This window comes from uncultured Roseobacter sp., from assembly GCF_947491795.1.
Taxonomy (GTDB): domain Bacteria; phylum Pseudomonadota; class Alphaproteobacteria; order Rhodobacterales; family Rhodobacteraceae; genus Roseobacter.
Genome location: NZ_CANLKW010000010.1, coordinates 1 through 52,508, shown reverse-complemented (window position 1 = coordinate 52,508; position 52,508 = coordinate 1). Strand labels below are relative to the sequence as shown.

Below are 52,508 nucleotides of genomic sequence, written 5' to 3'. Positions count from 1 at the left end.
GTAATGGCGGCGGCAACGGCGGCGGTGACGGTGGCGGCAACGGCGGCGGCAACGGCGGCGGTAATGGCGGCGGCAACGGCGGCGGTGACGGTGGCGGCAACGGCGGCGGTGACGGCGGCGGCAATGGCGGCGGCAACGGCGGCGGCGGCGGCAACGGCGGCGGCGGCGGCAACGGCGGCGGTGACGGCGGCGGTAATGGCGGCGGCAACGGCGGCGGTAATGGCGGCGGCAACGGCGGCGGCAATGGCGGCGGCGGTGGCTTCGGCGGCGGCAATGGCGGCGGCGATGGTGGCGACAACAACGGCGGCGGTGGCGGCGCCGACGGCGGTGGCCCGAACGGCGGCAACGGCTGAGCCTGTAAAACGCCCTCCCCCAACCGGGGAAGCCTTTCGAAAAACGAAAACAGCCGCGGATCATACCGCGGCTGTTTTCTTTTCGACGTCAGTTAAGGCTGTGCATTATGCCTTGATCAGCAGACCAACCCAGGCACCGGGTTTCCCGGGGTTCTGCATCCGCAGGAAGGTATAGCGCGTTTTCTTCCAGGGTTTGATCTTGTCGTTGAGGTTGTCCAGCACATAGTCACCGGTGTCAGCGCGCAGAACCAGTACCGCATGGCTGTTGCCTCGGGTATCCAGCACGGTGGTCAGCAGCAGACGTTCAGGTGCGATCCCGGCCCGGATGAGCTCTTTCTTTTTCAGCAGCGCATAGTCTTCGCAGTCACCCTTGTTTGAATAGGGCAGCGTCCAGTGTTCGGCCTTGCGGTACTGTTTCATATCGTCCACCGACCGGATCTGGCGGTTTACGCGGCGGTTAATCTTCTGCACGACTTTCAGGTCGGCCTGTGTCAGCGCCTGTTTGGAACCTGAATGAGCACAGGCCCACCCATATTTCCCACACAGACCTCTGGCGCCACTGGGGGCGGCAATATTCATCTTCGCTTTGAGGAAGGGATCGGATCCGGCAGCTTCAACGCTCTGCGGTGCGAATGTCGCGCTGAGCCCCAGTACCAGGGCCACCAGGCCTCCGGTAATAAAGCTGCGTCGATCCCCACCGATGCTGTCTCTGTTGTTACAGAATACATGAGCCATTTGAAACGCCTCGAATTGTTACGTGCCGCTCAGTCTCTTCCGGTAGATGCACTCAGACCGGAACGTCTGAACTGATCCTTGTATGGCGGGCCAGCTTGGCGAACGTTGGGCTCAATTCAGGCGCTGAGGTAACTATTCATTAAAAACCTGACACAACCGGGCGCTGCCTGAGGGCAATTGTGGCAGCGTTTTTCACGAAAACGGCTGCGCGGCGGATCAGTAAAATCAGGGATATCGTCCACTCTGAGTGTTAACGGACAACTAACGGCCACCCCATCTTCTTCTGAGCGCCCCATTCAGGGTTAAAAAGCGGCAACAATCTGCCGACACGCCGGAGCCTTATTTCCGATGATTCATGGTCTTGTTTGGCATTCCGGACAGCCTCATGCGAATCCCGCCGAGCGGGAAACACCTATAGTCCGGAGAGAAATGACAGCCAGACCCACACGGTCAGAACTGAAGCACCGGTGGCGATCAGCACAGAAGAGGCCGCGACCCGTTTTGCCCGGCCGTACATATTGGCAAAGATATAGGCATTGAAGCCCGGCGCCATGGCCGCGGTCAGCACACCCGAGCGAAAGGCGTCCCGCGGCACTTCCTGCAGGGTTCCGAAAAACCAGACAAGCGCGGGATGAATGACAAGGGCGATGCCGCAGACCATGGCGATGGCGCGCAGATCGCCTTCGGGACGGTATTGAAAGAGAACTCCCCCCAGCGCAAAAAGTGCCGCGGGAAGTGCTGCTCTGACGATCAGAGACAGGGCATCATCCACAACCCCGGGCACGGGCAGCCCTGAAAAGTTCACGACAAATCCCAGTCCGATAGCCAGCACCAGCGCATTTCTGAACATCGCGCGGATCACGGAGCGGGCCATAACCGCCGGGGACTGGCCCCGGTTGCGTGTGATTTCCATAACCGTGATACCCAGCCCGTAGCAAAACGGTGAGTGCAGCGCGACAATTGCGAAGTTGCCGGTCAGCGCGTCAGCCCCGTAAGCCCGTTCCGTGATCGGCAGGCCCAGCAGAACGGAATTGGAGAAGAGACAGCAGAAACCGATGGCCACACAGTCTTCCCACTCGCGGCCAAAGAGCACACGCGCGCCGGTCATTCCCAGAAAGAAACAGATCCCTGCACCGGCATAGAAAGAACTCAGCAGACCGGGATCAAAGGATGCCCCGAGATCCATAGAGGCGATGGCCTGAAACAACATGCAGGGGATCGCAAAATTCTGGGTAAAGCGCATGACACCGTCAATACCTTCTGTCGGGAAGAGATTGCGCCAGACAGCCACGTAGCCGAAACCAATGACCAGAAAGACGGGCAGGATGACATCGAGCAGGGTTTGCATGGGCGGGCCTTTGCGCCTGCAGGAGGAGACGGGAGCCTCCGGCGGGGATATTTATTGCCAGAAGAAACTATGGTGTGGAGAATGTCAGGGTCAGCCCGTCCCAGGCGGGTTCGACATGCTCAGGGGTTTCGGCCAGCAGCGTGGCATAGTCGAGATCAATGTGCATATTTGTCAGCACCGCGCGACGCGGCGCGACCTGATCGATCCAGTCCAGCGTTCGGGCGAGATGTGCGTGTGTCGGGTGCGGCTCGCGGCGCAGGGCATCGACAATCCAGCAGTCAAGGTTTTCAAGGTGGTGCCACTGATCGTCAGGTATCTGCGCCACATCCGGCAGGTAGGCCACATCGCCGACGCGGAAACCCAGCGCATCCATACCGCCATGTGCCACCTGAAAGGGGGTGAACCGGATGGTCCCGCCTGCCCCGTCTATCGCCACATCGCCGTCGATGAGGTTCATGTCGAGAATCGGCGGGTATGTTGACCCCTCGGCCTGGACGAATGCGTAATCGAACCGGCTCATCAGCGCGTCACGGGTCGGCGCATCTGCCCAGACCGGCAGGCGTGCGCGCATATTGAACACGATCATACGCAGATCATCGATACCGTGCACGTGATCCGCATGCGCATGGGTATAGATGACAGCATCAAGCCGGCCGGTGCCGGTGCCCAGCAACTGTTCGCGCAGGTCGGGTGATGTATCGATCAGAACGGTTGTGGTACCCTTGTCGCCGGTCCGCTCGACCAGAAGCGAGCAGCGCCTGCGCCGGTTTTTCGGATTTTCCGGGTCACAGTCGCCCCAGTGCCCGCCCAGACGCGGCACCCCGCCCGACGAGCCGCAGCCCAGAATGGTAAAGCGGGTCTGCGCCATTATGCGGCCGCCTCCCACTGCGCGGCTTTTGAAAACAGACGATCAAAGTTTCGTTCGGTGGCTGCGGCGAAATCCGCATATTGCATGCCCATGGTTTCGGCACCGCGGCGTGCTGTATGCGCGACGAAGGCAGGTTCATTGCGTTTGCCCCGGTGCGGCGGCGGCGCCAGATAGGGCGCATCGGTTTCTACCAGTATCCGGTCGGCGGGTGCGGCGGCAAAAATATCGCGCAGCCCGGACGATCGTGGGAATGCCGTGATCCCCGACATAGACAGATAAAACCCCAGATCGAGTGCCGCGCGCGCCAGACCGGCAGACGACGAAAAACAGTGCATCACGCAGGTGTAGGCGCCGTTACGGTGCTCTTGCGCGAGGATGCGCGCCATATCCTCGTCTGCATCCCGCGCATGAATAATCAGCGGCAACCCCGTGTCGCGTGCGGCATCGATATGTACCCGCAGGGAGGTTTGCTGCACATCCGCACTTTCAGCGGTGTAGTGATAGTCGAGACCCGTCTCGCCGATCCCGACGAACTTTGGATGGCGCGCCAGAGCGATCAGTTCGTCCGTGGTGGCAAGGGGCTCTTCGGCAGCACTCATCGGGTGGGTGCCTGCGGCGTAGAACACCGGATCGTGGGCTTCGGCGATTGCACGGACTGCCGGTTCATTGCGCAGCCGGGTGCAGATGGTCACCATGCGGGCCACGCCGGCGTCGCGGGCATTCGCAATCACCTCGGGCAGCCGCCCGTCGAAATCAGGAAAGTCCAGGTGGCAATGGCTGTCAGTGATCCGGGGTGTGTCGGTCATGCCTGTCGTGATGTCCTGGCCGGACCCTCACGTCAGGGGCTGGCGGTTTGGCTTACTTTGATCAGGGTATCCAGGATCAGGGCGGCGGGGTCAAGGTTCACCGCGCGGCCGTGGCGCGCGCGGGCACCGGTTTCCTGCGCTGTTTCTGCCCAGGCCCTCCCGGCAGCAGGCGTGGGCGACAGGCGGGTCAGGATCTCTGCCTCTCCCGGTGCCGCCTCGATGCCGGGTGGCGCACCGGTGGCCCCGGTGCGCGCAAGCCGCGACAACAGCAGATCCAGCAGATCAAACAGCAGGTCCCGTTTCGCCCCGGCACCGCGCGCCGCGGCAGCCTCGGCCAGTCTGACGGCGCGGCCCCTGTCGAACTGCGGCAACCCCTTCAGAAGCGCCAGAAGCTCGGCATAGATTTTCAGACCATCAAGCAGCGACAACCGCAAGGCAGCCCCCACTGATCCGCCCGAAAGCTCGGCCAGCGCATCTGACCCGCTGGTACCGGCTGCACCGGCCTGGGCCAGTGCCTGCGCCATCGCCTGCGGGTCCAGCGCTCCCAGTCGCAGGGTGCGGCATCTTGAGCGGATGGTTGGCAGCAGACGGGAAGGCTGATGGCTGATCAGCAAAAGCGTTGACCGTTCGGGTGGCTCTTCGAGCATTTTCAGCAGCGCATTGGCCGCAGAGGTATTCAGATCGTCCGCCGGATCCACAATCACAACGCGGCGCCCCCCGTCGGCTGCTGAAAGCTGAAAAAAGCCAGCAAGCGCGCGGATGTCATCGACGACAATCTCCTCTCGCATCCGGTCCGTCTTCGGATTTACGCTGCGGGTAATGGATTTCAGACCCGGCTCAGCACCCGCTGCGATGCGGCGTGCCACCGGATGCTCGGCGCTGATATCCAGCGACTGTGGCAGTTCCGGTGCGCCGAAAAGCCCGTCTTCTTCCGGGTCCGGCGTCGACAGCAGAAACCGCGCGATGGTCCAGGCCAGGGTGGCTTTGCCGATACCCTGCGGGCCGGTCAGCAACCAGCCGTGATGCAGACGCCCCATGGCCCAGGCATCCAGAAACGCCTGCTGCGCCCTGTCCTGGCCAAAAATCCGGGCCGTGTCGCGCGGGTGGGACGCGCCCTCGATCTGGTCGGGTGCTGTCATGCCAGTGCCCTGTCCACAATCTGTGCGATATCTTTTGCCACGTCATCGATACCCTGTGCGCCATCGACGATGCGAAACCTGTCGCTGAACTCTTCAGCCAGTGCCAGAAACCCTGCCCGCATGGCCGTTTGCAGATCCTCACCAAAGGCTTCAAACCGCTCATCGGCCGTCTGTCTGGACAAAGCGCGGCTCAGCCCCGTCGCCGGATCCATATCGATCAGCACGGTCAGATCCGGCTCCTGCCCGATCATCAGACTGTGCAGCTGGTCGACCACCGGGCGCAGATCACCGCGCGACAATCCCTGATACATGCGCGTGCTGTCGGCAAACCGGTCACAAAGCACGACCTTGCCCTCGGCCAGCGCGGGCAGGATCAGACGCTCCATGTGATCACGCCGTGCAGCTGTAAAGAGCAGAATTTCCGTCTCGGCGGACCAGCGGTCCGGATCGCCCTGCAGCACCAGTGCCCTGATTTCCTCGGCACCGGGCGAACCGCCTGGCTCGCGCGTGACGACAACCTGCCTGCCCTGCGCACGCAGATGCTCGGCCAGCCGGGCCACCTGGGTGGATTTGCCCGAGCCGTCAATGCCCTCGAATGTGATAAAGCAGCCGGACCCGCGCGGGGGAATTGTCACGTTTCGCCCTCGGGCCCCTGAACAAAGCGGTTGAACAGCACCAATGCAACGGTGCTCATACGGCTCACAAATCCACCGGCGGCAATGTCCCGGTCCGCGACCAGCGGGATGCGCCGCTCTTCCAGGCCGTCGGGCGCGAATACCAGCTCGGCCAGTTGCTGGCCCTTGCTGACCGGGGCCTCAATCGGGCCGTTGAACACGACCTCCGCCTCCAGCTCCGTACCCGCCCGGATCGGCAGCAATACACTATAGTCTTGCTCAGCGATCAGCCCCACCGTGGGCTCGCTGCCCATCCAGACGTCGGCATCTGCAAATTTTTCACCGCCGGAGACCATCGGACGCGCGGCAAACTGGCGGAACGCCCAGTTCACGATGGCCTGTGATTCCTGAGCACGTTCCGCACTGGTGTCGATGCCGGACACCACAAAGATCACCCGCCGGTCCCCCTGGCGCGCAGAGCCGGTCAGCCCATACCCGGCCTCTTCTGTGTGGCCGGTTTTCAGCCCATCCGCCCCGATGTTCATGGACAGGAGCGGATTGCGGTTCAGCCGGTTGCTGGGCACCCGGTTGTCAAAAGCAAACTCCGTCTCGGCAAACATCGGATAGAATTCCGGGAAATCCACCATAAGCCGGTGCGCCAGCAGGCCCAGATCGCGCAGCGACATCACATGCCCGGGCGCAGGCCAGCCATTGGAGTTAATAAAGATCGAATTGGTCATGCCCAGATCAACGGCCTTGCGGGTCATCATTCTGGCAAATCCGCCCTCGCGCCCGTCCTCGGACAGTGCTTCCGCCAGCACGACACAGGCATCATTGCCTGACAAAACGATAATACCGCGCAGCAGGTCCTCGACACTGACCGTTTCGCCGGACTGCAAAAACATGCTCGAGCCACCATAGGACTGCGCATGCTCTGAGACCGGCAGCATTTCACTCATGCTGAGCTGCCCGTCCCGTATGGCCTCGAAGGCCATGTAAAGGGTCATCAGTTTCGACATTGATGCCGGCGGCAATGGCTCGTCTGCGTTTTTGGACAGCAGCACCGTGCCGGTTGTCTGGTCGATCACATAAGCCGCACGTGCCTTTGTATCAAAAGCGGCAGCCTGCAGCGGTGCGAGAAGAAGAAGGATCAGTACAGATGCAAGACGGATCACGGCGGTGTCTCCTGCTTAAGCTCAGTTTGTCACGGGAAAGGCGTCGGCAAATCCAGCCTTTTTGACCTTTTCCAGCATTTCATTGCGTTCTGCCTCGGAGGTTGCGGGGCCGACAACCACGCGCCACAGGCTTTTGCCCTCGCGCTTCAGCTCGCTGGACCGCGCGTTCAGACCGGCATTGCTCAGCTGCGAAACCGCCCGCGCAGCATTCTCCTCGGTGCTAAGCGTCGCGGCCTGCAGCCATGGCCTGCTGAGGGTGGATGCGGGCAGCGAAGAAGATGGCAACGCCGAACTGGTGACAGGTGCGGCAGCCGCACTGGCGGCGACCTCGCTGGAGGCGGCAGTGCCTGTTTCGGCAGCGGCATCCGCCTCTCCCAGGGCTGCGGTTGCCAGGGCGATCGGATCAGCAGAGCCTGCGGGCTTATCCGTTTCAGCTGCTGCGGCCACCTCTTCTGCAGACAGCGCCGGAGCCGCAGCATTGGCCGCAACCGGAACGTCCTCTGCGCCATCTGCCTGGGCGGCAACGACCGCGTCTTCTGCCACTGGCTCAGGCGCGGGTGCCTCTACCGTTTCGCGGCGCAGCGCTGTCACATCAAGGCTGGTCGGCGCGCCGGCGAGAATATTCAATGCGGTCGCAGCATCTGACGACAGTTGCAGCCGTGGGCCGGGCACATCCCGCTCGCGCCGGAAGAGCGCGCCAACGACGAATTGCCCGTTGTCGACATTACGAATGATCACACGCTCAGGCGCGTCTGCATCCGGATGCGCGACCCAGACACCGCCCAGCGACGGGCGCCCGTCCCAAAGACCCTCTTCTTTCGCAGAAAAGACCTCCGGTGCCTCGACATCCCGTTCGGTTGCCTCACCGGCCGGGGTGGAACCCGCAGGTGCTGTGGCAGCCGGTGATGCCGTCAGACTGTCGAGGCTGAAAGCGCCGTTCTCATCACATGCTGACAGCGCCAGGACGGCGAGCAATGCAGCGGCGGACCTGCACAGGGGCGAATATAATCCGGACATGCAACTCTTGGTCATTCGGGTTGTCCTTGCCTGTTTGCCGGGGTCCGGCGCGTCTGCTGTGCTCCTTTTTCAGGAGCTTTTGCGGCATCCTAGCCGGACTTACGGTGCGAGGAAAGGTTTTGCACAGCGCTTAGGCAATAATCCCCTGCAAAAAGTACTGCAGACTCGCATCCTGTACACGCCCACGACCCGATTTTCACGGTGAACCGCTCAACCCTCTTGCAGAGCGCGCCCGCATCGGCCAAAAGCGCATAACCAGCCGGTCCGGAGGAGTGGCAGAGTGGTCGAATGCACCGGTCTTGAAAACCGGCGTGCGTGAAAGCGTACCGTGGGTTCGAATCCCACCTCCTCCGCCACAGGCTTTTCTGGAACAGAAATGCCTGCTCCCTTCAGACCGGAGACCTGAGCGGCAGTTGCATCGCAGACGCATGAGAGCGTCCAGGGTTCGAAAGATTTCCCGTTCGCTCCGACAGTTTTCGCGCTGCGGAAGATACCCCACAAGTCCAGGGCGCAGAGTTGACCGGCAATCGGTTCACCACTCGATAAGCGCCGGGGAGTTTGGTTGTTCGCTCTTTCAATCCGCCATCGCGGCATGCGCCTGTCCGACCGCGTACAAACCGGCGACTGTTCCCGAATTCTGTGTACCGGCAATAAGATGCGGCACCGGATTATGCTTCGCGTCGAACAGAAACGGGAAATTGGTGGGGGATATAAAGGGTTTCAACCGCCGGATTGTTCGACATTTACAAAAAACGGCTGTCGCCCGGCACAATGTTCAAAGAGAGCGCGTTTCAATCGAAACGGTTTTGGTGCGGATGAGAAGACTCGAACTTCCACGGGTGTTACCCCACAGCGACCTCAACGCTGCGCGTCTACCATTCCGCCACATCCGCACTGAATGGTGAGTGGTCTTTACAGCGGCACCTGCGCCTTGTGAAGAGCCATAATGCGGAAAATATCCGCCCGCACAGCCGCATCGGTGCATTTTCACCCCCGCCGCGCCGCACAGGGGGCAATTGCCAGCACCCCGGCGCCAGGTTAGACCGCGCCCATGGTGGAATGGATCATATCTGACGGGCTGACGGACTATCGCGCCGCCGAGACCTGGATGGAAGAGCGCGCCACGGCGATTGCCGCAGGACAGGCTGCTGAATGCGTCTGGCTGGTCGAACACCCGCCGCTTTATACCGCCGGTACCTCGGCGCGGGACGCCGATCTGACCGATCCGGAGCGATTCCCCGTCTTTCAGACCCGGCGCGGCGGGCAGTATACCTATCACGGTCCCGGGCAGCGTGTGGCCTACACATTGCTCGACGTGGGACAGCGCGGCCATGACGTGCGGGCTTTTGTGCAGGATCTGGAGACCTGGGTGATCCGGACGCTCGACAGCTTTAATGTGACGGGGCACATCCGTGACGGACGCGTCGGCGTCTGGGTCGAACGGCCTGAAAAAACTGCGCGCACCGATGGCAGCCCGCCCGAGGACAAGGTGGCCGCCATCGGGATCAGGTTGCGGAAATGGGTGAGTTTTCACGGGGTGTCGGTCAATGTCGAACCGGACCTTACGCATTTCGACGGCATTGTGCCCTGCGGCATCCGTGAACATGGTGTGACCAGCCTGACCGATCTGGGACTGCCGGTGAGCATGCATGATCTTGATGTGGCGCTGCGCGGTGCGTTTGAAACCGTGTTCGGGGATGTGCCCCGGGATGCGCCGGCACCGGATCTTCCGGCCCGGACCGGCTGATCAGCCGGCGGCCCTGTCCGACCTGCCCGCCTGGCAGGCCGCCACAATATCGTTCAGCAGGGCACGGTCCAGCGGTTTGGACACAAAAGCGTGCACATTCGGATCCGCCTCTGCCCGCGCGTGATCGCGCTGCAGCACAGAGGTCGACAGCATGACAATCATATGCCGCTTCTGCTCTTCGGACGGCAGGTCACGATAGGCTTCCAGAAACTCGAACCCGTTCATGCGCGGCATATTGATGTCGAGAAGAATCAGGTCCGGGGCCTCTTCGTCAGCGCTGCGCACACTTTCCAGATGCTCAAGTGCGGCCACCCCATCGGTTGCAACAGCCACCGAACGGGCCACGCCGGATTTCCCGATCAGCCGCTCATGCAGCATGTTGGTGACGCGGTCGTCATCAACCAGAAGGATCTTTGAAAGAGGTTCACTCTGCACCTGTCAGCACCTTCTCAATTGGGAAATGTGATTTTGAAAACAGCACCGCCATCCGGTGCCACAGAAAGACCGATCCGTCCGCCGATACGTTCGATCAGACATTTCGCCACATAAAGGGAGACGCCCTCTCCGGCGGGCTCCGCATGGGCACGCTGGAACAGGCTGAAGACTTTTTCGCAGTCCCGTTCGGGGTCAAGACCCGCGCCATTGTCCCGCACCTCAAGCACGGTTACGGCGTCTTCGCTGCGCGATGAGATCAGAATATCCGGTGTGCGGTCTGCCGGGCAGTAATCCAGCGCATTACAGATCAGCGCTTCCAGGATCCCGGCAGGCGCTTCGGGCATACAGCGGACCTGCGTTGCCTCAAAACTTGTGCGGACACGTGCGCCCGACCAGCTGATCCGGTCACGCAGCCGGGACATTGCCGTCTCGCAGGCCACAACCAGGCTGACGGTCTCGACCGCGGGCAACTCGCCCGAGCTGGCCTCAGCCGCCAGGACCAGCGTATCCAGCTTTTTGCGCGCCTGATCCGTGACTTCCTGCATAAGGTCGAGCGATTCTGCCTGTGCCGGCGGCAGCATCTCCTGACAGGTCATCAGATCCGCAACCAGTGACGTCATATTGGTGACCGGGCCGCGCAGGTCATGGGTGGCCACATAGGTCAGCTGTTCCAGCTCATGGTTTTTGGCTTTCAGACGCTCGGCTGCCTTTTTCTGGGCGGTGATGTCCATGGCAATACCAATGTGGCGCAGCACCCTGCCCTCGGCATCCCGGTCAAAGACAGCATCAATACTGCGCAGCCAGACAATGCTCCCCTGTCTGTTGATGGCCCGGTATTCGATCAGCCGCTGGATGCCGTCCTTACAATTGGCCAGCTTTTCCAGATACAGATCCACGCGCGCCGCTTCTTCGGGGTGGATGATCGTTTCCATCAGGCGGTCGCCCAGCGCGATTGTCTCTTCGCGGGTGTATCCCAGCAGTTCCGCGATCGACCGGTTGGAATATTCGTTGCTCTGGGTCCGGTGGTTGAAGATATACAGAATGCCCGGCACCAGCGAAACCATCCGCCTGAGAAACTCAGGGCTGTCCGCGCTGGCGGGCACTTCTTGATCAACGGGGTCCGATACGGGGGCGACGGCCATAAATTCTTCTTTCCTCGGCCGCATCGTGAACCGCGGCCCGGTTACCAACAGGAAAATGCCCTGGTGGCGTTAACAGGCGGTAAATACGCACGAAGACAGTTAAACATTTGCACAGTTTTCACAGCCGTCGCGGGTCCTGTCCGCATCCGCCGGGAAATATCTGCGGCTGCGTCAATACGATCATTGCTCCTGCCGCCAACTCCCTCTAGAAACGTCTGGAATCTCTGCGCGGCACGGGAACCGTCGTGCAGGTATAACTCACTGTCAGGAGGCAAGAGCATGGCAGACGCAGCCATCCACGGCCATGATCACCATGACGAGCGCGGCTTCTTTACCCGCTGGTTCATGTCCACAAACCACAAAGACATCGGTATTCTCTACCTGATCGTCTCCGCTTTCGCCGGATTCATTTCGGTCGCATTCACCGTTTACATGCGCCTTGAGCTTATGGAACCGGGTGTACAGTACATGTGCATGGAAGGCGCACGTATGATGGCCAGCGATGCGGCCTGTACGCCAAACGGGCACCTCTGGAACGTTCTGATCACCGGACACGGCATCCTGATGATGTTCTTTGTCGTGATCCCGGCGCTTTTCGGCGGATTTGGCAACTATTTCATGCCCTTGCAGATCGGCGCGCCCGATATGGCATTCCCCCGCATGAACAACCTGTCGTTCTGGCTCTATGTGGCCGGTACAACCCTCGCCGTTTGCTCTGTGCTGGCGCCGGGCGGTAACGATCAGTCCGGTTCGGGTGTGGGCTGGGTGCTCTATCCACCGCTGTCCACGAACGAGGGCGGGTTCTCCATGGACCTCGCGATCTTTGCGGTGCACGTCTCCGGTGCCTCCTCGATCCTTGGCGCGATCAACATGATCACCACCTTCCTGAACATGCGTGCCCCGGGCATGACACTGTTCAAGGTGCCGCTTTTCTCCTGGTCGATCTTTGTGACAAGCTGGCTGATCCTGCTGTCCCTGCCGGTTCTGGCAGGCGCGATCACCATGCTGCTCATGGACCGGAACTTCGGGTTCACCTTCTTTGATCCTGCAGGCGGCGGCGACCCGATCCTCTATCAGCACATCCTGTGGTTCTTCGGCCACCCGGAAGTCTACATCGTGATCCTGCCCGGTTTCGGCATCATCAGCCACGTGATTGCGACCTTTGCGCGCAAACCGATCTTCGGCTACCTGCCGATGGTCTGGGCCCTGATCGCCATCGGCGCGCTGGGTTTCGTCGTCTGGGCGCACCACATGTATACCGTCGGGATGACCCTCAACCAGCAGGCATACTTTATGCTGGCGACCATGGTCATCGCGGTGCCCACCGGGGTCAAAATCTTCAGCTGGATTGCTACCATGTGGGGCGGTTCTGTTGAATTCAAAACGCCCATGCTCTGGGCATTTGGCTTCCTGTTCCTCTTCACCGTTGGTGGTGTGACAGGCATCGTTCTGTCCCAGGCCGCCGTGGACCGCTACTACCACGACACCTACTACGTGGTGGCACACTTCCACTATGTGATGAGCCTCGGTGCTGTGTTCGCGATCTTTGCGGGGATCTACTTCTACTTCCCCAAAATGACCGGCCGCATGTATCCTGAATGGGCGGGCAAGCTGCACTTCTGGGCCTTCTTCATCGGTGCAAACCTGACGTTCTTCCCACAGCACTTCCTGGGCCGTCAGGGCATGCCGCGCCGCTACATCGACTATCCGGATGCCTTTGCCTACTGGAACTGGTGGTCGAGCCTTGGTGCCTTCCTCAGCTTTGCCTCCTTCCTCTTCTTCTTTGGCGTGATGTTCTATGCCATCCGCAAGGGCAAGGAAGCGAAAGAAGCCAACCCCTGGAACGAATATGCCGACACGCTGGAATGGACGCTGCCATCCCCGCCGCCCGAGCATACGTTCGAAATCCTGCCCAAGCAGGAAGAATGGGACAACAAACACGCGCACTGAAACGAGCGCTGACAACAAAAAAGGCCCTGTGGAAACGCGGGGCCTTTTGCATTTCAGCCCACCGCCGCGCGCTGGATCACCGGTAGCCCGTCACACAGGCCTCAGCCTGCCACGCGGTCCGGGGGCTGACCCAGAAAGGCCAGAAGGTCGCCAAAGGGCATCGGCCGCGCAATGTGATAGCCCTGCAGCCGGTCACAGCCCAGCCCGGCGAGCACATCTGCCTGCTCCTGCGTTTCGATCCCCTCGGCGGTTACGCCCATCTCCAGGGCAAGCCCGATCTCGACCAGGGAGCGCACCAGACGCAGACCGTTTTCACTCTCCGTTGCCTGGGCAATCAGCCGGCCGTCAATCTTCAGCCTGTCAGGGCCGATCCGCTGCAACGCCACGACCGAGGCATGCCCGCTGCCGAAATCATCAATCTCGATGGTGATCCCCATGTCCCGCAACCGGTCGAGCTGAAAGAGAAAGCCGGCATCCGCCTCTTCCAGGAAAATTGTCTCCAGCAGCTCGAAACAGACCTCGCCGGGATAGTCTCTGACCATGACCTGCACATCATCAATGCTGTTCTCGCGCACCCGGCTGGCGCTGACGTTGAACGACAGCGACGGCGACACCGGCATTCCCGGAAAGACATCGCGGCAATCATGCATCGCCTTGGTAAAGATCATGCCGTCAATATCTGCCGCCACATTCAGATCCGTGGCCACCGCCAGAAAACCGGCGGGCGACACGATGCCCTTTTCGGGATGCTGCCAGCGGGCCAGCACCTCAACCCCGACAACCACGCCTGTGACCGCATCCGTCTGGGGCTGATACCAGGGCACAAACTCCTGGTTCTCGATCGCCCGCAGGATGTCATCGGCCAGCTCCTTGGTGTGCCGGATCTCTTCCAGGTCAGACCGGTCAAACAGATCAAGACGACAGCGCCCGCCCCGCTTGGCCTTGTAGAGCGCAATGTCAGAGTTGGTCAGAAGCTCCTCAACCGAGGACAGCGGCGTCTGCGCGAGACCAATCGACGCCCCGAACCGGCATTCACGCCCCTCAAAAAAGGTTGGCCTGCCCAGCATTTTCAGCAGATCAGTGGCCAGCTGCACCGGGCGCGCGCTGCCGCAGTCGGCCAGCAACAGCACCACAAACTCATCGCCCCCGATCCGCGCCACCACATCGCCAGGCTGCACGCTGGTGACAATACGGTTGGCGGTCTCCAGCAGAACATGGTCGCCTGCCGCGTGGCCCATGGTGTCATTGATCTGCTTGAACCGGTCCAGATCGATATGCAGGGCGGCCAGTTCGCCACCCTCTTTGCCCCGCGTCGCGCACAATTCCTCAAACCGGCGGGACAGATACCGCCGGTTGCCCAGGCCCGTCAGATCATCGTGCAGCGCCTTATGGGTGATCTCTGCATTCACCCGCTCCAGCTCTTTCGTGTGCTGTTCCACCACGCGGCGCTGGCGGACTTCCTCGGTGATGTTGACGCGCAGCGCCACATATTCTCCCTTGGGCGTGCGGGAGCGGATCATGCGGTAATGCTCTCCATTGGCAAACTCCAGATCCTCTGATCCGGGGTCCAGCAGCTGCGGGGAGTAGTATTCCTCCACCCAGTCCGCTTCCCGCCCCTGTGCGGGGGCGATCAGACCCTCCCGGGCCGCACTGTGCAACAGGTCTTTCAGATGCACGCCCGGGCGCAGCTCCTCTGGCCGGGCGGACATGGACGCCGCATAGGCCGAATTCCAGATCACCAGGTGGTGGCCCGCATCATAGATCGCAAAGGGATCAGGATAGGCGTTGATCGCGGACATGAACCGTTCCTGAACCGCCTCCAGCGCCCGCCGCTGGCGCACTACCTCCGTCATATCGATGCGCAGCATGACCAGATCACCGTTCTTGCTCCGTGATCTCAGCAACCGGTGATGGATATCCCCGGCCAGCTCCAGATCCTGCACGGGCTTGGACAACTCCTGTTTGTGATGCTCATCCGAGGTCCATTGCTTTTCCTTACCGATGGCCGCCACGAACTTACCGCCTTTGATGGCGATGTTGGCGACCTCCCTGACATGCATGCCGGGGCAAAGATCTTCCGGCCTGTCCGTCATCGATTCGCTGTAAGCATCATTCCAGACGACCAGACAGTCATCCTTGTCGTAAATGGCAAAGGGATAGGGGTAGGCATCCAGCGCTGCGATCAGCCGGGCGCGCGATCTGTTGGCGGTGTCCTCCGCCTGTTTGAGCGCCGAGATATCGCGGTAGGTCGCGCAGAATAACCGCGCCTCTCCGGGTGCGCCGCCTGCATTCAGAAAAGAGATACTGGCCCAGAATTCCGTGCCATCGGCGCGGGTAAACCGCGCCTGGGCATCCACGCTTTGCTCTTCCTCCGGGGTTTGCAAAACCAGGCTGTCAAACAGCGCCAGCGTCTCCTGCAACCCGGGCGTATGGTCAAAGGAACGGCCAAGGACGTCCTGCGACATATATCCAAACAGGCGGGTAAAGGCCGCGTTGATATAAGTGACCCGCGCAGTTTCGGACCCGGGCGAAATGCGCCCGATCACAACCGCATCACCGGTCAGATCCAGATACGTTTTCTGAAGCGTCTCGAACTTCATTTCTACCCCTGTCTCGGGATCTGCGTTTTACGCCCATAGTGTTAGGGTCCGGTGAACAGGTTCTTCAAATTGTCGGGAGTTTGCAGGCCCTTGCCAGGCATCCGCCGGATCACTGGCGCGTGGCGGTGCCCTGCAACCGGGGGCCCGTCGCTGCCAGTGCGACGCGGGTACGAACCGGCATTTACCCTTTGACAACAAACCCGGGCGCACGCGCTGTTAACCCGCCCCGGCACCGCCCTTCCACCGACAAAATACCGACGTTATACCGACGTGAAACCGACGCCGGTTTTGCCTTGTACTGCTGCGTTAACGGGTGATTCGTGCCCTGTGGCCGAAATCCGGGCACCGAACGTTGCGCAAAACCGGGCGCTGTGCCGCATTGCACCCGTCAATTCGGGCGCTGTAAACTGCCCCCGAACACCCTGCCGACCACCCCCGCCGGACCGATCAGCGCAATGCCCTATCAATGGACCACAGCCCCAGGTGAAACGCCCCAGCAGCTGCGCCTCTGGCCCCACAACGCGCTGCCCGCGCGTGGCATGGCGGCCTTTGTGCTGGCCACCTTCACACTGATCTGCATTCCCGCGCTGCCGCTGCTTGGCTCGCCGGTGCTGTGGGGGCTGCTGCCCTTTCTGCTGGCCGCGGTCTGGGGCATCTGGCACGCGCTCCAGCGCAACCGCCACGCCCGCCAGATCACCGAAGTGCTGACCCTGGATGAAAGCCAGGCAAAACTCGTACGCACAGAGCCCACAGGCGAGGTCAGAGCCTGGGACTGCAACCGCTACTGGACCACGATCACCAAATACGAAAAAGACGGACCTGTACCACAGTATGTCACCCTCAGCGGCAAAGGCCGCGAGGTGGAAATCGGCGCTTTCCTGAGTGAAGAGGAACGGATAGCGCTATACGACGAACTACAGCGCGCCTGGGCCCGCTGACCGGGTCATATCCTCGTAAATCCAGACCATACGGTCCACGAACCACATCTTGCCGCCGATGCTGACAACCAGGCCAAAAAGCGTCAGCATCCCATCCTGAATCCAGAGCCCGGCGATCAGGACAATCAAACCGGCTGCGGAAACAGCGGTCAGCCACCAGGCCGCACGCAGGTGGTGTTCCGGCACCGGAACCTCGTGACGGTTCAGGAAAAACCGCTCTCCCATGACACCGCGCGACGCCCAGCTGTCCAGCGCAGCGGGCGGCGCAAAAAGACGCGGGTTTATCCACGTCCAGATCAGCGCAAGCCCCAGCGGCACCAGCGCCCACCACCCGATCCAGATCCGGCACCAGATGGCGGCGACGATCAGCGGCAGACATGAAAACCGCGACCAGACACTCCACGGGTTGGCGTGGCGTGCCCAGGCGGCATCATCCATTTTCATAATCTTTTCAGAGGCTTTGAAGATGTCCATGGCGCCTCCGGTGCAGTGCCTGTCAGGCCAGGCGGTCTTTGACCATCGGGCCCACTTTGCCAAAATCCATCTGACCGGTATAGCGGCCCTTGAGCACACCCATGACCTTTCCCATGTCCCGGATGCTCTCGGCCCCGATTTCCGCCACGGCGGCATCCACGGCGGCCACAGCCTCCTCTTCGGACAGCTGGCGGGGCAGAAACTCCTCGATCACGGCAATCTCGCCGCGCTCACGTTCTGCGAGATCCAGACGTCCGCCTTCCTCATAGGCCCGCGCGCTTTCCATGCGCTGCTTGGCCATTTTACCCAGGATGCCCAGCACCGCCTCATTGCCGACGCCGTCGTCATTTCCATCCGCACGCGCAGCGATATCCTTGTCTTTGATCGCGGCATTGATCAGCCGCAGTGTGGACAGGCGGTCTGCGGCCTTATCCTTCATCGCCTGCTTGAGTGCGGCGGAAATCTTTGTGCGCAAATCCATTGCTCTGGTACCTCTGGTGACGCCACCGCAGGGTGGCTATGCTCCGGCGCCGGACCTTAGCCAAAGGTCCCCGCACCTGCAACCACCCCCCTCAGAAACGCCGCCACGTCAGATAGACCTCATATGCCTCGTAAACGCTCTTGACCCCCCCGGGCGCGGGGACTAGTTTCCGCCAGATTTTGCCCCCGATTTCCGCCGAAAGGACCGCCCATGCAGCCCGCCGCGCCCGACCGCCCCACCGCTTGTCTGGCCCTCGCAGACGGGACGCTGTTTTACGGACACGGCTTCGGGGCGACCGGCCAGACCGTGGCGGAACTGTGCTTTAACACCGCAATGACCGGCTATCAGGAGATCATGACGGACCCCTCCTATGCCGGGCAGATCGTGACCTTTACTTTCCCGCATATCGGCAACACGGGCGTGAACCCCGAAGACGATGAGACCGGCGATCCGGTCGCGGCGGGCATGATTGTCAAATGGATGCCGACCGACCCGTCAAACTGGCGCTCCGTTCAGCATCTGGACCAGTGGCTTGCCGCCCGGGGGCGCATTGCGATGGGGGGCGTGGACACGCGCCGGATGACCCGCGCCATCCGCCAGTCCGGCGCGCCGCATGTGGCCCTGGCACATGACCCCCAGGGCAACTTTGATGCAGAGGCACTGGTCGCTGCCGCGCGCGGTTTTTCAGGGCTGGAAGGGCTGGACCTTGCAAAGGAAGTCACCTGTGCCCAGTCCTACCGCTGGAATGAAATGCGGTGGGCCTGGCCCCAGGGTTACAGCCCGCAGGAAAACCCGAAATACCGTGTGGTCGCAATTGATTACGGCGCCAAGCGGAACATCCTGCGCTGTCTTGCCAGTGCGGGTTGCGATGTGACTGTTCTGCCTGCCACAGCAACCTATGACGACGTCATGGCCCATCAGCCGGATGGTGTTTTTCTGTCCAATGGTCCCGGCGATCCGGCGGCAACAGGCAGCTATGCTGTGCCCATGATCCGGCAGGTCCTGGACCAGACGGATCTGCCGGTTTTCGGCATCTGCCTGGGCCATCAGATGCTGGCGCTGGCACTGGGCGCACAGACCATCAAGATGAACCACGGCCATCACGGGGCCAACCATCCCGTCAAGGATCATGATACCGGCAAAGTCGAGATCACGTCGATGAACCACGGCTTTGCCGTTGATGCGCAGACCCTGCCCGAGGGCGTGGTCGAGACGCACACGTCGCTCTTTGACGGCTCCAACTGTGGTATCCGCATCGATGGCCGGCCGGTCTGGTCCGTGCAGCACCATCCGGAGGCCAGCCCCGGCCCGCAGGACAGCTATTACCTCTTTGAGCGCTTTGCCAGCGCGATGGCGGAACGTGCCGCCTGAGGCCTACCCGCAGAGGTAGAAATACCCTTTTTTAACAGATCATTAACCCTGTTCTGACAGGGTCTGCCGGTATTTCCCACAAACGGGCTGGCAGATGAACGACTTCGACCTGCGTCTGGCAAAGCCGAAGGGTCGCCAAAAGAACGGGCGGCATGCACCCATCGGGACACTTCTGGTGGATGACGGCAAGATTGCCAGCAAAGATCTGCAACACGCGCTCTCCCTGCAGGGCCACATCGACGCGCCCCTGGGCGACATCATGGTGGCCGAAGGGCTTGTCAGCAAAGGCGATGTGCTCAGCGCGCTGGCCTTGCAGGCCCATACCGAAGGCGCGGACCTGGAGCTTAACCCCCCCGCGCGTGACATGGCACGCCACCTGCCTGCCACGCTGTGCCTGCGCTATGGGGTCGTGCCCTGGCGTGTCGACGGGCGGCGCATCTATATCGCAACCAGCAGTCCTGCTGCCTTTTCACAGCTTCGCCAGGCCATTGGGATCAGGGGTAAAAACCTCTTTCCTGTGATCGTTGATGAGGTTCAGATCCAGGCCCATATCAGCCGCCTCTACGGCACAGAACTGGCCGAAAACGCCACACGGCGCGTGCCTGCGGGCGAAAGCTGCCGGGACTGGGCGGCGGGCACGCGCGGCAGGCTGACCATTGCCGGGCTGATCTGCGTGCTGTTGCTCCTGGGGCTGATCCTGTCGCCGGTCTGGACCTTTACGGCGGGTGTTCTCTGGGCCGTTCTGACGCTCATCATGATCACCGTGCTTAAGGCCGCCGCTTTTGCCAGCCATCTGCTGGCCGGCCCCGCCACCAGGATCAGACCGCTGCCCGTAACCGCGGCACCCTTTCGGATGCCCCGCGTGTCTGTGCTGGTGCCTCTGCTCAGGGAAAGGGAAATAGCCGCCCAGCTTATCGCGCGGCTGAGCAGACTGACCTATCCGAAATCCCTGCTGAACGTTGTTCTGGTACTGGAGGAAGGCGACAGCCTGACCCGTGAAACGCTCAGCCGGACAGAGCTGCCGGACTGGATGAGTGTGATCGAAGTGCCGGGTGCGGGGGACCTTACCACCAAACCCCGCGCGCTCAACTATGCTCTGGATTTCTGCCGCGGCAGCATCATCGGCGTATGGGATGCCGAGGACTGGCCCGAAGCAGATCAGATCGAGCGGGTCGCCACGCGGTTTTCCCAGGCACCGGACAGCGTGGTCTGCCTGCAGGGCATACTGGATTACTACAATTCCCGCACCAACTGGCTGTCGCGCTGTTTCACCATCGAATACGCCACCTGGTGGCGGATCGTCCTGCCAGGCATTGCCCGGATGGGGCTTGTGGTCCCGCTGGGGGGCACCACCCTCTTTTTCCGCCGGGATGCGCTGGAAAAGCTGTGTGGCTGGGACGCGCATAACGTCACCGAAGACGCCGATCTGGGCGTTCGCCTTGCACGACACGGCTATCAGACAGAGCTTCTGCCCACCGTGACCCACGAAGAGGCGACCAGCCGCCCCTGGCCCTGGGTGCGCCAGAGATCCCGCTGGCTCAAGGGGTTTATGGTTACATACTTTGTGCACATGCGCCGCCCCGCACAACTGATCCGGGATCTTGGCATCAAGCGGTTTCTGGGGCTTCAGACGATCTTTCTGGCCGCATTCTCCCAGTTTGCCCTGGCCCCCCTGCTCTGGACATTCTGGATCACGCTGCTCGGTCTGACGCACCCGATTTCCGGCACCCTGGGCAGTCAGGCCGTCTGGGCCATGGCGGGCCTCTTCGTTTTCTCGGAACTGCTGACGATTGCCATGGGTATTGTCGCGGTCTCGGGCCGGGGCCACCGGCACCTGATCCCTTTTGTTCCCACTATGATGTTTTACTACACGCTCGGCACACTCGCAGCTTTCAAGGCTCTGTGGGAAATGGTGCGCTCACCATTTTACTGGGACAAGACACAGCATGGGGTGTCGCATCAGACCGACCCGAACTGATCGGGTCAGCTTTCGTCGCGGCGCAGAATGGCATCCTGTTTCAGACGCGTCATGAACGCGACCGAGATATGCTCGCGCAGGGCCTCATCCGCCGCATCCGCGTCCCGCGCCTCGACCGCGCGTACAATGGCGTCGTGCTCCTCCTGAGCGATCGCGCCCCTGCCCTGAGCCGCCAGCGAGGTTGTCGCCATCAGCGCCATGGTGCGGTGCACCAGGTCAAGCTGTTGCACAAGATAGCGGTTGTGCGAGGCAAGGTGGATCTGCTTGTGAAACCGCCTGTTGGCCCGGGCCAGGGCGGCGGGGTCTTCTGTCAGGGCGTTGTCTTCTTCGACCATGTCCCGCAGAATCCGCACTTCTTCGGCAGTTGCGTGCTGAGCCGCCAGGCGCGCGGCCAGCCCTTCCAGTTCGCGGCGCACCACATACAGCTCGGCCATCTGGTTATGATCCAGTGATGCCACGATCAGGCTGCGGCCATCCCGCGCCAGCAAAGACTGCGTCTCCAGCCGCTGCAGCGCTTCGCGGATGGGCGTGCGCGACACGCCGAAACGCTCCGCCAGTTCGCTTTCCACCAGACGGTCGCCAGGGCGGTAGACCCCAAGGTCAATCGCCTCCAGGATCATAGAATAGGCATCGGTCTGTTGTTGTTTCTGCAATGCCATAAGTATCTCTGTCCAAAGCTGTTTCAGCCACCTTAACGATCAGCAGCCCGGTGGCGCAACCCTCGCGGGGCTTGCACATTACGACCGCACCTGTATCGAGGGATCATGCCAAAGAAAGCCTTTTCTCATGTCGACACCTGGGTGTTCGACCTTGATCACACCCTCTACCCGCCCGCCGCGCGTCTTTTCGACCTGATTGAAGTACGCATGACCCGCTGGGTGATGGACACGCTTTCCGTAGATCACGCAGAAGCTGATCGTCTGCGCAAACACTACTGGGCAACCCATGGCACGACACTGGCCGGGCTGATGCGCGAACACGATGTTGACCCGGACCCGTATCTGCAGGACGTGCACGATATCCCCATGGACAGTCTGACGCCTGATCCGGACCTGGCCGCCCGTCTGCGCGCGCTGCCAGGCCGCCGGATCGTCTATACCAATGGCTGTGAGCCCTATGCCCGCAGGGTTCTGGAAGCACGCGGGCTGAGCGGCATCTTTGATGCGGTCTACGGGGTAGAGCACGCCGGGTACTTGCCGAAACCAGAGATCGAGGCCTTTGAAACCGTTTTTGGCAAGGACGGCCTCGACCCTGCGCAGGCCGCGATGTTCGAGGATGATTCACGCAATCTTAAAGCCCCCCATGCCATGGGCATGCGCACGGTACATGTGGCGGATGAATGCGGACCGGGAGATCACATTCATTTTCATACAGATGATCTTGCGGAGTTTCTGTCCAGGCTCACCTGACCGCACAGATGCGACAATGCGGCACCTGTTCCGGGTCCGCGCACGCCCCATCTGTAGCATAACGCTGATCAGGAGAGTGAAATGGCAACTGCTGAAAACCCACCTGCCCTGCCGCTTTGGCAAAGACTGTTCTATGCGATCCCGGTGATTGGCTGGGTGGCGCGGGATGTCAGTGAGGGTGATGAGAGCAATATCTGGTTTGCGCTGATCCTCTTTGTCAGCCTCTGGATGTGCTCCGCGCTGATTTTCGGATTGCCGGGCCTCTACCTGCCTGCGGTGGCGATGGTGCCTGTTATTTTTATCCTGCTGCTGATGATTACCTGGGGCTGAGCCTTCTGGTCATTGCCTGCCACGGCAGATACCCTTCCCGAAAAATGCCGGGACCTTATGACAGATACAACCTGTGACATTCTGATATCCGGCGGCGGTATCGCCGGCATGACCGCCGCAGCTGCCTTTGGTACGGCGGGCTTCCGGGTTTTGTGCGTAGACCCCGCACCACCTGTGATCCGCCGGGACGATGACGGTGCCGATATGCGCTCCACGGCAATGCTGCAACCCGCACGGCGTGTCCTTGAAGCGGCCGGTTTGTGGGAGCATCTGGCCCCACACGCAGCCCCGCTCGAGATCATGCGTATCGTCGATGCAGGCGGAGAGACACCAGAGCCGCGGCTGACAAAGGATTTCAAAGCAGCCGACATTTCCGAGCAACCCTTTGGCTGGAATTTTCCCAACTGGCTGCTTCGGCGCGAGCTGTCTGAACGTCTGAACGCGCTGGAAACTGTAGATTTCCGACCAGGCACAGGAACACACTCCCTTTTCACCCGATCGCGCGAAGCGCGGGTGCGTCTGAGCGATGGATCAGCTGTGCGCGCGCGCCTGGTGATCGCCGCAGACGGTCGGAATTCGCCTGTGCGCGAGGCCGCTGGCATTGGCGTGCAGACAAGCCGCTACGGACAAAAGGCGCTGGCTTTTGCTGTGACGCACCCGGTGGCACACAACAACGTCTCGACGGAAATTCACCGCACAGGCGGCCCCTTTACCCTCGTGCCCTTGCCGGATTTCCAAGGCCGTCCGTCTTCAGCAATCGTGTGGATGGATGACGGGCCGCTGGCACTTGAGCGATATCAGATGCCGGTCGCGGCGTTTGAAGCTGCTATGACGGAACGCAGCTGCGGCCTCTTTGGTCCGCTGACGCTGGCCTCTCACCGGACGATATGGCCGATCATCAGCCAGAAATCGGACCGCCTGAGTGCGGAACGTGTGGCCCTGATCGCCGAGGCCGCCCATGTTGTTCCGCCAATCGGCGCGCAGGGTCTGAATATGAGCCTTGCGGACACGGCCTGCCTGCTGGAGCTGGCACAGGCACATCCTGAAACCATGGGCGACAGACAGATGCTGGATGCTTACCACACCGCGCGGTTCCGCGACATCTCTCTGCGGGTGCAGGGGATTGATCTTCTGAACCGCGCCAGCCAAGTCAGCACGCCCGCCCTGCGGGACGCACGCGCCGCCGGTCTGCAGGCGCTCTATGCTGTGGCACCGGTACGCAAAACACTGATGCAGATGGGTCTGGGCGTCAGATAACCTGATCCAGCACGCGTTTCAGACGCTGCAGCGTTCCTGGCACATCATAGAGCTTGTCCAGCCCGAACAGCCCGAGGCGAAACGTTCTGAAATCCGCAGGCTCATCGCACTGCAGCGGCACACCTGCAGCAATCTGCATGCCCTGAGCCATAAACTTGCTGCCGTTCTGGATATCCGGATCAGCCGTGTAGCTGACGACGACCCCGGGCGCGCCACAGCCTTCGGCGGCCACAGAAACCACGCCTTTTTCGGCCAGCATCGCCCGCACGGCATTCCCCAGCTCCCACTGCGCTGCACACAGCCGGTCAAAACCGTATTCCCGCGTTTCAAGCATGGTGTCCCGAAACGCGCGCAGCGCATCTGTGGGCATCGTCGCATGGTAGGCATGGCCACCATTCTCATAGGCCTGCATAATGCTGTGCCATTTACCCAGATCGATTGCAAAGCTGTCCGACTGTGTCTCTGCCAGCCGCGCAACAGCACGGTCAGACATCATCACCAGACCTGCCGAAGGCGATGCAGACCAGCCCTTTTGCGGTGCGGAAATCAGAACATCCACCCCAAGCTTGCGCATGTCAATCCAGGCACAGCCCGAAGCGATGCAGTCCAGCACCATCAGCGCGCCCGCGTCATGCGCGGCCTCTGCCATCGCGGCTATGTAGTCGTCAGGCAGAATAACACCTGCGCTGGTTTCGACATGGGGTGCAAAAACAACATCCGGTTTCTGTTCTGCAATAGTGGCTGTCACCTCGTCGATCGGGGCCGGCGCAAAGGGAGAGGGGCTTGCGTTTCCTGTCTGCCGCGCTTTGAGCACGGTGGTATTAGCTGTCAGCCCACCCGTCTCGAAAATCTGGCTCCACCGGTAGGAAAACCAGCCGTTGCGCACGACCAGCACCTCTGCACCGCGCGCGAACTGGCGGGCAACAGCCTCCATGCCATAGGTTCCGCCGCCAGGAATGATAGCGACAGCATCGGCGGAATAGACGTCCTTGAGCATGCCTGAGATGTCATTCATCACCTGCTGGAACGCAGCACTCATTGAGTTCAGCGAACGATCCGTGAAAACAACAGAGAATTCCTCCAGCCCTTCCGGATCAACGTTTTCAAGCAGTGCAGCCATAGTTTCTTCTCCCTCTTTCCGGCACAGAGGTATCCCGTCGGGTTGGTCTTGGCAAAGTCTACTTATGTATACATCGGCTGCCGTGGCGGCGCTCGTGTCTCCTGTCGGAAACTCTTGTCACCCATCCTGCGCAATCGGGCCCGGTCTGCGTTCTTCAGTGAGCAGAACGTTGGCTTCCACGTCTCCGACGCCGGGCAGTGTCATGATGCGGCGGCGCAAAACGCGTTCGAAGTCTGACAGATCGCGCGCAACGACACGCAGCCGGTAATCATACAGGCCCAGAACGTGTTCGACCCGCTGCACTTCCGGAATTGCACTGACGGCGCGTTCAAAGTCCTCAAGGCTGACACGGCCCTTTGTGGCCAGCTTCACACCAAGAAAGACAGTCACACCAAAGCCCAGCTTTTCCGCGTTGAGCCGCAATTGCCTGCCCCGCAGAATGCCCGCCTGCTCCAGCTTGCGAATACGGCGCCATGTAGCCGGTTGCGACAGTCCGAACCTCCGCCCCAATGCTCCCGCGCTTTGGGTTGCGTCTTTTGCCAGTGCCAGCAAGAGAGCCCGGTCTGTTGCATCCAGATCTGTCACAGCGGCAGTGCCTCCTCCGCTTTGATCCGCGCGACCTGCATCAGTGCTTCGATATCCGCGATATGCGGCAGCGTGAGGACACGGCGCCGGTAGATATCCTGATAGTGCGCCATGTCCCGCGCGATGATGTTCAGGCGCACGTCGACACGCCCGAGGAACGTCTGGATTTCCGTGACTTCCTGAACGTCCCGAGCGGCCTCGATGAAATCGTCGAAAGCGCGGGGTACTGTTTTGTCCAGCGTGATGCGCAGCGACACTTCGACGGTGTACCCCATCGCCGCCCAGTCGATTACTGACGCAACACCTTCGACAATGCCCTCTTCCTGCATGCGTGTGATCCGCCTGGCGGCTTTGCCGGGCGTGATACCACACAGACCCGCCAGTTCAGCGGGGCTCAGCGCAGGTTCGGCCTGCCAATGGCGCAGAATGCGCCTGTCGAGGTCATCAAGCATGATTTTTACATTTTTCCATTAAAATGCGAATGAGAATATCGATTTGTACTGAATTTCATGCACGCACAACAGTATTTTCTGACTTCACTGGCTCTTATGGTGCCCGGGAAGATAAACCACGGATAAAGGAGCGCCGATATGCGCGTTTATTATGATCGCGACTGCGATGTGAACCTGATCAAAGATATGAAAGTGGCCATTCTGGGCTATGGCTCCCAGGGCCACGCGCATGCGCTGAACCTGCGCGATTCTGGCGCCAAGAACCTGGCCGTCGCCCTGCGTGAAGGCTCGGCCTCCGCCGCCAAAGCCGAAGCTGAGGGCCTGACGGTGATGGGTATCGCCGAGGCCGCGGCCTGGGCTGATCTGATCATGTTCACCATGCCCGATGAACTGCAGGCCGAAACCTACAAAAAATACGTGCATGACAATATCCGCGACGGTGCTGCAATCGCTTTCGCACACGGCCTGAACGTCCATTTTGGCCTGATCGAGCCGAAAGAGGGTATCGATGTGGTGATGATGGCCCCCAAAGGCCCCGGCCACACCGTACGCGGTGAGTACACCAAAGGCGGTGGCGTGCCCTGCCTGGTGGCGGTTGACAAAGACGCCTCTGGCCGCGCGCTCGAAATCGGCCTCAGCTATTGCTCCGCCATCGGTGGCGGCCGCTCCGGCATCATCGAAACCAACTTCCGCGAAGAATGCGAAACCGACCTCTTCGGGGAACAGGCCGTGCTCTGCGGTGGCCTCGTCGAGCTGATCCGCATGGGCTTCGAGACACTGGTCGAGGCTGGTTATGCGCCCGAGATGGCTTATTTCGAATGCCTGCATGAAGTGAAGCTGATCGTCGACCTGATCTATGAAGGCGGTATCGCCAACATGAACTATTCGATCTCCAATACTGCTGAGTATGGTGAGTATGTCTCCGGTCCGCGTGTTCTGCCCTATGACGAGACAAAGGCGCGGATGAAAGCGATCCTCACGGACATTCAGACCGGTAAATTCGTGCGCGACTTTATGCAGGAAAACGCCGTGGGTCAGCCGTTCTTTAAAGGGACCCGCCGTATCAACGACGAGCACCAGATCGAAGCCACCGGCGAAACGCTGCGCGGCATGATGCCGTGGATATCTGCCGGTAAAATGGTCGACAAAGCCAAGAACTGATTTCTGCCCGGCCCGGCTGCAACGCCGGGCCGGTTTAACGCATCCTCAGACGTCGACCGGTGTGCCGTCTGAGGCTTTGTCTGTGGCAAGTGTCGATTTCGGATTGTCGTCATCTGCAAGCCGTTTTTCAACTTTTGCCTTGCTTACCAAAGCAAAGACAATCACAGCCAGCATCGTGACAAGTGCCAGAATGACGATCAGAAATGTAAAGTCCATTGGTCTGTCTCCTCTGTTTGCTGGTGATCAACCCGCCACTGGTGCAAGAAGTTCCCTATCAGGGTTTTTCCTGTGACGGCATCGCCGCGCATCACCGCACGCAGCTGGATCATGGTTGCGATACTGGGGTTTACCTGGGGCGGTACCTTTCTGGTCACGGAAATCGCACTCGAAGGCATGACACCTTTCTGGCTGGCCGCAGGGCGCATTGCCTTTGCCGCGATCCTGATGACCGCCGTCTGGGGTCTGCGGGGCTTTCATCTCTTTGAGACCCTGCCAGAGCGCAGCGCAGTGACCGCGACCGTTGCAATTGGCGCACTGAGTTCCGCCATACCCTTTATGCTGCTGGCCTGGGGGCAACAGTTTGTCACCTCTGGCTTTGCAGGCGTTTCCATGGCATCTGTTGCGTTGATCGTTCTGCCACTTGCGCATTTTCTGGTGCCCGGCGAACGGATAACACCACGCAAAAGTATCGGATTTGTCATCGGGTTTATTGGCGTATGTGTCCTGATCGGCGGTCAGGCGCTGGAGACAACAGGTGCTGCTATGGAGCCATTTGGCCGCGCGGCCTGCGTCGGCGCCGCCAGTTGCTATGCGCTCTCGAGCATTCTGATGCGCCGGCTGCCACCTGTTGATACCATCGGGCTGTCGACCGTCCTGTTGCTGATCGCCGCTGTTATCACCCTGCCGATGGCGGTGATCAACGAAGGGCTGCCGCCGGTTCCGGATCAGAAAACCCTGATCGTAATAGCACTGCTCGGGCTTGTTCCCACGGCCGCGGCAAACCTGCTGCGTGTCTCTGTTGTCCGCACGGCCGGTCCCGTTTTCATGTCGATCACGAACTATCAGGTGCCTGTCTGGTCGGTTGTGCTGGGCGCACTGCTGCTGGGAGAGCCGCTTCCCGCTTCGCTGCTTTTGGCGATGGCGCTGATCCTCAGTGGCGTCGGGCTCAGCCAGTATGGCGCCTTTCGCAGGCTTTTCAAAAGCCGCTAGGGTACGCTCACGGCATCTGCGACCGCTTCCACAACCATATCAACCGCGCGGGTCATGACATCTGCATTCTCGTGTTCCGCCATAACGCGGACCAGCGGTTCGGTGCCTGATTTGCGGATCAGCAAACGCCCCAGACCGGCGAGATCCTTTTCCGCCTGACCGATTGCGGCCTGCACCGATGCATCCTCCAGCGGTGTCTGACCCGCAGCAAAACGGACGTTTTTCAGCAACTGCGGCACCGGATCGAAATTGTTCAGAAGCATACTGGCCGGTTTGCCCGAAGACACCATTTCCGCCAGAAACTGCAAAGCGGCCATCAGACCGTCTCCGGTTGTGGCATAGTCCGTCATAACGATATGCCCGGATTGCTCCCCCCCGAGGTTGAAGCCACCCGCGCGCATCCGTTCGACCACATAGCGATCCCCGACGCCCGTGCGCTCCAGCCGGAGGCCCTTGCCCTGCAGAAAGTTCTCGAGGCCGAGGTTGGACATGACAGTGGCAACCAGCGCATCATTGGCCAGGCGGCCCTCGGATGCCCACCGCGACGCCATCAGCGCCATGAACTGATCGCCGTCGCCGATTTTGCCTGTCTCGTCGAGGAGGATCACACGGTCCGCATCCCCATCCAGACAGATGCCGACATCCGCCCCATGGGCCACCACTGTTTCTGCCGCCATCTGCGGATGTGTCGAGCCGCAGCCATCGTTGATGTTGTTTCCGTTCGGGCCAACGCCAACCGGAATGACGGTGGCACCCAGTTCCCAGAGCGCTTCGGGGGCGACTTTGTAGGCCGCGCCATTTGCGCAATCGACCACCACCTTCAGGCCATCCAGCCGCATCTGTCGTGGAAAGGACGTTTTGACCCGCTCGATATAACGGAACCGGCCATCATCAATACGCTTGGCGCGCCCGATACCGTCGGCGGGGGCCGCGCTCACGCCTTCGGCGATGAGCGCTTCAATTTCCGCCTCGACCTTGTCAGACAGCTTAAAGCCGTCCGGGCCAAAAAACTTGATGCCATTGTCATGGGCCGGGTTGTGACTGGCCGAAATCATCACCCCCAGATCGGCACGCATTGACCGGGTCAAAAGACCGACCGCAGGCGTTGGAACCGGACCCAGAAGCAGAACGTTCATGCCCGTGGATGTCAGCCCTGCGGTCAGCGCATTTTCAAACATATACCCGGACAGACGGGTGTCTTTTCCAATGACAACCCGATGTACCGAGGAGGTTTCCCGGCTGAAGTAACGCCCCACAGCAGCGCCGATGCGCAGGGCCATCTCGGCCGTCATAGGGTGAACATTGGCCGTGCCACGCACGCCGTCGGTACCAAAAAGCTTATCCATGGGCACGTCCTGCCACGGTTGCCCGCCAGAGCGCAATGGCCTGGGCCGTCTCGGGCACGTCATGAACGCGCACAATTTGTGTCCCATGTTTCAATGCCGCGAGCGCCACGGCAATCGATCCGGGCATACGCTGCTTCGCTTGAGCCGCGCCGCCGATCGTACCAATAAAGCGTTTGCGCGACGCCCCAAGCAAAACCGGAACACCCAGCGCATGGAAAACTGACAACCGCGACAGCAATGCCAGATTATGTGCCTGTGTTTTGCCGAACCCGATGCCCGGATCAGCGATGATCTGTTCGGATGATATCCCCAGTGCGTTCAGGTGACTGATCTGTCCCTGCAGAAAATCGAACACATCCAGCACGACATCATCATAGTGCGGATTTTCCTGCATGGTGGCCGGATCACCCTGCGCATGCATCACGCAGACGGGCGTTCCGTTCCGCGCGCACAGTGGCGCAAGATCCGCATCAAAAGTGAAACCGGACACGTCGTTGACAAGAGCAGCGCCCGCGCCAAGTGCGGCAGCGGCCACCGGCGCTTTGCGGGTGTCGACGGAAAGCGGTTGCGCGATACCGGCCGCTTTCAGCGCACTGATGACCGGCACGACCCTCGCAATTTCCTCATCCGGCGGCACAAATGCAGCACCCGGCCTCGTGGATTCGCCACCGATATCGAGGATGTCCGCTGCCTGCATCGCCCGGCCAGCCGCCGTCGCGGCAGAGGCGGACCCGAGCCGCCCGCCATCAGAGAAACTGTCCGGCGTAATATTCAGAATGCCCATGATGCACGGACGGCTGAGGTCCAGGCCCGCAACCGATGCCCGTGGCCGTGTCAGCCGGTCCAGATCCCCGCGTGGGATATCACCTGCGGGGATGATTTCCGGGCTGCGTCCGCGTTCCAGAACTTCAGCATGGGTGAACCAGCACCAACCTCCGGCCAGCAGCTCAGATGTCTCCGGACGGGCCGGATCGGTTTGCGCAATCGGGCGGTAGACGACCCCCACAGGTCAGACGTGGGTCGCAGAAACTGCGAGGTGCCGCAGAGGTACCGATGTCTCCGCCGGCAGCTCTGCACCGATCACCAGCAATTCCCGCGCGTCAAAAGTGGCCGCAAACCAGGCGGCGAGAGCAACTGCATCGCGCGGTTGTGCCGAAGGTCCGTCGACGGCATCCAGAACAATCTTGGACGGTGCCCAGACGCAGGATTGTCCGTTGCGCATTGCCCAGTCCAGTTCAGTCCGCGTTGAAACAACAACGCAGCGGTCATCGCGAGACGCCAGCACCCAGGCATTCTGTTCAATCGCGAGCAGATCAATGCGCCGTTGCGCCATACGGTGCCCGGTTTGCGGAGCGGGAGTATCAGAGGCTCCGACACAAAAGATCAGCGGGCGGCCCATACCCTCTAACTGGTCTATCCAGCCTTTCAGCAACGGCGATGCAATCGCCGCATTGCTCAGGTATATCAGTTCGGGATCAGGTGTTTCGACAGCAGCCGCTCTGTCGCCTTCGACCTGGCCCCTCGACCGGACGATTTCCACGCCCAGTGCGCCCGACCCGCGGTCGAGCTTTTCAATACGGACAAATGCGCGCTCTGCCTGCGGTTCCAGCAGAATACGCTCGGCCACGCGTTCGGCCAGCGTTTCCAGCAGATTGAGCCGCTCGTCAGCCAGTTCTGTGGCAATAGCCTCAGTCACTTTGTCATAGCTCAGGATACGGTCGACATCGTCGTCGATCGGTCCGGTCAGGGGGCGCACTTCGACAACAACATTGAAACAAATGCGCTGCGTCACGCCCCGTTCGGCCTGAAAGGCGCCGATTTCCACATCCACGATATGGTCACGCAGAGATATCCTGTCCAGCGGACCATCCGGCGCTGTGGCCTCTGAACGCTCGGCAGGATGCGCAAAGGCCAGTCGTATCTCAGAACTCATTTCAGCGGCCTTTCAATGCGCAATGCGTGGCCTGTAATAGACCACGCATTGTGTTTATCAGGCCCGGAACCGTCGCGCCATGGCAGGAAAGCGTCAGTTGCTGGCAGTGCGCCATGTGTGGCGATAAAAGATATGATCACCAATCGCAGCTGTTTTGGTGTAGACCCGCGCCCAGCGTGGGCTCACAGCTGTTGTGTGATAATGGGTCGCGCCCTCGGTCAGTTTCGGGACAACACCGTCCAGCGCCAGCCGCGCCACTTTTGACACGCGCTCAAAGGCGCGGGGCTCGCGGATCACTTCTTCGTAGCCATCACAGGTATAGGTAAACTGGCACTGATACTTCTTGCCTGTTCCCTGATTGATCACGCCGCAGGCCGAAGACGGGAACCGCTCCGATTTGACGCGGTTCAGAATAACCTCGGCAACAGCGAATTGTCCTTTGACTGTCTCGCCGCGCGCCTCGAAATAGAGCGCCTCCGCCAGACAGGCCAGTTCATCACCGCCCACCGCTTCAGGCTGGGCATCCACCCAGCGCTTTGAAAACTCAACGTTGACCTTCGTCTCGGTCTGCAGGCGCGTGTCCAGCATCCGAGCTCTCGTTACCTGCTCAAGCGAAGCAGGTGCAGTTGCAGTGTTGCTTTTCACGCCCGGGCTCGAAATGCCGGGATTTGCCGCAAAAAGACCAAGGTTCAGTCCAAATAAAAACGTTAAAGCTGTTTTGCAGATTGTACGCATAACTGCGTTCCCCCACCTTAAAAGTCTGAAGGGGCTCTAACTTGATAAAAGGTTGACGTAAAGTTTACGGCGGGAAACTTGGTTAACGGGGGTTAATATTCCCGGTTTTCAACCCCAAGTGTACACAACATGTTGTGGCGACTGCCGATTTTTTTACAATATATTGTCAGAAATGGCCAATTGTGCGGCAGCTAGTCGCGCCACCGGCACCCTGAAGGGGGAACAGGACACATAATCGAACCCGGCGGCCCGGCAAAAGGCGATTGATTCGGGGTTACCACCATGCTCGCCACAGATAGAGAGCGTGATATCAGGCTGGACAGACCGTCCGCGCTCAGCACCGATCTTGAGCAGTTCTCCGACGCCCTCCACATCCAGCACATGGAACGGATCCTCTGCAAACACACCCTGCTGCACGTAATCAGACATAAACCGCCCGGCATCATCCCGCGACAGGCCATAGGCCATCTGCGTGAGGTCGTTTGTGCCAAAGCTGAGAAAAGCACAGTAGGGCGCAATATCTGCTGACCGCAGTGCTGCTCTTGGTGTCTCGACCATCACACCCAGACGGTAGTCAAACTCCCGGTCCCGTTCCGCGCGCACAGCTGCTGCCACCGCGTCGATTGCGACCTTGACCAGCTCAACTTCGCGTTTCGCAGAGACCAGCGGGATCATGATTTCCGGAACCACAGGTGCGCCCTCCACGCTGGCATCCAGCGTGGCTTCGAAAATTGCCCGCGCCTGCATCTCGTAGATTTCCGGCACCGTTACCCCCAGACGCACGCCGCGCAGGCCCAGCATCGGATTGTATTCGGACATCGCGCTGATCCTGCGGGTCACGTCAGACAGCGGCAGGTCGAGCGCTTCGGCCAGTTCTCGCTGGCCAGCGCGATCTGTCGGCAGAAATTCATGCAGCGGCGGATCAAACAGGCGGATACAGACCGGTTTGCCCTGCATGATCCGGAAGAGCTGGGTGAAGTCATCGCGCTGCATGGGCAACAAACGTTCCAGAACGGCGCGACGGTCTTCGGATGTTTCTGCAAAGATCATCTCGCGCATGACGGTCAGCCGGCCGGTCTCAAAGAACATGTGCTCTGTCCGGCACAGCCCGATCCCCTGCGCCCGGAAATTCCTGGCTGTTTGCGCGTCCGCGGGGGTGTCGGCGTTAGCGCGGATATCAATGTCGCGCAGCTCATCCGCCCACTCCATCAGGCGTTGAAAGCTTTCATCAAGCGCGGCCTCGCGCATTTCAGGCGCACCGGCAAGCACCTGACCGCTCGAGCCATCAACTGTTATAACCTCACCTTCTGAGAAAACCCGCCCGTCTTCCGCAATCAGCTGTTTCTTGCTGCGGTTAAAGCGCATGCTTGATGCGCCCACGACACAAGGCAGCCCGATACCGCGCCCGATAACCGCCGCATGGCTGGTGATCCCGCCGCGTTCGGTCAGAACAGCCGCAGCTGCATGCATGCCGCGGATATCCTCGGGCGATGTTTCACGGCGCACCAGAATACAGGGCTCGCCCCGCGCGGCACTGGCCTGCGCCTCCGTCGCGGTGAAAACAATCTGGCCGGTCGCGGCACCCGGGCTGGCCGCAATGCCGCGCCCCATAACGTCACGCCGGGCATTGGGGCTGACCTGGCGGTGCAGCAGTTCTGTCAGTGTGCGCGGCTGCACCCGCATCAGGGCCTCGGCACGTGGAATGATGCCATCTTCGGACAATTGCACCGCGATCCGAACGGCGGCCTGGCTGGATCGGGATACCCGCACACCGTCAAGAATGTGCAGCGCGCCGTTTTCCAGCACAAACTCAACCTGCATTTCCTCACGCAGCTTTTTGCGCATCAGGGCTGCATGATCTTTCAGCGTGCTGAAGACCTCGGGCGCCAGTTCTTCCAGCGACGGCCCGCGTGGATCACGGCTCAGGTATACCGCAGCCGCATCACCCCCCAGCGCGTCGCGCCCCTGGCTCTGGCTCAGATAGCGGCCTGTGATCTGCGGCAGTCCGGTTTCACTGTTGACCAGTTGCAAAACGCCCGAACCACATTCGCCGGTACCAAGGCCAAGCGCCATTTCCTGGACGACCAGACCCAGCCCGGCATCCGCAGGCGCGCCTTTGGCCTGCCGCAGCAGGCGTGCTGTTGTACCGTCCCAGGCCCGCGCCATAGACTTGAGAACGGCGGTCAGCTGTTCGGCAGGATCCGCGGGGAAAGGCTCCTCGTACTCGGCCTCGTAGGCATAGAGTGCCTCCTGCAGTCCGGCGGCACCATCCTGGCGCACATCGTCAAACATATCCGGATCAAGACGCGCGACATCGACGGCGTAGGACTGTACAAAGCGTGTGAAAATCGCAGCCGCTGCCTCATCGCCCAGCCGCGCGGCCAGGTCCGCCTGGCGGTCAGCGTTCATACCAATGTTCAGGGCAGCACCCGGCCCGCCCCAGTCCGGGTCCTCGGACGATGGCCTGACGCAAAGCAGCGCCCCGTCGGGAAACTGGGAAACGATCGCCGGGATATCGGGCATCTCACCCCGCGCAATCCGCTGCACCGCATCAAAAGACAGCGCCACAGTACGCGGCACCGGCAGATCAAGACGCACCAGACGCTGCAGGCATTTTGCCCGACCCCCATGGGTGTCGGTCGCAATGGGCGCCCTGGGCGTTACGAGTGTGGTATGCGGGTTATTCTGCACTGCGGCACCTTTATCTCTAGGGTGCAGCATAGGGTGTAAACCTTACGTGACAAGTGGCTCTGCACGCCCGAAGCCGCGCAGAGGGTTGTTTTTTAACCGTCAATCCGCGTCAGATCGGCCACTGACGAGCAGATGCCTGTAATTCGGCTGAGCAGGTTCAGACGATTACGACGCACGGTTGCATTTTCCGCATTCACCTGCACGGCGGTAAAAAAGGCATCAACCGGGGTCCGCAGAGCGGCCATAGCCGACATGGCCGCAGGAAAATCCTGCGCCTGCATTGCCGGTGTGATTGCCGTTTCGGCGGTATCAAGTGCTGCAAAAAGCGCGCGCTCCTCATCCGTTTCGGCAAATTTCACATCCGCGCCATAGGAATATTCCACCCCATCGGCTTCTTCGGCCTGTGTCAGGATATTGTTGGCGCGTTTAAAGGCCTGGATCAGGTTTTCACCATCATCCGTGCCCAGCACCTCTGACAAAGCCCGCGCCCGTTTGACCAGCAGCGCCAGATCGTCACTGCCCTCCATCGCGATACAGGCGTCAATCACGTCATGTCGGATGCCCTGGTCGCGCAGATATACTTTGAGGCGGTCGTGGATGAAAGACATCAGGTTACCGGCGGTACTCTGGGCCTCGTTAAAAATGAGACCGAAATAGACAGGGGACAAATAATCTTCAAACTTGTTAACCTCAAGAAACGCTTTGTCCATCGCATCACGATCGGCAGTTTCGGGCAGCCTTTCTCTCAATTTGTCGTACTCTTCGACCGTTTCGAAGGGATTCTTAATTTTGCCGGAGCTAATAGCGCGCTTTACCAATGTGCCTACAATGCAATTTGAAAGCACTTTAGAAAGAGAAATTCTCAGGTCATTCTCAATCACAATCCGGATGATCCCCAGCGCCGCACGCCGCAGTGCAAAAGGATCCTTGGACCCGGTGGGTTTTTCATCAATCGCCCAGAAGCCCGCCAGCTTGTCGATCTTTTCTGCCAGCGACACAGCAACCGACACAGGCGCTGTCGGCACATCGTCAGACGGGCCCAGCGGCGCATAGTGTTCCTGCGCAGCCGCTGCGATATCCGCCGGACGGCCCGACGCCTCGATGTAATAGCGCCCCATCAGGCCCTGCAGCTCGGGAAACTCGTAAACCATTTCCGAGCTGAGATCCGCCTTGGCCAGACGCGCGGCCTCTTCGGCGGCATCCGCGTCTGCGCCGACCAACGGGGCCAGGTCATGCGCAAGCCTCGCCATGCGCCCGATCAGTTCTGCCTGGGTGCCGAGTTTGTTGTGGAAGGTTACGTTTTCCAGGGCGGTCAGCCAGACGCTCATGTCTTCCTTTGCGATCCGCAGATCGTTGTCCCAGAAGAACTTTGCATCCGCCAGCCGTGCCGAGAGGACCTTTTCATTGCCCGCAAGAATGGTCGCGCCGCTGTCGGCCGTTTCGCGGTTGGCCACCGTGATAAACCGTTCGATGCGGCCCGTTTTGGGATTGCGCACGGAAAAAAACTTCTGGTGCTCCTTCATCGACGTCTGAAGAACTTCGGGCGGCAACTCCAGAAAATCATCCCCGATCCGGCCCATCAGAACAACCGGCCATTCGACCAGCCCTGCCACTTCGGCCAGCAACCCCTTGTCCTCGACAACCTCAAAACCGTTTGCAAATGCCTGATTGGTAGCATCATTCCAGATCGTATCCGCCCGCTCCGCAGGATCGAGCACCACAAAGGCGCGTTTCAGTTTTGCCGCGTAGTCGTCAAATGAGGTGACCGAAAACCGCCCGGGCGCCATAAAACGGTGTCCTGCGGTGGTGTCGCCGGCAACGATCCCGTCCACAGTCAACGGAACGGTTTCGGCACCGGCTTCATCGCTCAGAATACACAGTACCGACTGTAACGGACGCACCCAGCGCAGTGAGCCACTGCCCCAGCGCATGGATTTTGGCCAGGGAAAACTGCGGATCGTCTGTTCCAGCACCTCTGCCACGATTTCTGCGGCGGGACGCCCCTGTTTCTGGATACGCGCAAACAGCACCGGCCCTTTGGGCGTGTCGCGTTTTTCAAGATCGGCACGGGAAACACCTGCGCCGCGCAGGAACCCCTCAATGGCTTTTTCAGGCGCATCCGCGCGCGGACCTTTGCGTTCTTCGGTGGTGGTGGGGCTTTCGGCCAGCAGCCCTTCGACCGTCAGCGTCAGACGCCGCGGCGTCGAAAACGCCGCCGCCGAGGCATAGGTCAGACCTGCCTCAACCATACCATTGGTCAGCAGTTTCTTAAGGTCCTCTGCGGCGCGCATCTGCATTCGGGCGGGGATTTCTTCGGAAAAAAGTTCGATCAGCAGATCAGGCATCAGTTTGCCTCCGGTTTGGGGCATTCTTCGCCCACGACTGTGCCGTCATAGGCTTTTGCGCCGCAATCATTCAGTTCGTGCCAGATATAGCCACGACCGTCTTCGGTAATGGCAACGATCCGGTCGACACCAAAAGCAACGTTTTTTTCGCCCAGAAAGGCGAGCGCCGTCCCGGCCTGCAACTCCGCCGCGATGGCTCCTGCATCAAAGCAGTCAAACCAGTCAGGCGCATTGCGGGGCACCGCGCGGTCCAGCCCGACATAGGTTTCGGTCAGCATGGCGAGGCTCGAGGGCGTGGTGAAACAGGCGCGAAACCGTATCGGAGAGCTGTCAGCATCAATCGCCTCGATCCCTTCCGTCAGGATTACCACGGGCTCCTGGGAGGTCACCGACATCAGGCGAACCTCCTGCATGTCCGCAGAAGCCTCCTCATAGAAACCGTAGACCTGGAGATAATAGAGCGCCGCACCTGCGGCCAGAGCACTGATCATGATAACCGATCCGACAATTTTCCCGTTCATGCAGCCGTCTCCGGGGTCCAGCCCCCGGCCCGGGTCTGCACAAATGCATCCGCACATTGTTTCGCCAGCGCGCGTACCCGCCCGATGTACGCCTGGCGTTCGGTCACCGAAATCACACCTCGTGCATCCAGCAGATTAAAGATGTGGCTCGCCTTGATGCACTGATCATAGGCGGGGTGCGCCATGATAATGCGCTTGCCTGTTTTCGGGTCTACGTGTTCAGCGGACAGGATTTCGCGACAATGGGTCTCGGCTTCCTCAAAATGGCGCAGCAGGACCGCCGTATCTGCCATGTCGAAATTCCAGCGTGCGTATTCTTCCTCGGTCTGGCGGAAGATATCTCCGTAGCTGAGCGCAATGTCCGTCTGCGGATCATTAAAGGGCATGTCCATCACATGATCGACGCCCAGAATGTACATCGCAAGACGCTCCAGACCATACGTCAGCTCGCCCGATACCGGATGACAGTCATGGCCGCCGACCTGCTGAAAATAAGTGAATTGGCTCACTTCCATGCCATCGCACCAGACTTCCCAGCCAAGGCCCCAGGCACCGAGCGTCGGGCTCTCCCAGTCGTCCTCCACAAAGCGGATATCGTGCAGCGCCATGTCGACACCGATGGCCTCGAGCGAGCCCAGGTAAAGCTCCTGAAGATCAGGCGGGCTTGGTTTGATCAGTACCTGGTACTGGTAATAGTGCTGCAGCCTGTTGGGGTTTTCACCATATCGCCCGTCTGTCGGACGCCGGGACGGTTGTACGTATGCCGCAGCCCAGGGCTGCGTGCCAAGGCTGCGCAGCGTTGTCGCCGGATGAAAGGTCCCGGCACCGACTTCCATGTCGTAGGGCTGCAGAACCGCGCACCCTCTCGCCGCCCAGTAACTCTGAAGTCTCAGGATGATTTCCTGAAACGATCTGGGACTGTCTGTGGTCTTGGACATGATGCGTGCCTCGGGGGATTTCCTGCGCGCCTTACCTACGTTGACCGCGCGCGGGGGTCAATTGCGGCACAGGGGATAAATTGACCTGTGTCTTATGGTCAAAGCGGTGTTTTCCTGATTATGTATCGCCGGTATTCAGGACGCAGGAGTGTGCGGATTATGTTGCGGTTTGTTTTGGCAATTGTTTTGCTGGTGATGACCCCTTTTCAGACGGTTCTTGCACAGGGTGCCGGTAACGTCGTCTGGGTTCAGATTGCTGCGCGGCCCAGTCAGGCCGAAGCGGAAGCACGTGCCGCCGAATACGCCGAAACACTCGAGGACGTGGCCGGTTTTGACATGGGACGCGGATGGTTCGCGATCGCGCTGGGACCCTACACCGAAGAGGATGCGCGTCAGGTGCTGCAGGTCTACCGCCGCGACGGGCTTATTCCGCGCGACAGCTACATTGCGCAGAGCGGCGCATATGGCGCGCAGTACTGGCCTGCCAATGTGCCCGCGGCTGCAGATCCTGCACCCACCGCAGCCGTTACCGCCAGCCCCACACCTTCGACACCGGCAATTGTTGTCCCACAGGCTTCGCCGGCACCGGAGACCGACGCGGGCACACCTGATGCTGAAACCCGGCAGGCAGCGCTGCGCAGCGAACGCGCGCTGACAGCCGAAGAACGCCGCGGGCTTCAGATCGCCCTTAAAGACCGCGGCTTTTACAACGGCGGTATCGACGGCGCATTCGGGCGCGGCACGCGCGCCAGTATGGCCGCCTGGCAACGGGCGAACGGGGCAGACGACACCGGCGTTCTGACAACCCGGCAGCGCGCGCAGCTGATCGCACAATACAATGCCATTCTGGACGGTCTTGGGGTGCAGACCGTGCGCGACGCGACCGCCGGCATATCGATCAGAATGCCCACATCCCTTGTGCGCTTTGACCGGTATGAAGCCCCCTTTGCCCACTATGACCCCAGGCAAGACGGCGGGGCCCGTGTGCTGCTGATCAGCCAGCCCGGTGATCGCGACACCCTGGCTGGTCTTTATGTTGTGATGCAGACCCTGAGCATTGTACCGCTTCAGGGCGACAGAACTCTGACACGGGACAGTTTCTCTCTGACGGGGCGCAGCAACAGCATTGTCAGTGAGACGCGTGTCAGCCTGTCTGACGGCCATATCAAAGGCTTCACACTGATCTGGCCTGCCGGTGATGAGGCACGGCGCAGCAGACTGATCAGCGAAATGAGCCGGAGCCTGACCCGGCTGGGCGGCGTTATGGACCCCTCCACCGGTGCTGCTCCCGCAGCAGACCCTGACCTTGTGTCGGGCCTGCGGATCAGACGACCGCGCGCATCACGCTCCGGTTTCTATGTCACACCCGGCGGTGCAGTGCTGACTACAGCCGAAGCAGTACAGAACTGTTCCCGCATCACGCTGGACGGAGATCTGGATGCCGAATTGAGAGCGGTAGATGCTGTGCGCGGTATTGCGCTCGTCACCCCGGGCGAAGTGCTGTCACCTTTGCAGGTTGCGAATTTCAGCCCGATGCCGCCCCAGTTGAGCTCGGAAATTGCTGTGGCAGGATATTCCTACGAGGGCACGCTCAACGCGCCGTCCGTCACATTTGGCGCACTGGCCGATCTGAGCGGCCTGGCGGGGGAGCCGACCTTGAACCGGCTGACTGTTCCGGCGCTGACCGGCGATCAGGGCGGGCCTGTCATGGACGGCAACGGAAATGTCTTTGGAATGCTGCTGCCCCGCCCTGACAGCAGTCGCCAGTTGCCGGATGATGTGCAGTTTGCGCTGAGTTCCGCCGCGCTGTCCGATTTCGCGACACAGGCCGGTATCGATGTGAACTATGGCTTTCGCACCGATGCGCTGGCCCCCGAGGACATCGCCTCACGCGGCGCAGACATGACAGTTCTGGTCAGCTGCTGGGAGTGACGCGCTGTTCCGATATCTGCGGTGTGACGTAGATCAGCGTCGGGCCATCTGCGTCAAATGCAGCGCGGACCGCCTGCTGCAACCCGGCAAGGTCGGATGGTGATGCTGAGCGGGCACCAAAAGCCTCTGCCAGCTTACAAAAATCCGGATTGTGGGCAACCACGGCGTTTGGTGCGATCTGCGCGCGCACCATGCTGTCCTCGATCTCGCCGAGCTTGGCATTGTCCCAAAGGATAATCGGCAGACTGAGACCCAGTTCAACCGCGACCCCCAGTTCCTGCATCGTGTAGTGAAATCCATAGTCGCCGATGATCGCCATCGTCGGTTGATCACCACGTCCGATCGCGCCACCAATGGCCGCCGGCGTGGCATAGCCCAGTGTTCCAAACCCGTAGGGGTGGTGCCATTGCCCCGGATGATCCAGATCCCAGATTTCCTTGGCCGCATAGGCAAACTGGGTCATGTCGGAATAGATCATAACGTCCTTGGGCAGCGCTGCCTGCAACGCCTCGCAGACCGGCAGGATGCCTGGACGTTCGGCATCAATCTCAGCGCGCCAGCGCGCGCGTGTCGCAGCAACCTCAACGGCATCCCAGTCGGTATCGGGCTGATGCCCTTCGGCGTGTTCTGCCAGCCATCCAAGAAAGACGTCGGCATCACAACAGATGTTCAGCGCGCCGGGTTGTGAAAAACTGCCCGGATCAATATCGACGCGCACAATATCGCCTCTGGCACCCAGATCGCTGCGCCACAGGTCCGTTTCGGACAGTTCGGTCCCTACTGCAATGACCAGATCCGCCTGGGCGAGGATGCGCGCGCTGTCCGGGCGGGCAAGCATACTGCCAAGGCACAATGGATCACCCGGCGCTGCAATCCCACGCCCCGCATATGTGGTGAAAGACGCAGCCCCCATGCGTGCCAGCACAGATCTGGCATTCAGCCCCGCGTGCTTTGCACCACCGCCAAAGACAAACATCGGTTTGCGCGCGCTCAGAAAGCGGGCCAGCGATGCCTCAGCAGGAAGCTCCCAGGGGCAAACATGCCGCGGTTCTGCAGGTGCGGGGTCTGCAAGCGCCTCAAGCGCTGCAATCGGCACCTGGATGTGTTTGGAGCGCGGACGGCCCAGAGCGAATTCTCCCAGCGCCCGGTCAATCAGCGCATAGGCTGCTTCTGCCGTTCGTGCTTCTTCGGACCAGTCGCACACAGTACCTGCTGCCGTGCGCTGATCTTTCATCTGATGAAGCTGGCCGCGTGTCGCAGCTGTTTCGTCAAGACAGGAGGAAATCACCAGCATGGGTACAGAATCTGACCAGGCCTGCCCCATGGGGGTCATGATGTTACACACGCCTGGCCCGGTGATCACATAGGCGACGCCCGGTTTGCCCGTTGCCCGCGCGTACCCGTCGGCCATGAAACCCGCTCCCTGCTCGTGGCGCGCCAGAACATGGGTAATACCGGCCTCTTCGATGCCCCGGTACATTTCCTGGTTGTGCACGCCCGGGATGCCAAAGATCACATCAACGCCGCGGTTTTTGAGCATGTGCGATATCTGCGCACCCAGAGGTCTTTGCATTTTCAGTTTCTCCAGAAGTTCACCGTCAGGATGGCGTAGACCGCCAGCAGTTCGAGCCGCCCCAACAGCATGGCCACAGCCAGCAGCCATTTGGCCGTATCGTTCAGTCCGCCAAAGTTGCCCGCGGGTCCGATCCTGTCCCCCAGACCCGGTCCGACATTGGAAAGCGCCGTGGCAGCACCAGAAACGGAAGTGATGAAATCAAGGCCTGTGAGGCTGAGCGCGACGGCCAGCAGACCCAGTGTCACTACAAAGAACATGAAAAACGACATGACCGAGCTCAGCACGTCTTCGTTCACGCGACGGCGGTCGTACCGGACAACAAACACACCATTGGGCGAGCGGATCTTGCGCATCTGCATTTTTATCGACGCAAAGAGCAGCTGGTAGCGGAAAATCTTTATCGAGCAGGTCGTCGAGCCCGCGCAGCCACCAATCAGGCCAATGAAAAAGAACATCGACACCAAAAACGGACCCCACCCCATATAGTCAACCGATGCATATCCTGTGCCCGTCATGATCGAGGTGAGGTTAAACAGCGCCTGGCGCACGGAATCACCCCAGTACTGCGGATTGGTTTGCGCGAGTGCTGCCGACATGATCACGAGGAGCACGCAGATCGTCAGCAAAAATGCCAGAACCTGACTGTCCCGAAACAGAGGTCTCGACTGCCCGTTGATCAGCTGCACGTAGCGTACGAAAGGCAGAGCCGCGAGGATCATAAAGAGGGTTGCGGCATATTCATGCGGGCCGGAAAAAGCGCCAAAAGACGCGTCATAGTTGGCGAAACCGCCCGTGGACACCGTGGTCAGCGCGTGGACTGTCGCGTCAAACGCCTCCATGCCCAGCCCAAGGTACACAAGCGCGCAGACCATTGTCAGTGCGAGGTATATTGACGAAATCTGGCTGGCAATCTGTCCGGCCCGGGGAAGGATTTTCCCCATAGTATCAAAGCCTTCGGACTTAAAGATCTGCATACCACCAACACGCAGTTCCGGCAGGAACACCATCGCCACAACGATGATCCCGATGCCCCCCAGCCATTGCATGATGCCCCTCCAGAGCAGAATGCCCTTGGGCATGTCCTCAAGACCGGAAAAGACGGTGGAGCCGGTCGTTGTCAGCCCGGACATCGCCTCGAAAAAGGCGTCTACAAAGCGGGCCTCCGGCTCGCCCAGCATAAAGGGCAGTGCGCCGAAAAGCGGCAGTGCAATCCATACGGATGTTGTCAGCAAAAAGGTCTGCTGGATTGTCAGACCTTCTTTAACGCCGTTCGCGCAGGCCCCGGCGATCAGGCCACCGGATACTATTGTGATCAGTGCGGACTGTACAAAAACCGGCCAGTGGCCACGGCCTTCTGCAATGTCCACCAGCAACGGCAACAGCATGGCCACACCCAGCACGGCCACAAGCAAACCGATGACATATCCGACGGGGCGCAGGTCCAACATGAGCGCAGGGTTGGCTGCTCGCATGTCCGGTGTCAAGCATCCTGCCCGCGCACCATCAGATATCGGTCAGCAGTACTTCAGCTGTAATAAAGATCGCCGAATACGTGGCGAATGATGTCGTCACGTTTGATCCTGAGCGCTTTGAGCTCTTCATCCGACAGGGCCTGCAGCTTTTCAACAGTTTGCAGGCGCCGGTTGGCTTCGGAACTCAGTGCAACAGAGTGTGCAAGAGAGCCGAAAAAGCTGCGCAGACCCGCGAGGGAATTGTGCAGAATGTCACGGGGAGCAACGGAGTGTGTGTCGTGGAAGGCCATGGTGAACCTCTTACCTTTCAGGTGTTGTGTTACCGCCTGTATATATGCGGCACCCTCCGGATTAGAATTGCCATCTGTGCATAGCCGCCAGGCCAATGCCGCAGTGCGGCGTTAAAAATAAGTTAAAAGGCGCGCCCGTTTGGACGCGCCCTGCATTCAATGCATAAGTAACCGGGGTTCAGCCGACGTGGAAAAGCGTGTTGAAGAGCTTGGGATCAATGCTCTCGCTGGCGAAAGTCTCCCCCTCGACCAGCACGCTGACAGCATCGTGGCTATGCAGACTTTCCTGATGGCTTGCGACCACGCGGAAATCTCCGACGCGTACGTCTGACTGCAGCTGTTCGCAAAACAGGCGCGCCGCGTCCTCGACAAAAATCGGGTTGGCCGCGTTCAGTTCAGCAAAGGCCTGCTCGTCCTCTCGTTTGACCATGACCTGCGTTTCGGTGGGCACGGCCCGGCGGCAGGCATCGATCAGATCCTCAAACCACAGACAGCCTGCATTGGTGTCGATCTCGACCGAGACCCTGGCAACAGATCGCTGAGAATGCGGGGTTGCAAGCTGGCCCCTTGTGGCGCGCGCATGCTCGGACAGCTCAAGAGAGCACGGACAGGTTGAAGAATAGACATAGTCGAGGTGCATAATCTTCTTGCGCACACCCTCCTGCTCGACCAGTTCCAGCGCGATGTCATAATACTGGTAGCCGGAAAGGCCCGAGCGCAGGCTTTCCACTTTCATCGGAAAGCTGAACCGCATCTGAATGCGGGCGTCAAAGCTCTCCAGATCCGTGATGTAGTCGTCCAGCGCTGCCTCGATAACCTCAAAGCTGAAAGTCTCTTCGGCATGCTTGTAAAAGCTGCGCATAATGCGGGACATGTTGATGCCCTTTTTATCCGCCTCCAGGCTGACTGTGCCGGTGACCGACGCCTCAAGCGTCAGATCGCCTGCGTCGCGGGTATGAAAGCGGATCGGCAACCGGAAATTAGAAATGCCGACGTGCTGGATTTGCTGTCTTGCACCGCGGATCAGGCTGGACGGGCCATTCTGCAGGTCAGGCAGCGTTGACTTGTAGCCCTCGTCAACCGCGAATTCCTCCGGGTAGTCACGGGAAAAAGCAGGATACTCCACAGAATCTGAGCCGGGCACCAGTTTCGCGACAGATGGATCAAGCTCGAGGATCTCGGTGCTGCTGGCCCCTTTGGCCCATTTACGCAGCACATCAAGTGCGGCCTCGGCCTCGTCCCGGTCTGGTGTGGCGTCAAGTACGGGTGTGTGGATATTCATCGCTATGTCCCTTGTGACAACGTCGTAGCATATAGTTAGGGCGTCACGCCCCGCTTGCCAATCATACTCACTTATACGTCATTGCGGCGTCACAGGATCACTTTGTGCGCCGCAAGGCTGGCAAGGGGAAAAATTCCCGATCTGCGTCATTTCCGGCGATCTTGCAGCGCTCAGGCCTGCGCCAGTGCCGCGAGAATATCCTCGACCAGATCCTGCGTGTCCTCGATACCGACGCTGATGCGCACCAGCCCGGGCGTGATACCCAGCGCCGCTTTCTGATCGTCAGGCAGACGCTGGTGGGTCGTCGTCGCAGGGTGCGTCATGATCGTTTTCGCATCCCCAAGGTTGTTCGAGATCACGCCGATCTCGATGGCGTTGAGAAACCGGAAAGCCGCATCCTTGCCGCCTGTCAGATCAATCGAAAGAACGGTGCCCCCCCGTCCCATCTGACGTTCGACAAGCGCGTTTTGCGGATGGCTGGCAAGACCGGGAAAGATCACGCGCGCCAGTTTTTCATGTCCTTCAAGGGCATTGGCGATCGCCGTTGCACTGGCTGTCTGCGCGCGCACCCGAAGATCGAGAGTTTCCAGCCCTTTGAGCATCACCCAGGCGGTAAAGGGGCTCATCGAGCCGCCGGTGTGTTTCATGTAGGGCTCAACTGTTTTGCGGATGTATTCCCGGCTGCCCATGATCACACCGCCCAGAGCACGGCCCTGGCCGTCGATGTGTTTGGTTGCAGAATAGATAACCACATCAGCGCCCTGCGCGATGGAATCTGACCATACAGGCGTTGCAAAGACGTTGTCGACAACAACGGTCGCGCCCCTTGCGTGGGCCAGCGCCGAAACAGCCGCAATATCCACGACCTGCAGCGTCGGATTAGAGATCGATTCAAAGAACACTACCCGGGTGTCGTCGCGGATTGCGGCCTCCCAGGCTGCGTTGTCGGTGCCGTCGACGAATGTGACCTCGACACCGTAGCGGGTCAAAACCTCTTCGAGCACATAAAGGCACGAACCGAAAAGCGCCCGGGCCGATACCACGTGATCGCCCGCTTTCAGCATCGACATCAGCGCACCAGATACCGCTGCCATTCCGGAGGCTGTCGCAAATGCGTCCTCTGCACCTTCCAGGGAGGCAATACGTTCTTCGAACATGGCCACGGTAGGATTGCCATAGCGGGCGTAGATAAACTCGTCCGGTCCGGCTTCGACAAACCGTTCTTCGGCCTGCTCTGCGCTGTCGTAGACAAAGCCCTGTGTCAGAAAAATTGCCTCGGACACCTCGCCGTACTGGCTGCGGCGTGTGCCCGCATGAACGGCACGGGTACGCTTGTTCAGTTCCCTGGTCATACTTTACTCTCCAGCCCTTCCGGGCACAAAAAAACCCCCTGACGCGGTCAACGCGACGGGGGTTCCTCATCGGTGACCTTTTAGCAGAATATTTTACGTGGCCCGCAATCCGGTAACAAATCGCCACGCCAGACGGATAGAACAGCGCCACTGCCGCGTCAACACCGTCACGGTCATGTAACACATTGTTCACTCCGCTGTCGTATGTATGTGGGAGACCTCAGCCACAACATATAGAACAGAGGGCACATCATGCCGCTGCTCAGGATCAACGCAACGCCCGACGGGCTTGCGCTGCACAACAGTGTTGCGTCTGTCACAGACGCACTGACCGCCGCGGCCCTGACACCGGGGCCGGTTATCGTGATGGTTCACGGCTATAAATACGACCCTTTGCTGCCCGGGCACTGCCCGCATAAGAAAATCTTTGGTAATCGCGCCGACAGCTGGCCAGGGGCTCTGGGCTTTGGCGAAGGACGGCCCGACGAGGGGCTGGGAATCGCCTTTGGCTGGTACGCCCGCGGGCCGCTGCGCCGGGTCCACCAGCGTGCAGCACGGCTGGGCGAGAGCCTTGCGGCGATACTGTCGGCACTGCATCGCGCCAACCCGGCCCGCCCTGTTCATATCATCGCTCATTCAATGGGCGCAGAGACCGCCCTGAGCGCGCTGGCCTTCGTAAAACCGGGTGCCGTCAACCGTATGATCCTGCTTGCTGGCGCCAGCTTTGCCAGCCGCGCAAGTGCCATGCTGGACACCCCTGCCGGGCGCGAGGTGGAAGTCTTTAACATCACCAGCCGGGAAAACGACATTTTTGACCTGGCTTTCGAGCGCATCGTTCCGGCACCGGTTCCCGGGGATCTGAGCATCGGCCAGGGGATTGCCGCGCCGAACGCCACAACTTTGCAGATCGACTGCCCGCACACGCTGACCGCCCTGTCACGGCTGAACGTCCGGATCAGCCCGCCGGATCACCGCGTCTGTCACTGGTCGACCTACCGCCGCAGGGGTGTGATGCCCTTTTACAACCGGTTGCTGCGTCAGCGCACAGGCCTCAGCGCGCGGTGCCTCGCAGGAATTCTGCCGATGGCACCTGCTCCGCGCTGGTCGGGCCTGCGCGGTATTGTGACCGCACCACAGCAGTTTATCCACGCCCGGTGGCTTGCCCTGCTGGTGAAAAACCGCATCATGGCGGGATCACAAGCGCAGGAAAAACAAAATGAGCACGCCTATTGATCTGTATTTCTGGCCCACTCCAAACGGCTGGAAGATATCCATTGCGCTGGAGGAGATGGGTCTCGCTTATCAGACCCACCTGATTAACATCGGCGCGGGCGATCAGTTTGCTCCGGACTTTCTGAAAATCGCGCCTAACAATCGTATGCCAGCAATCATCGATCACGACGGCCCGGGCGGCACGCCGGTGTCGGTTTTCGAGTCCGGTGCAATCCTGCAGTACCTTGCTGAAAAGACCGGCAGCTTTGGCGGCAGCACACCACGCGAAAAAATCGCTGTTACCGAATGGCTGATGTGGCAGATGGGCGGGCTTGGCCCCATGGCGGGCCAGGCGCATCACTTTCTGAAATATGCGCCTGCGATGGATCCGCCCAACGACCTGCCCTATGCCAAGGATCGCTACCGCTCCGAAACCGGGCGGCTCTATGGTGTTCTCGACCGCCGGCTGGCCGAAAACGAATTTGTCGCGGGGGATTTCTACTCCATTGCCGATATGGCGATCTGGGGATGGGCCTCCCTGTGGGAAGGCCAGCAGCAGACGCTGGAGGACAAGCCTAACATGGCACGCTGGCTGGAAACCGTATCTGCCAGACCCGGTGTACAAGCCGGTCGCGCGCTCTATGCAGAAAAGCGGGCAGATTTCCGCAAAGACAATGCCGCACAGGATAAACTGTTCCGGCGCGACTGATCGGAACCGCAGACCCATTAATAATACCTGGCGTCTCGATTTTCTTTGCATCACAGCGGTTTTTGTCCAAAGGTCTCTCGTGTTGACGAATAAGACTGACGGGTTTGTATGTTTGAGGCTGCGCTTTCTCCGGAATATCTGGTTTATCTTGCCGGCGCGTTTTACATCGCCGGTCTGGCCATAACCAACCAGATCGTTCTGCGGCTGCTGATCCTCGCAGGCACCGGTGTTTACCTGATTTACTATTCGACAGTTGCCGACAACCCGCTCTGGCCGGCCATCTATGTCAGCATGCTTATTGGTCTCGCGAATGTGGGCGGCCTGACCAGTCTGATCGCACGGAATTCGCGGCTCGCGATTCCGGCGGCTCATGCAGATATCTACTTTGACTTTCCGCGCCTGCCACCCGGGGATTTCCGTGCACTGATGAAACTGGCGAGGCGCTATAACGTCACCGAGGACATGCAGATCACCGCCGAAGGAGACGCCGGTGACAAGCTGTACTTTATCATCAGCGGCTCAACGCTTGCACGCAAAGGCGATCAGGCTTTTGTCCTGCCGCCTAAGATTTTCATCGGGGAAATCGCCTTTCTGATCGGCAGGCCCAGCTCTGCCTCGACCTGGCTGGAAGAAGGCTGCGAGGTTCTGGAATGGCGTTTTGATGATCTGCGCCGGAAATGCGCGCGGAATTCACGGTTCAAACTGGCGCTTGAGGCGGCGATATCCGTCGATCTGGCCAGCAAGGTTGCCCGCTCGATGGGCAAGGATGCAGTGCCTGTTCAGCAGATACCCACCCCGATGGTAGAGGCCCTGTCCGGCGTGCGACGCGGTCAGGTCTCGTCGCCGGGTTCTTCCTCGATCAGATAATCCTGCAGCGCCATCGTCTGCCAGACCAGAAACACCATCAGTGCCGCGGGAAAGGCAAAGGTCTCGATTTTGACCCAGGCATCGGTGGACATGGTGCGCCAGACGACCTCGTTTGCCACCGCCAGAAGCGCAAAAACCGCGCAGAGACGGCGTGTCAGGATCATCCAGCCCGCGTCCTCCAGCGGCATCATATCTTTCATAACATAGGCCAGCCAGGACTGTCCCCGCAAAAGCCCGATGCCCAGCAAGGCGGAGAACATTCCATAGACGATCGTTGTCTTCATCTTGAAGAACCGCTCGTCATTGAACCAGGCCGTAAGCCCGCCGAAAAAGATCACCATGAAGGCAGTGAAAACCTGCATCCGGCTGAGCTCGCCGGTCAGCTTCCAGAGGATCGCCATCGCCACCAGCAGAATGGGGACAAAGACCAGTGCCGCCACAATAAAGCCGGTGTATTCAGTGTCGTTGAAGGTGAAAACATCATCGCGGATACGCAGGTAGATCAGAAAAAACAGTACAGTAGGCCCCAGTTCGAGAACCTGTTTCACAATCGGGTTTACTGGTTTTGCCACTTTGTGTTCCTGCATTATCAACCGCCCATCTCCACTATCACAGCCCCCAGCGCAATCAATGCCATGAGTGCAATACGGCGCGGCCCGACCGTTTCTTTCAGAAAAACCCAGCCAATCACAGCGGCAAAGATCGTTGAAGTTTCGCGCAGGACGGCCGCCTCGCCGACTTTGTCGAGCCGCGTGGCCATCATCACAGCGCCAAAGCTGCAAAAGGCCACCAGACCACCGAAGACACCCCGCATCATCAGCGGCCCCGGCGCAGGCCTGTCCGGCATGCGCAGCCAGCGGCGACCGGCGATGATCGGCATCAGGAAGCCGTCGATCATGAAAAACCAGGCCAGAAACGTGAACGGGTTGGCTGTGGCCCGGATGCCATAGGCGTCGTAAGTTGTGTAAAGAGCCACAAAAAGACCGGTGAGGAAGGCCAGACCCAGGGCGGCCCTCAGCGTGTCACGTTCTGCTTCCAGAAAGATCATATTGTAGACAGCCAGCCCGAAAATACCGGCCAGCAGCACCGCAACCCCCAGCCACTGAAAACCGGTAAACGTTTCGCCAAAGATCACATAGGCCCCGATAACCGTGAAGAGCGGACCCGTGCCGCGCACGACGGGGTACACCACCGTATAGGCACCCTTGGTATAGGCCCAGGCCTGGAGCAGTTTATAAATAACATGGATAGCCCAGACGGCCGCAAAGATGGGCCACATATGCGGCTCGGGCCAGGGCACGACAAAAAGCGCAAAGGGCGCGGCCATCATCATATAGGAGAAATCAATCGCGCCGCGCGTCAGCCAGGGATCATAGCGGCCTTTCTGAAGCGCGCCGAAGACGGCGTGCAAAAAAGCGGCGATCAGTGCCAGGACCAGTGCAACCTGGTGTCCGGTCGGTGTGCCCTCGATGGAGATCAGCCATTCGGTCAAGGACGGAAAACCGGGGGGATCCTCCCCCGGACCCCCGGGGATATTTCCGGCCAGAAGAAGGGCCGCGCAGGTGCAGACACCCTCATTCCTGCCGCACGCCCATCAGCGCATCCGCAAAATCCTGCGGATCAAAAGCATCAAGATCGTCGATCTGTTCGCCCACACCGATGGCATGGATCGGCAGACCGAATTTATCCGCCAATGCCACCAGGACGCCGCCTTTGGCAGTGCCGTCCAGCTTGGTCATCACCAGGCCGGACACGTCAGAGATGTCACGGAACACCCTGACCTGGTTCAGGGCGTTCTGACCGGTCGTGGCATCGAGGACCAGTAGCGTGTTATGCGGCGCGGAATCATCTTTTTTGCGGATCACCCGCACGATCTTGGCCAGTTCTTCCATCAGATCACTGCGGTTCTGCAAACGTCCGGCGGTATCGATCAGAAGAAGGTCGGCTCCATCGGCCTGCGCCCTGCCCATCGCATCAAAGGCAAGGCTGGCAGGGTCAGATCCTTCCGGCGCTGTCAGCACCGGCACGCCGGCGCGTTCCCCCCAGACCTGGAGCTGTTCCACGGCTGCGGCCCGAAAAGTATCGCCCGCGGCGATAACAACATTTTTTCCGGCAGCGCGGAACTGGCTGGCGAGTTTGCCAATCGTCGTGGTTTTTCCAGAACCATTGACCCCGACCACCAGCACGACCTGGGGCGTAGTGGGATAGATCGGAAGCGGGCGGGCCACAGGCTCCATAATGCGGGCAATCTCAGCGGCCATCAGTTCTTTGATTTCCTGAACGGACAGCTTTCGCCCGAGGTTTCCCTCGGCCATATTAGCAACCACACGCAGGGCTGTATCCACGCCCATGTCGGCTGTGATCAGCAGCTCTTCGAGCTGTTCGAGCATTGCATCATCCAAAACCCGGCGGACGACTGTTTTTGGCGCGCTGCGCCCCAGCAGCCGGCCCAGCATCCCCGGTTTTTGCGCAGGTTCTTCCGGCGTTTCATCGGCCAGCGCCTCTGCCACAGGGGCGGGGCTGCGCGGCAGGACAACGGGTTCGGGTTCGGGTTCGGGTTCGGGTTCGGGTTCGGGTTCGGGTTCGGGTTCGGGTTCGGGTTCGGGTTCGGGT

49 protein-coding genes, 2 tRNA genes and 1 riboswitch are annotated in these 52,508 nt (G+C 60.3%); of the genes, 16 read left to right on the top strand and 35 right to left on the bottom strand.

Annotated elements, in window-relative coordinates; translation table 11 throughout:
• Nucleotides 1-353: hypothetical protein (locus Q1A34_RS20940; RefSeq protein ID WP_300039243.1), on the top strand; the 353-nt coding region annotated here is incomplete at its 5' end.
• Nucleotides 354-458: 105 nt separating this feature from the next.
• Here Q1A34_RS20940 and Q1A34_RS20935 read toward each other — a convergent pair.
• From Q1A34_RS20935 to Q1A34_RS20900, 8 genes are all read right to left on the bottom strand, one after another.
• Nucleotides 459-1,088 (bottom strand): transglutaminase-like cysteine peptidase, encoded by a 630-nt coding sequence (locus Q1A34_RS20935; protein ID WP_300039240.1) that lies wholly within the window; start codon nt 1,086-1,088, stop codon nt 459-461.
• Nucleotides 1,089-1,500: 412 nt separating this feature from the next.
• Complete coding sequence (locus tag Q1A34_RS20930) at nt 1,501-2,436, bottom strand: AEC family transporter (RefSeq protein WP_300039237.1); 936 nt, start codon at nt 2,434-2,436, stop codon at nt 1,501-1,503.
• A gap of 67 nt (nt 2,437-2,503) precedes the next feature.
• The gene (locus Q1A34_RS20925; protein ID WP_300039234.1) at nt 2,504-3,304 is read right to left on the bottom strand and encodes an MBL fold metallo-hydrolase; all 801 of its coding nucleotides are present in this window, start codon (nt 3,302-3,304) and stop codon (nt 2,504-2,506) included.
• Nucleotides 3,304-4,110 carry a TatD family hydrolase gene (locus tag Q1A34_RS20920; protein WP_300039232.1) on the bottom strand — a complete coding sequence of 269 codons (807 nt, stop codon included), beginning with the start codon at nt 4,108-4,110 and terminating at the stop codon, nt 3,304-3,306. The genes Q1A34_RS20925 and Q1A34_RS20920 overlap by 1 nt, the downstream gene beginning before the upstream one ends.
• A 32-nt stretch (nt 4,111-4,142) precedes the next feature.
• Entirely contained in the window at nt 4,143-5,249 is a 1,107-nt protein-coding gene (locus Q1A34_RS20915) for a DNA polymerase III subunit delta' (protein WP_300039229.1), read from the bottom strand.
• Complete coding sequence (gene tmk / locus Q1A34_RS20910) at nt 5,246-5,878, bottom strand: dTMP kinase (RefSeq protein WP_300039246.1); 633 nt, start codon at nt 5,876-5,878, stop codon at nt 5,246-5,248. The genes Q1A34_RS20915 and tmk overlap by 4 nt, the downstream gene beginning before the upstream one ends.
• Nucleotides 5,879-5,880: 2 nt before the next feature.
• Nucleotides 5,881-7,038: a D-alanyl-D-alanine carboxypeptidase family protein gene (locus tag Q1A34_RS20905; protein ID WP_300039227.1), complete on the bottom strand. Its 1,158-nt coding sequence runs from the start codon at nt 7,036-7,038 to the stop codon at nt 5,881-5,883.
• A 21-nt stretch (nt 7,039-7,059) separates the two neighbouring features.
• Complete coding sequence (locus tag Q1A34_RS20900; RefSeq protein ID WP_300039224.1) at nt 7,060-8,055, bottom strand: SPOR domain-containing protein; 996 nt, start codon at nt 8,053-8,055, stop codon at nt 7,060-7,062.
• Nucleotides 8,056-8,321: 266 nt separating this feature from the next.
• On the opposite strand from Q1A34_RS20900, the gene Q1A34_RS20895 reads away from it, so the two are divergent.
• A tRNA-Ser gene (locus Q1A34_RS20895) sits at nt 8,322-8,411 on the top strand.
• A 451-nt stretch (nt 8,412-8,862) separates the two neighbouring features.
• Here Q1A34_RS20895 and Q1A34_RS20890 read toward each other — a convergent pair.
• Nucleotides 8,863-8,948, bottom strand: a tRNA-Leu gene (locus tag Q1A34_RS20890).
• 158 nt (nt 8,949-9,106) lie between these two features.
• Between Q1A34_RS20890 and lipB the strand changes: the two genes are divergently transcribed.
• A complete protein-coding gene (lipB, locus tag Q1A34_RS20885) occupies nt 9,107-9,802 on the top strand; it encodes a lipoyl(octanoyl) transferase LipB (RefSeq protein ID WP_300039221.1) in 696 nt (231 codons plus the stop codon).
• On the opposite strand, the gene Q1A34_RS20880 is transcribed toward lipB, so the two are convergent.
• Together Q1A34_RS20880 and Q1A34_RS20875 are read right to left on the bottom strand one after the other, a co-directional pair.
• Nucleotides 9,803-10,237 carry a response regulator gene (locus tag Q1A34_RS20880; protein WP_300039219.1) on the bottom strand — a complete coding sequence of 145 codons (435 nt, stop codon included), beginning with the start codon at nt 10,235-10,237 and terminating at the stop codon, nt 9,803-9,805.
• Between the two features lie 14 nt (nt 10,238-10,251).
• Nucleotides 10,252-11,379: a HAMP domain-containing sensor histidine kinase gene (locus Q1A34_RS20875; protein ID WP_300039217.1), complete on the bottom strand. Its 1,128-nt coding sequence runs from the start codon at nt 11,377-11,379 to the stop codon at nt 10,252-10,254.
• A 279-nt stretch (nt 11,380-11,658) separates the two neighbouring features.
• Here Q1A34_RS20875 and ctaD point away from each other — a divergent pair, with 279 nt between their 5' ends.
• Complete coding sequence (gene ctaD / locus Q1A34_RS20870) at nt 11,659-13,329, top strand: cytochrome c oxidase subunit I (RefSeq protein WP_300039214.1); 1,671 nt, start codon at nt 11,659-11,661, stop codon at nt 13,327-13,329.
• Nucleotides 13,330-13,430: 101 nt separating this feature from the next.
• On the opposite strand, the gene Q1A34_RS20865 is transcribed toward ctaD, so the two are convergent.
• Nucleotides 13,431-15,929 (bottom strand): EAL domain-containing protein, encoded by a 2,499-nt coding sequence (locus tag Q1A34_RS20865; RefSeq protein ID WP_300039211.1) that lies wholly within the window; start codon nt 15,927-15,929, stop codon nt 13,431-13,433.
• A 455-nt stretch (nt 15,930-16,384) separates the two neighbouring features.
• Here Q1A34_RS20865 and Q1A34_RS20860 point away from each other — a divergent pair, with 455 nt between their 5' ends.
• Nucleotides 16,385-16,867 carry a DUF2244 domain-containing protein gene (locus tag Q1A34_RS20860; protein ID WP_300039208.1) on the top strand — a complete coding sequence of 161 codons (483 nt, stop codon included), beginning with the start codon at nt 16,385-16,387 and terminating at the stop codon, nt 16,865-16,867.
• On the opposite strand, the gene Q1A34_RS20855 is transcribed toward Q1A34_RS20860, so the two are convergent.
• Nucleotides 16,844-17,341, bottom strand: coding sequence for a DUF6653 family protein (locus Q1A34_RS20855; RefSeq protein WP_300039205.1), 498 nt, complete (start codon nt 17,339-17,341; stop codon nt 16,844-16,846). The two genes, Q1A34_RS20860 and Q1A34_RS20855, sit on opposite strands and share 24 nt — an antisense overlap.
• A 22-nt stretch (nt 17,342-17,363) precedes the next feature.
• On the bottom strand, nt 17,364-17,822 hold the full coding sequence (locus Q1A34_RS20850) for a GatB/YqeY domain-containing protein (protein WP_300039203.1): 459 nt from the start codon (nt 17,820-17,822) through the stop codon (nt 17,364-17,366).
• 210 nt (nt 17,823-18,032) lie between these two features.
• On the opposite strand from Q1A34_RS20850, the gene carA reads away from it, so the two are divergent.
• Complete coding sequence (gene carA, locus Q1A34_RS20845; RefSeq protein WP_300039200.1) at nt 18,033-19,193, top strand: glutamine-hydrolyzing carbamoyl-phosphate synthase small subunit; 1,161 nt, start codon at nt 18,033-18,035, stop codon at nt 19,191-19,193.
• A 94-nt stretch (nt 19,194-19,287) separates the two neighbouring features.
• Nucleotides 19,288-21,171 carry a glycosyltransferase family 2 protein gene (locus tag Q1A34_RS20840; RefSeq protein ID WP_300039197.1) on the top strand — a complete coding sequence of 628 codons (1,884 nt, stop codon included), beginning with the start codon at nt 19,288-19,290 and terminating at the stop codon, nt 21,169-21,171.
• A gap of 5 nt (nt 21,172-21,176) precedes the next feature.
• On the opposite strand, the gene Q1A34_RS20835 is transcribed toward Q1A34_RS20840, so the two are convergent.
• Nucleotides 21,177-21,830 carry a GntR family transcriptional regulator gene (locus tag Q1A34_RS20835; protein ID WP_300039193.1) on the bottom strand — a complete coding sequence of 218 codons (654 nt, stop codon included), beginning with the start codon at nt 21,828-21,830 and terminating at the stop codon, nt 21,177-21,179.
• Between the two features lie 105 nt (nt 21,831-21,935).
• On the opposite strand from Q1A34_RS20835, the gene Q1A34_RS20830 reads away from it, so the two are divergent.
• The 3 genes from Q1A34_RS20830 (at nt 21,936) to Q1A34_RS20820 (ending at nt 24,167) form a co-directional block, all read left to right on the top strand.
• Complete coding sequence (locus Q1A34_RS20830; protein WP_300039189.1) at nt 21,936-22,580, top strand: pyrimidine 5'-nucleotidase; 645 nt, start codon at nt 21,936-21,938, stop codon at nt 22,578-22,580.
• An 81-nt stretch (nt 22,581-22,661) separates the two neighbouring features.
• Nucleotides 22,662-22,910 (top strand): hypothetical protein, encoded by a 249-nt coding sequence (locus Q1A34_RS20825; protein WP_300039186.1) that lies wholly within the window; start codon nt 22,662-22,664, stop codon nt 22,908-22,910.
• A 57-nt stretch (nt 22,911-22,967) separates the two neighbouring features.
• Nucleotides 22,968-24,167, top strand: coding sequence for a UbiH/UbiF family hydroxylase (locus Q1A34_RS20820; RefSeq protein ID WP_300039183.1), 1,200 nt, complete (start codon nt 22,968-22,970; stop codon nt 24,165-24,167).
• Here the strand turns inward: Q1A34_RS20820 and Q1A34_RS20815 are convergent.
• The 3 genes from Q1A34_RS20815 to Q1A34_RS20805 form a co-directional block, all read right to left on the bottom strand.
• Entirely contained in the window at nt 24,160-25,287 is a 1,128-nt protein-coding gene (locus tag Q1A34_RS20815) for an aminotransferase class V-fold PLP-dependent enzyme (RefSeq protein WP_300039179.1), read from the bottom strand. The two genes, Q1A34_RS20820 and Q1A34_RS20815, sit on opposite strands and share 8 nt — an antisense overlap.
• Before the next feature lie 117 nt (nt 25,288-25,404).
• Nucleotides 25,405-25,872, bottom strand: coding sequence for an Lrp/AsnC family transcriptional regulator (locus tag Q1A34_RS20810; RefSeq protein WP_300039176.1), 468 nt, complete (start codon nt 25,870-25,872; stop codon nt 25,405-25,407).
• Entirely contained in the window at nt 25,869-26,324 is a 456-nt protein-coding gene (locus tag Q1A34_RS20805; RefSeq protein WP_300039173.1) for an Lrp/AsnC family transcriptional regulator, read from the bottom strand. Before Q1A34_RS20805 ends, Q1A34_RS20810 begins: the two co-directional genes overlap by 4 nt.
• Nucleotides 26,325-26,462: 138 nt before the next feature.
• Between Q1A34_RS20805 and ilvC the strand changes: the two genes are divergently transcribed.
• Nucleotides 26,463-27,485 carry a ketol-acid reductoisomerase gene (gene ilvC, locus Q1A34_RS20800; protein WP_300039170.1) on the top strand — a complete coding sequence of 341 codons (1,023 nt, stop codon included), beginning with the start codon at nt 26,463-26,465 and terminating at the stop codon, nt 27,483-27,485.
• A gap of 45 nt (nt 27,486-27,530) precedes the next feature.
• Here ilvC and Q1A34_RS20795 read toward each other — a convergent pair whose 3' ends face one another.
• The gene (locus Q1A34_RS20795; protein WP_300039167.1) at nt 27,531-27,701 is read right to left on the bottom strand and encodes a hypothetical protein; all 171 of its coding nucleotides are present in this window, start codon (nt 27,699-27,701) and stop codon (nt 27,531-27,533) included.
• Between the two features lie 72 nt (nt 27,702-27,773).
• On the opposite strand from Q1A34_RS20795, the gene Q1A34_RS20790 reads away from it, so the two are divergent.
• The gene (locus Q1A34_RS20790; RefSeq protein ID WP_300039164.1) at nt 27,774-28,694 is read left to right on the top strand and encodes a DMT family transporter; all 921 of its coding nucleotides are present in this window, start codon (nt 27,774-27,776) and stop codon (nt 28,692-28,694) included.
• On the opposite strand, the gene glmM is transcribed toward Q1A34_RS20790, so the two are convergent.
• The 8 genes from glmM to Q1A34_RS20750 form a co-directional block, all read right to left on the bottom strand.
• Nucleotides 28,691-30,040 carry a phosphoglucosamine mutase gene (gene glmM / locus Q1A34_RS20785; RefSeq protein ID WP_300039161.1) on the bottom strand — a complete coding sequence of 450 codons (1,350 nt, stop codon included), beginning with the start codon at nt 30,038-30,040 and terminating at the stop codon, nt 28,691-28,693. The two genes, Q1A34_RS20790 and glmM, sit on opposite strands and share 4 nt — an antisense overlap.
• Nucleotides 30,033-31,046 carry a dihydropteroate synthase gene (folP, locus tag Q1A34_RS20780; protein ID WP_300039158.1) on the bottom strand — a complete coding sequence of 338 codons (1,014 nt, stop codon included), beginning with the start codon at nt 31,044-31,046 and terminating at the stop codon, nt 30,033-30,035. The genes glmM and folP overlap by 8 nt, the downstream gene beginning before the upstream one ends.
• Before the next feature lie 3 nt (nt 31,047-31,049).
• Nucleotides 31,050-31,973 carry a dihydroneopterin aldolase gene (locus tag Q1A34_RS20775; protein ID WP_300039154.1) on the bottom strand — a complete coding sequence of 308 codons (924 nt, stop codon included), beginning with the start codon at nt 31,971-31,973 and terminating at the stop codon, nt 31,050-31,052.
• Between the two features lie 93 nt (nt 31,974-32,066).
• Entirely contained in the window at nt 32,067-32,708 is a 642-nt protein-coding gene (locus Q1A34_RS20770) for a cell wall hydrolase (protein WP_300039152.1), read from the bottom strand.
• A 153-nt stretch (nt 32,709-32,861) separates the two neighbouring features.
• Nucleotides 32,862-35,429 (bottom strand): putative PEP-binding protein, encoded by a 2,568-nt coding sequence (locus Q1A34_RS20765; RefSeq protein WP_300039149.1) that lies wholly within the window; start codon nt 35,427-35,429, stop codon nt 32,862-32,864.
• 62 nt (nt 35,430-35,491) lie between these two features.
• A complete protein-coding gene (gene glyS, locus Q1A34_RS20760) occupies nt 35,492-37,744 on the bottom strand; it encodes a glycine--tRNA ligase subunit beta (RefSeq protein WP_300039146.1) in 2,253 nt (750 codons plus the stop codon).
• On the bottom strand, nt 37,744-38,265 hold the full coding sequence (locus Q1A34_RS20755; RefSeq protein ID WP_300039143.1) for a DUF6446 family protein: 522 nt from the start codon (nt 38,263-38,265) through the stop codon (nt 37,744-37,746). Before Q1A34_RS20755 ends, glyS begins: the two co-directional genes overlap by 1 nt.
• Entirely contained in the window at nt 38,262-39,203 is a 942-nt protein-coding gene (locus Q1A34_RS20750) for a glycine--tRNA ligase subunit alpha (RefSeq protein WP_300039140.1), read from the bottom strand. Before Q1A34_RS20750 ends, Q1A34_RS20755 begins: the two co-directional genes overlap by 4 nt.
• 159 nt (nt 39,204-39,362) lie before the next feature.
• Here Q1A34_RS20750 and Q1A34_RS20745 point away from each other — a divergent pair, with 159 nt between their 5' ends.
• Nucleotides 39,363-41,135: a serine protease gene (locus Q1A34_RS20745; RefSeq protein ID WP_300039137.1), complete on the top strand. Its 1,773-nt coding sequence runs from the start codon at nt 39,363-39,365 to the stop codon at nt 41,133-41,135.
• Here the strand turns inward: Q1A34_RS20745 and Q1A34_RS20740 are convergent.
• From Q1A34_RS20740 to metZ, 5 genes are all read right to left on the bottom strand, one after another.
• Nucleotides 41,119-42,708, bottom strand: coding sequence for a thiamine pyrophosphate-binding protein (locus Q1A34_RS20740; protein WP_300039134.1), 1,590 nt, complete (start codon nt 42,706-42,708; stop codon nt 41,119-41,121). The genes Q1A34_RS20745 and Q1A34_RS20740 overlap by 17 nt on opposite strands.
• Nucleotides 42,709-42,710: 2 nt before the next feature.
• Nucleotides 42,711-44,159, bottom strand: coding sequence for a TrkH family potassium uptake protein (locus tag Q1A34_RS20735; protein ID WP_300039131.1), 1,449 nt, complete (start codon nt 44,157-44,159; stop codon nt 42,711-42,713).
• 77 nt (nt 44,160-44,236) lie between these two features.
• On the bottom strand, nt 44,237-44,473 hold the full coding sequence (locus tag Q1A34_RS20730) for a DUF1127 domain-containing protein (protein WP_300039128.1): 237 nt from the start codon (nt 44,471-44,473) through the stop codon (nt 44,237-44,239).
• A 178-nt stretch (nt 44,474-44,651) separates the two neighbouring features.
• Nucleotides 44,652-45,755 carry a GTP cyclohydrolase FolE2 gene (gene folE2, locus Q1A34_RS20725; RefSeq protein WP_300039125.1) on the bottom strand — a complete coding sequence of 368 codons (1,104 nt, stop codon included), beginning with the start codon at nt 45,753-45,755 and terminating at the stop codon, nt 44,652-44,654.
• Between the two features lie 170 nt (nt 45,756-45,925).
• Nucleotides 45,926-47,107 (bottom strand): O-succinylhomoserine sulfhydrylase, encoded by a 1,182-nt coding sequence (gene metZ / locus Q1A34_RS20720; RefSeq protein WP_300039122.1) that lies wholly within the window; start codon nt 47,105-47,107, stop codon nt 45,926-45,928.
• Nucleotides 47,108-47,167: 60 nt separating this feature from the next.
• Nucleotides 47,168-47,244, bottom strand: a riboswitch (SAM riboswitch).
• 115 nt (nt 47,245-47,359) lie between these two features.
• Between metZ and Q1A34_RS20715 the strand changes: the two genes are divergently transcribed.
• The 3 genes from Q1A34_RS20715 (at nt 47,360) to Q1A34_RS20705 (ending at nt 49,895) form a co-directional block, all read left to right on the top strand.
• Nucleotides 47,360-48,340, top strand: a complete 981-nt coding sequence (locus Q1A34_RS20715; protein WP_300039119.1) for an alpha/beta hydrolase — start codon at nt 47,360-47,362, stop codon at nt 48,338-48,340.
• A complete protein-coding gene (locus Q1A34_RS20710) occupies nt 48,324-49,028 on the top strand; it encodes a glutathione S-transferase N-terminal domain-containing protein (RefSeq protein WP_300039115.1) in 705 nt (234 codons plus the stop codon). The genes Q1A34_RS20715 and Q1A34_RS20710 overlap by 17 nt, the downstream gene beginning before the upstream one ends.
• Before the next feature lie 108 nt (nt 49,029-49,136).
• On the top strand, nt 49,137-49,895 hold the full coding sequence (locus Q1A34_RS20705) for a Crp/Fnr family transcriptional regulator (protein ID WP_300039112.1): 759 nt from the start codon (nt 49,137-49,139) through the stop codon (nt 49,893-49,895).
• Here Q1A34_RS20705 and Q1A34_RS20700 read toward each other — a convergent pair.
• The 3 genes from Q1A34_RS20700 to ftsY all read right to left on the bottom strand — a co-directional run.
• Entirely contained in the window at nt 49,859-50,467 is a 609-nt protein-coding gene (locus Q1A34_RS20700) for an inner membrane-spanning protein YciB (RefSeq protein ID WP_300039109.1), read from the bottom strand. The genes Q1A34_RS20705 and Q1A34_RS20700 overlap by 37 nt on opposite strands.
• Before the next feature lie 17 nt (nt 50,468-50,484).
• The gene (locus Q1A34_RS20695) at nt 50,485-51,387 is read right to left on the bottom strand and encodes an EamA family transporter (protein ID WP_300039106.1); all 903 of its coding nucleotides are present in this window, start codon (nt 51,385-51,387) and stop codon (nt 50,485-50,487) included.
• A gap of 82 nt (nt 51,388-51,469) precedes the next feature.
• Nucleotides 51,470-52,508, bottom strand: a 1,039-nt coding sequence (ftsY, locus tag Q1A34_RS20690; protein WP_300039103.1) for a signal recognition particle-docking protein FtsY, incomplete at its 5' end; no start/stop codon positions are given.

Coding starts and splice junctions, on each gene's coding strand:
- glyS (WP_300039146.1), bottom strand. CDS start 37,744: ATGCCTGATCTGCTGATCGAACTTTTTTCCGAAGAAATCCCCGCCCGA.
- Q1A34_RS20805 (WP_300039173.1), bottom strand. CDS start 26,324: ATGCTTGATGACCTCGACAGGCGCATTCTGCGCCATTGGCAGGCCGAA.
- Q1A34_RS20735 (WP_300039131.1), bottom strand. CDS start 44,159: ATGTTGGACCTGCGCCCCGTCGGATATGTCATCGGTTTGCTTGTGGCC.
- lipB (WP_300039221.1), top strand. CDS start 9,107: ATGGTGGAATGGATCATATCTGACGGGCTGACGGACTATCGCGCCGCC.
- Q1A34_RS20730 (WP_300039128.1), bottom strand. CDS start 44,473: ATGGCCTTCCACGACACACACTCCGTTGCTCCCCGTGACATTCTGCAC.
- ilvC (WP_300039170.1), top strand. CDS start 26,463: ATGCGCGTTTATTATGATCGCGACTGCGATGTGAACCTGATCAAAGAT.
- Q1A34_RS20830 (WP_300039189.1), top strand. CDS start 21,936: ATGCCAAAGAAAGCCTTTTCTCATGTCGACACCTGGGTGTTCGACCTT.
- Q1A34_RS20825 (WP_300039186.1), top strand. CDS start 22,662: ATGGCAACTGCTGAAAACCCACCTGCCCTGCCGCTTTGGCAAAGACTG.
- Q1A34_RS20745 (WP_300039137.1), top strand. CDS start 39,363: ATGTTGCGGTTTGTTTTGGCAATTGTTTTGCTGGTGATGACCCCTTTT.
- Q1A34_RS20860 (WP_300039208.1), top strand. CDS start 16,385: ATGCCCTATCAATGGACCACAGCCCCAGGTGAAACGCCCCAGCAGCTG.
- Q1A34_RS20740 (WP_300039134.1), bottom strand. CDS start 42,708: ATGCAAAGACCTCTGGGTGCGCAGATATCGCACATGCTCAAAAACCGC.
- folE2 (WP_300039125.1), bottom strand. CDS start 45,755: ATGAATATCCACACACCCGTACTTGACGCCACACCAGACCGGGACGAG.
- Q1A34_RS20795 (WP_300039167.1), bottom strand. CDS start 27,701: ATGGACTTTACATTTCTGATCGTCATTCTGGCACTTGTCACGATGCTG.
- Q1A34_RS20715 (WP_300039119.1), top strand. CDS start 47,360: ATGCCGCTGCTCAGGATCAACGCAACGCCCGACGGGCTTGCGCTGCAC.
- Q1A34_RS20835 (WP_300039193.1), bottom strand. CDS start 21,830: ATGGCATTGCAGAAACAACAACAGACCGATGCCTATTCTATGATCCTG.
- Q1A34_RS20755 (WP_300039143.1), bottom strand. CDS start 38,265: ATGAACGGGAAAATTGTCGGATCGGTTATCATGATCAGTGCTCTGGCC.
- Q1A34_RS20920 (WP_300039232.1), bottom strand. CDS start 4,110: ATGACCGACACACCCCGGATCACTGACAGCCATTGCCACCTGGACTTT.
- Q1A34_RS20850 (WP_300039203.1), bottom strand. CDS start 17,822: ATGGATTTGCGCACAAAGATTTCCGCCGCACTCAAGCAGGCGATGAAG.
- Q1A34_RS20820 (WP_300039183.1), top strand. CDS start 22,968: ATGACAGATACAACCTGTGACATTCTGATATCCGGCGGCGGTATCGCC.
- Q1A34_RS20915 (WP_300039229.1), bottom strand. CDS start 5,249: ATGACAGCACCCGACCAGATCGAGGGCGCGTCCCACCCGCGCGACACG.
- Q1A34_RS20925 (WP_300039234.1), bottom strand. CDS start 3,304: ATGGCGCAGACCCGCTTTACCATTCTGGGCTGCGGCTCGTCGGGCGGG.
- Q1A34_RS20770 (WP_300039152.1), bottom strand. CDS start 32,708: ATGCGTACAATCTGCAAAACAGCTTTAACGTTTTTATTTGGACTGAAC.
- Q1A34_RS20875 (WP_300039217.1), bottom strand. CDS start 11,379: ATGGCCGTCGCCCCCGTATCGGACCCCGTTGATCAAGAAGTGCCCGCC.
- Q1A34_RS20935 (WP_300039240.1), bottom strand. CDS start 1,088: ATGGCTCATGTATTCTGTAACAACAGAGACAGCATCGGTGGGGATCGA.
- Q1A34_RS20815 (WP_300039179.1), bottom strand. CDS start 25,287: ATGGCTGCACTGCTTGAAAACGTTGATCCGGAAGGGCTGGAGGAATTC.
- metZ (WP_300039122.1), bottom strand. CDS start 47,107: ATGACCAGGGAACTGAACAAGCGTACCCGTGCCGTTCATGCGGGCACA.
- Q1A34_RS20705 (WP_300039112.1), top strand. CDS start 49,137: ATGTTTGAGGCTGCGCTTTCTCCGGAATATCTGGTTTATCTTGCCGGC.
- glmM (WP_300039161.1), bottom strand. CDS start 30,040: ATGGATAAGCTTTTTGGTACCGACGGCGTGCGTGGCACGGCCAATGTT.
- Q1A34_RS20710 (WP_300039115.1), top strand. CDS start 48,324: ATGAGCACGCCTATTGATCTGTATTTCTGGCCCACTCCAAACGGCTGG.
- Q1A34_RS20750 (WP_300039140.1), bottom strand. CDS start 39,203: ATGTCCAAGACCACAGACAGTCCCAGATCGTTTCAGGAAATCATCCTG.
- Q1A34_RS20865 (WP_300039211.1), bottom strand. CDS start 15,929: ATGAAGTTCGAGACGCTTCAGAAAACGTATCTGGATCTGACCGGTGAT.
- Q1A34_RS20775 (WP_300039154.1), bottom strand. CDS start 31,973: ATGAGTTCTGAGATACGACTGGCCTTTGCGCATCCTGCCGAGCGTTCA.
- Q1A34_RS20840 (WP_300039197.1), top strand. CDS start 19,288: ATGAACGACTTCGACCTGCGTCTGGCAAAGCCGAAGGGTCGCCAAAAG.
- Q1A34_RS20765 (WP_300039149.1), bottom strand. CDS start 35,429: ATGCTGCACCCTAGAGATAAAGGTGCCGCAGTGCAGAATAACCCGCAT.
- ctaD (WP_300039214.1), top strand. CDS start 11,659: ATGGCAGACGCAGCCATCCACGGCCATGATCACCATGACGAGCGCGGC.
- carA (WP_300039200.1), top strand. CDS start 18,033: ATGCAGCCCGCCGCGCCCGACCGCCCCACCGCTTGTCTGGCCCTCGCA.
- Q1A34_RS20855 (WP_300039205.1), bottom strand. CDS start 17,341: ATGGACATCTTCAAAGCCTCTGAAAAGATTATGAAAATGGATGATGCC.
- Q1A34_RS20930 (WP_300039237.1), bottom strand. CDS start 2,436: ATGCAAACCCTGCTCGATGTCATCCTGCCCGTCTTTCTGGTCATTGGT.
- Q1A34_RS20900 (WP_300039224.1), bottom strand. CDS start 8,055: ATGTCCGGATTATATTCGCCCCTGTGCAGGTCCGCCGCTGCATTGCTC.